53 protein-coding genes, 1 tRNA gene and 1 pseudogene (1 of these 55 running past the window's edge) are annotated in these 57,671 nt (G+C 54.0%); 33 read left to right on the top strand and 22 right to left on the bottom strand.

The genetic code is table 11. The features are described from left to right. The 9 genes from regB to KO498_RS00885 all read left to right on the top strand — a co-directional run. Positions 1–860 carry the 3' portion of a sensor histidine kinase RegB gene (gene regB / locus KO498_RS00925; protein ID WP_215957994.1) on the top strand. The gene continues 520 nt to the left of window position 1, outside the view, so the window shows 860 of its 1,380 coding nt (coding positions 521–1,380); its start codon lies beyond the left edge, outside the window; its stop codon occupies positions 858–860. Between the two features lie 58 nt (positions 861–918). Beyond that, positions 919–2,466 carry a PAS-domain containing protein gene (locus KO498_RS00920; RefSeq protein ID WP_252731206.1) on the top strand — a complete coding sequence of 516 codons (1,548 nt, stop codon included), beginning with the start codon at positions 919–921 and terminating at the stop codon, positions 2,464–2,466. 41 nt (positions 2,467–2,507) lie between these two features. Continuing rightward, entirely contained in the window at positions 2,508–2,981 is a 474-nt protein-coding gene (gene tsaE, locus KO498_RS00915) for a tRNA (adenosine(37)-N6)-threonylcarbamoyltransferase complex ATPase subunit type 1 TsaE (protein ID WP_215957993.1), read from the top strand. Next, on the top strand, positions 2,978–3,976 hold the full coding sequence (locus KO498_RS00910; RefSeq protein ID WP_215957992.1) for an aminoglycoside phosphotransferase family protein: 999 nt from the start codon (positions 2,978–2,980) through the stop codon (positions 3,974–3,976). The genes tsaE and KO498_RS00910 overlap by 4 nt, the downstream gene beginning before the upstream one ends. After that, positions 3,952–4,641, top strand: coding sequence for a nucleotidyltransferase family protein (locus tag KO498_RS00905; RefSeq protein ID WP_215957991.1), 690 nt, complete (start codon positions 3,952–3,954; stop codon positions 4,639–4,641). The genes KO498_RS00910 and KO498_RS00905 overlap by 25 nt, the downstream gene beginning before the upstream one ends. Beyond that, positions 4,631–7,561, top strand: coding sequence for a double-strand break repair protein AddB (gene addB / locus KO498_RS00900; protein ID WP_215957990.1), 2,931 nt, complete (start codon positions 4,631–4,633; stop codon positions 7,559–7,561). The genes KO498_RS00905 and addB overlap by 11 nt, the downstream gene beginning before the upstream one ends. Beyond that, the gene (addA, locus tag KO498_RS00895; protein ID WP_215957989.1) at positions 7,558–10,932 is read left to right on the top strand and encodes a double-strand break repair helicase AddA; all 3,375 of its coding nucleotides are present in this window, start codon (positions 7,558–7,560) and stop codon (positions 10,930–10,932) included. The genes addB and addA overlap by 4 nt, the downstream gene beginning before the upstream one ends. 41 nt (positions 10,933–10,973) lie before the next feature. Next, positions 10,974–11,294, top strand: coding sequence for a thioredoxin (gene trxA / locus KO498_RS00890; RefSeq protein WP_215957988.1), 321 nt, complete (start codon positions 10,974–10,976; stop codon positions 11,292–11,294). A gap of 108 nt (positions 11,295–11,402) precedes the next feature. Next, on the top strand, positions 11,403–12,116 hold the full coding sequence (locus KO498_RS00885; RefSeq protein ID WP_215957987.1) for a ZIP family metal transporter: 714 nt from the start codon (positions 11,403–11,405) through the stop codon (positions 12,114–12,116). On the opposite strand, the gene KO498_RS00880 is transcribed toward KO498_RS00885, so the two are convergent. Then, positions 12,113–13,003: a hypothetical protein gene (locus KO498_RS00880; RefSeq protein ID WP_215957986.1), complete on the bottom strand. Its 891-nt coding sequence runs from the start codon at positions 13,001–13,003 to the stop codon at positions 12,113–12,115. The two genes, KO498_RS00885 and KO498_RS00880, sit on opposite strands and share 4 nt — an antisense overlap. Before the next feature lie 94 nt (positions 13,004–13,097). On the opposite strand from KO498_RS00880, the gene hslV reads away from it, so the two are divergent. From hslV to rfbA, 12 genes are all read left to right on the top strand, one after another. Then, positions 13,098–13,655, top strand: a complete 558-nt coding sequence (hslV, locus tag KO498_RS00875; RefSeq protein WP_215957985.1) for an ATP-dependent protease subunit HslV — start codon at positions 13,098–13,100, stop codon at positions 13,653–13,655. Between the two features lie 5 nt (positions 13,656–13,660). Then, positions 13,661–14,971, top strand: coding sequence for an ATP-dependent protease ATPase subunit HslU (gene hslU / locus KO498_RS00870; RefSeq protein ID WP_215957984.1), 1,311 nt, complete (start codon positions 13,661–13,663; stop codon positions 14,969–14,971). A gap of 118 nt (positions 14,972–15,089) precedes the next feature. After that, positions 15,090–16,706 (top strand): thiamine pyrophosphate-binding protein, encoded by a 1,617-nt coding sequence (locus tag KO498_RS00865; protein WP_215957983.1) that lies wholly within the window; start codon positions 15,090–15,092, stop codon positions 16,704–16,706. A 182-nt stretch (positions 16,707–16,888) separates the two neighbouring features. Then, entirely contained in the window at positions 16,889–17,749 is an 861-nt protein-coding gene (locus KO498_RS00860; protein ID WP_215957982.1) for a hypothetical protein, read from the top strand. A gap of 216 nt (positions 17,750–17,965) precedes the next feature. Continuing rightward, entirely contained in the window at positions 17,966–19,207 is a 1,242-nt protein-coding gene (locus KO498_RS00855) for an MFS transporter (RefSeq protein ID WP_215957981.1), read from the top strand. 45 nt (positions 19,208–19,252) lie between these two features. Beyond that, entirely contained in the window at positions 19,253–20,218 is a 966-nt protein-coding gene (locus KO498_RS00850) for a KpsF/GutQ family sugar-phosphate isomerase (RefSeq protein ID WP_215957980.1), read from the top strand. Then, positions 20,215–21,006 (top strand): 3-deoxy-manno-octulosonate cytidylyltransferase, encoded by a 792-nt coding sequence (locus tag KO498_RS00845; protein ID WP_215957979.1) that lies wholly within the window; start codon positions 20,215–20,217, stop codon positions 21,004–21,006. Before KO498_RS00850 ends, KO498_RS00845 begins: the two co-directional genes overlap by 4 nt. After that, positions 21,003–21,827: a 3-deoxy-8-phosphooctulonate synthase gene (gene kdsA, locus KO498_RS00840; RefSeq protein WP_215957978.1), complete on the top strand. Its 825-nt coding sequence runs from the start codon at positions 21,003–21,005 to the stop codon at positions 21,825–21,827. The genes KO498_RS00845 and kdsA overlap by 4 nt, the downstream gene beginning before the upstream one ends. Next, the gene (gene rfbC, locus KO498_RS00835) at positions 21,828–22,388 is read left to right on the top strand and encodes a dTDP-4-dehydrorhamnose 3,5-epimerase (RefSeq protein WP_215957977.1); all 561 of its coding nucleotides are present in this window, start codon (positions 21,828–21,830) and stop codon (positions 22,386–22,388) included. Then, positions 22,385–23,422, top strand: a complete 1,038-nt coding sequence (gene rfbB, locus KO498_RS00830; RefSeq protein WP_215957976.1) for a dTDP-glucose 4,6-dehydratase — start codon at positions 22,385–22,387, stop codon at positions 23,420–23,422. The genes rfbC and rfbB overlap by 4 nt, the downstream gene beginning before the upstream one ends. Beyond that, a complete protein-coding gene (gene rfbD, locus KO498_RS00825) occupies positions 23,419–24,252 on the top strand; it encodes a dTDP-4-dehydrorhamnose reductase (RefSeq protein WP_215957975.1) in 834 nt (277 codons plus the stop codon). The genes rfbB and rfbD overlap by 4 nt, the downstream gene beginning before the upstream one ends. Then, entirely contained in the window at positions 24,249–25,121 is an 873-nt protein-coding gene (rfbA, locus tag KO498_RS00820; protein ID WP_215957974.1) for a glucose-1-phosphate thymidylyltransferase RfbA, read from the top strand. The genes rfbD and rfbA overlap by 4 nt, the downstream gene beginning before the upstream one ends. Before the next feature lie 2 nt (positions 25,122–25,123). Here the strand turns inward: rfbA and KO498_RS00815 are convergent, their stop codons facing one another. From KO498_RS00815 to KO498_RS00805, 3 genes are read right to left on the bottom strand one after another with little or no spacing between them, the layout of a single operon-like run. Continuing rightward, positions 25,124–25,708, bottom strand: coding sequence for a Smr/MutS family protein (locus KO498_RS00815; protein WP_215957973.1), 585 nt, complete (start codon positions 25,706–25,708; stop codon positions 25,124–25,126). Then, entirely contained in the window at positions 25,705–26,745 is a 1,041-nt protein-coding gene (gene mltA / locus KO498_RS00810; RefSeq protein WP_215957972.1) for a murein transglycosylase A, read from the bottom strand. The genes KO498_RS00815 and mltA overlap by 4 nt, the downstream gene beginning before the upstream one ends. Next, positions 26,742–27,398 (bottom strand): Tim44/TimA family putative adaptor protein, encoded by a 657-nt coding sequence (locus tag KO498_RS00805; protein WP_215957971.1) that lies wholly within the window; start codon positions 27,396–27,398, stop codon positions 26,742–26,744. The genes mltA and KO498_RS00805 overlap by 4 nt, the downstream gene beginning before the upstream one ends. A gap of 103 nt (positions 27,399–27,501) precedes the next feature. On the opposite strand from KO498_RS00805, the gene KO498_RS00800 reads away from it, so the two are divergent. Further along, positions 27,502–27,984 (top strand): FxsA family protein, encoded by a 483-nt coding sequence (locus KO498_RS00800; RefSeq protein WP_215957970.1) that lies wholly within the window; start codon positions 27,502–27,504, stop codon positions 27,982–27,984. 72 nt (positions 27,985–28,056) lie between these two features. Beyond that, positions 28,057–28,545, top strand: coding sequence for a protein-export chaperone SecB (secB, locus tag KO498_RS00795; RefSeq protein ID WP_215957969.1), 489 nt, complete (start codon positions 28,057–28,059; stop codon positions 28,543–28,545). Positions 28,546–28,547: 2 nt separating this feature from the next. On the opposite strand, the gene dnaQ is transcribed toward secB, so the two are convergent. The 4 genes from dnaQ to KO498_RS00775 are packed head-to-tail and all read right to left on the bottom strand — an operon-like array spanning position 28,548 to position 31,252. After that, a complete protein-coding gene (dnaQ, locus tag KO498_RS00790; RefSeq protein ID WP_215957968.1) occupies positions 28,548–29,237 on the bottom strand; it encodes a DNA polymerase III subunit epsilon in 690 nt (229 codons plus the stop codon). Continuing rightward, entirely contained in the window at positions 29,230–29,823 is a 594-nt protein-coding gene (gene coaE, locus KO498_RS00785) for a dephospho-CoA kinase (RefSeq protein ID WP_215957967.1), read from the bottom strand. The genes dnaQ and coaE overlap by 8 nt, the downstream gene beginning before the upstream one ends. Further along, on the bottom strand, positions 29,823–30,653 hold the full coding sequence (locus KO498_RS00780) for a shikimate dehydrogenase (RefSeq protein WP_215957966.1): 831 nt from the start codon (positions 30,651–30,653) through the stop codon (positions 29,823–29,825). Before KO498_RS00780 ends, coaE begins: the two co-directional genes overlap by 1 nt. Continuing rightward, on the bottom strand, positions 30,653–31,252 hold the full coding sequence (locus KO498_RS00775; RefSeq protein ID WP_215957965.1) for a Maf family protein: 600 nt from the start codon (positions 31,250–31,252) through the stop codon (positions 30,653–30,655). The genes KO498_RS00780 and KO498_RS00775 overlap by 1 nt, the downstream gene beginning before the upstream one ends. A gap of 550 nt (positions 31,253–31,802) precedes the next feature. On the opposite strand from KO498_RS00775, the gene rho reads away from it, so the two are divergent. Genes rho through KO498_RS00745 form a run of 6 tightly spaced genes read left to right on the top strand, consistent with a single transcriptional unit; the run spans position 31,803 to position 38,573 of the window. Then, positions 31,803–33,074: a transcription termination factor Rho gene (gene rho / locus KO498_RS00770; RefSeq protein WP_215957964.1), complete on the top strand. Its 1,272-nt coding sequence runs from the start codon at positions 31,803–31,805 to the stop codon at positions 33,072–33,074. A 30-nt stretch (positions 33,075–33,104) separates the two neighbouring features. Then, complete coding sequence (gene mnmE / locus KO498_RS00765; protein ID WP_215957963.1) at positions 33,105–34,391, top strand: tRNA uridine-5-carboxymethylaminomethyl(34) synthesis GTPase MnmE; 1,287 nt, start codon at positions 33,105–33,107, stop codon at positions 34,389–34,391. 12 nt (positions 34,392–34,403) lie between these two features. Continuing rightward, entirely contained in the window at positions 34,404–36,272 is a 1,869-nt protein-coding gene (mnmG, locus tag KO498_RS00760) for a tRNA uridine-5-carboxymethylaminomethyl(34) synthesis enzyme MnmG (RefSeq protein ID WP_215957962.1), read from the top strand. After that, positions 36,269–36,874 carry a 16S rRNA (guanine(527)-N(7))-methyltransferase RsmG gene (gene rsmG, locus KO498_RS00755; protein ID WP_215957961.1) on the top strand — a complete coding sequence of 202 codons (606 nt, stop codon included), beginning with the start codon at positions 36,269–36,271 and terminating at the stop codon, positions 36,872–36,874. The genes mnmG and rsmG overlap by 4 nt, the downstream gene beginning before the upstream one ends. Next, complete coding sequence (locus KO498_RS00750; protein ID WP_354667602.1) at positions 36,867–37,673, top strand: ParA family protein; 807 nt, start codon at positions 36,867–36,869, stop codon at positions 37,671–37,673. Before rsmG ends, KO498_RS00750 begins: the two co-directional genes overlap by 8 nt. 9 nt (positions 37,674–37,682) lie before the next feature. After that, the gene (locus KO498_RS00745) at positions 37,683–38,573 is read left to right on the top strand and encodes a ParB/RepB/Spo0J family partition protein (protein ID WP_215957960.1); all 891 of its coding nucleotides are present in this window, start codon (positions 37,683–37,685) and stop codon (positions 38,571–38,573) included. Here KO498_RS00745 and KO498_RS00740 read toward each other — a convergent pair. The 4 genes from KO498_RS00740 to rph are packed head-to-tail and all read right to left on the bottom strand — an operon-like array spanning position 38,570 to position 41,391. Then, positions 38,570–38,923 (bottom strand): YbaN family protein, encoded by a 354-nt coding sequence (locus tag KO498_RS00740; RefSeq protein WP_215957959.1) that lies wholly within the window; start codon positions 38,921–38,923, stop codon positions 38,570–38,572. The genes KO498_RS00745 and KO498_RS00740 overlap by 4 nt on opposite strands. Further along, positions 38,924–40,081, bottom strand: coding sequence for a radical SAM family heme chaperone HemW (gene hemW / locus KO498_RS00735; RefSeq protein ID WP_215957958.1), 1,158 nt, complete (start codon positions 40,079–40,081; stop codon positions 38,924–38,926). Next, entirely contained in the window at positions 40,074–40,682 is a 609-nt protein-coding gene (gene rdgB / locus KO498_RS00730; protein ID WP_215957957.1) for an RdgB/HAM1 family non-canonical purine NTP pyrophosphatase, read from the bottom strand. Before rdgB ends, hemW begins: the two co-directional genes overlap by 8 nt. Then, positions 40,675–41,391, bottom strand: coding sequence for a ribonuclease PH (gene rph, locus KO498_RS00725; RefSeq protein WP_215957956.1), 717 nt, complete (start codon positions 41,389–41,391; stop codon positions 40,675–40,677). The genes rdgB and rph overlap by 8 nt, the downstream gene beginning before the upstream one ends. Before the next feature lie 115 nt (positions 41,392–41,506). On the opposite strand from rph, the gene hrcA reads away from it, so the two are divergent. Next, on the top strand, positions 41,507–42,571 hold the full coding sequence (gene hrcA, locus KO498_RS00720) for a heat-inducible transcriptional repressor HrcA (protein WP_215957955.1): 1,065 nt from the start codon (positions 41,507–41,509) through the stop codon (positions 42,569–42,571). A gap of 9 nt (positions 42,572–42,580) precedes the next feature. Continuing rightward, positions 42,581–43,141, top strand: coding sequence for a nucleotide exchange factor GrpE (locus tag KO498_RS00715; RefSeq protein WP_215957954.1), 561 nt, complete (start codon positions 42,581–42,583; stop codon positions 43,139–43,141). Here the strand turns inward: KO498_RS00715 and KO498_RS00710 are convergent. The 8 genes from KO498_RS00710 to KO498_RS00675 form a co-directional block, all read right to left on the bottom strand. Next, on the bottom strand, positions 43,138–45,135 hold the full coding sequence (locus tag KO498_RS00710; protein ID WP_215957953.1) for a hydantoinase/oxoprolinase N-terminal domain-containing protein: 1,998 nt from the start codon (positions 45,133–45,135) through the stop codon (positions 43,138–43,140). The genes KO498_RS00715 and KO498_RS00710 overlap by 4 nt on opposite strands. 10 nt (positions 45,136–45,145) lie before the next feature. Next, positions 45,146–46,180 carry a tRNA epoxyqueuosine(34) reductase QueG gene (gene queG, locus KO498_RS00705; RefSeq protein ID WP_215957952.1) on the bottom strand — a complete coding sequence of 345 codons (1,035 nt, stop codon included), beginning with the start codon at positions 46,178–46,180 and terminating at the stop codon, positions 45,146–45,148. A gap of 15 nt (positions 46,181–46,195) precedes the next feature. Further along, entirely contained in the window at positions 46,196–46,861 is a 666-nt protein-coding gene (gene fzlA, locus KO498_RS00700) for an FtsZ-binding protein FzlA (RefSeq protein ID WP_215957951.1), read from the bottom strand. 52 nt (positions 46,862–46,913) lie between these two features. After that, entirely contained in the window at positions 46,914–47,678 is a 765-nt protein-coding gene (gene mtgA / locus KO498_RS00695; RefSeq protein WP_215957950.1) for a monofunctional biosynthetic peptidoglycan transglycosylase, read from the bottom strand. Positions 47,679–47,713: 35 nt separating this feature from the next. Continuing rightward, complete coding sequence (gene gltB / locus KO498_RS00690; protein WP_215957949.1) at positions 47,714–52,252, bottom strand: glutamate synthase large subunit; 4,539 nt, start codon at positions 52,250–52,252, stop codon at positions 47,714–47,716. Beyond that, positions 52,249–52,674, bottom strand: a complete 426-nt coding sequence (locus KO498_RS00685; protein WP_215957948.1) for a GFA family protein — start codon at positions 52,672–52,674, stop codon at positions 52,249–52,251. Before KO498_RS00685 ends, gltB begins: the two co-directional genes overlap by 4 nt. After that, positions 52,671–53,336 carry a hypothetical protein gene (locus KO498_RS00680; RefSeq protein ID WP_215957947.1) on the bottom strand — a complete coding sequence of 222 codons (666 nt, stop codon included), beginning with the start codon at positions 53,334–53,336 and terminating at the stop codon, positions 52,671–52,673. The genes KO498_RS00685 and KO498_RS00680 overlap by 4 nt, the downstream gene beginning before the upstream one ends. A 71-nt stretch (positions 53,337–53,407) precedes the next feature. Further along, on the bottom strand, positions 53,408–54,841 hold the full coding sequence (locus KO498_RS00675) for an NAD(P)-dependent oxidoreductase (protein WP_215957946.1): 1,434 nt from the start codon (positions 54,839–54,841) through the stop codon (positions 53,408–53,410). Positions 54,842–55,053: 212 nt separating this feature from the next. Between KO498_RS00675 and KO498_RS00670 the strand changes: the two genes are divergently transcribed. Beyond that, positions 55,054–55,857: an undecaprenyl-diphosphate phosphatase gene (locus KO498_RS00670; RefSeq protein WP_215957945.1), complete on the top strand. Its 804-nt coding sequence runs from the start codon at positions 55,054–55,056 to the stop codon at positions 55,855–55,857. Here KO498_RS00670 and KO498_RS00665 read toward each other — a convergent pair. Beyond that, positions 55,854–56,834, bottom strand: coding sequence for a complex I NDUFA9 subunit family protein (locus KO498_RS00665; RefSeq protein WP_215957944.1), 981 nt, complete (start codon positions 56,832–56,834; stop codon positions 55,854–55,856). The two genes, KO498_RS00670 and KO498_RS00665, sit on opposite strands and share 4 nt — an antisense overlap. Before the next feature lie 143 nt (positions 56,835–56,977). On the opposite strand from KO498_RS00665, the gene KO498_RS00660 reads away from it, so the two are divergent. Next, positions 56,978–57,064, top strand: a tRNA-Leu gene (locus tag KO498_RS00660). A 285-nt stretch (positions 57,065–57,349) separates the two neighbouring features. On the opposite strand, the pseudogene KO498_RS18460 reads toward KO498_RS00660, so the two are convergent. Then, a pseudogene (locus KO498_RS18460) lies at positions 57,350–57,671 on the bottom strand (DDE-type integrase/transposase/recombinase); the annotation flags it as partial.

Below are 57,671 nucleotides of genomic sequence, written 5' to 3'. Positions count from 1 at the left end.
TCGGGGTTTATGTGCGCAGTATTGCATCTGAAGCAAACGCCATGTCCGAAGCCTTTCAAGCCGCTCAAATGGCTTTGATGCGAGAACAGAAACTGACAGATTTGGGCGGTGTCGTTGCCGCCGCCGCACATGAGTTGGGCACGCCCTTGGCGACAATCAAGCTGACAAGCTCAGAGATGCTTGAGGACTTTGAAGAAGGCAGCGATCCCTATGAGGATATCACCCTCATCGCCGAACAGACAGACAGATGCCGCGACATCCTGCGCTCAATGGGCCGCGCCGGAAAAGATGATCTATACCTGCGTCGCGGCCTGATTACCGCTGTCATTGAAGAAGCCGCCGGCCCTCACCTTGACCGCGGCAAAAGCATCCTCTTTTCGCAAGTCGGAACCGACAACCTTGAGCAACCTCTTGTCTACCGAAAACCCGAAGTCATTCATGGAATTCGAAACCTCATCCAGAACGCTGTCGACTTTTCTCGTGAGGTCGTTTGGGTTGAAACACGCTGGACAGAACACAGTATTTCAGTTCGCATTTCTGACGACGGAAGTGGATTTCCGGCGAGTATGATCGGGAGGCTCGGGGATCCGTTCATGCGCCGCAGAAAAAACTCTCAGGAGCGGGCCAATAACACTGCCTACGAAGGTATGGGCCTTGGACTCTTCATCGCCAAGACCTTGCTTGAACGCAGCGGCGCCGAGCTTAGTTTTGCCAACGGTCATGACAGTTTGCTCGAAGACGATTTGAAAGAGCACCGCACCGGCGCGGTCGTGGTTGTCCGCTGGGCGAACGATGCGATAACTGTCTCCGCAGAAGACAAACGCCGACCAATCGGCCAGAACGAACTTATTCAGACCTAGATTAACCAATTGTTAACCATTTGCGAAAAAACTCCGCCTATCTTTGGAGTGTTTAAACTTGATTTCTCTTGCCGATATTGCCCTCGTGCTTGCAGCAAGCAGCCTTACCGTTATTGCTGCCTTTGCCCTGGTCCGGTTCACGGCCCCGTCTCCACAACAAAAAGGCGGCTCAAAGCGGCTCGAAAGCGGTGAGATTTACTTCACATTCAATGCCGACCGCTGCACAGACGCGAGCCAAAGCGCGCTTGAGCTTGTCAACAAGACCAGTCCGGATGATGTTACGCTTGGTAATGTCAAAAGTGCCCTCGCCAGCCGCTTTGACTCTCTACCCGCTTTGCTAAACGAAGCGCGCAACGCGACAGTCAAAGTCGACGAGATTCTGCCCTCTTCTGTGTCTCATGACAGTGCTCGCCTTCATGTTATACTTGAGGACAATAGAAGTCGCTTTTATGTCTGCGACAATGCCATTCCCAACCTTGCCGACAGGCACCGCGCTATGACTGGTCGCGCCCACCGTGAGCTGACTTTCGAGTCGCTTAACAAGCTTCCACACCCGGTCTGGATCGCGTCGCTTGAAAGCGAACTGATCTGGGCAAACGAGGCATACAAAATGCTTGGGTCACCACAATCGCCCGAGGCGCCCGTGTTTGAATTCGACACTATCAAAGCGATGCAAAACTCCGGCGACCGGGTCTCTCTTATGCACCCAAGGAAAAACGGCCAAACGCATTGGTTTGATGTTTCGATGTTCGAGCTCGAATATGACAGTTACTTCAACTATGCGATCAACGTCGATGGGCTCATCGCCGCTGAAGTCGCTCAGCGCAAATTTGTTCAGACCCTCGCAAAAACATTTGCCCAGCTCTCGATCGGCTTGGCTATTTTTGACCGCGACAGACGGCTGGTGCTGTTCAACCCCGCCTTGGTAGACCTCACGGCTCTACCGGCCCACTTCCTTTCTGCACAACCAAACTTGCAAAGCTTCTTTGACCAATTGCGCGAAAACCGGATCATGCCCGAGCCAAAAGACTATGCATCATGGCGCAGCCAGATCGCCGATCTTGTCGTGAAGTCTGTCGGCGGAAACTATCAGGAAACCTGGAGCCTGCCGAGCGGGCTTACCTACCGTGTTTCAGGCCGACCGCACCCTGACGGCGCCATTGCTCTCTTGATCGAAGACATCACCGCCGAGATAACGCTAACCAGACGCTTCAAAGGCCAGATCGAATTGAGCAACACTGCGCTTGAAACATTGAAGAGTGCCGTTGTCATATTCGGCCCTGACGGTTCTGTCGTGTTTTGGAACTCCACCTTCAAAACGCTTTTCAATATTTCAGACAGCGCATCTACGGCAGAGCACACCGTGCCGCAGTTTTTACAAAGCTGCCGTCAGAAGTTTGAGGCTTGCGAAGGCTTGGAAGCGTTGCAATCAGCTCTGCGCAAGCTGCACGGCAGCAGCTCAACTGACGGCAGCCTGAAGCTTCGCAATGGAGAAGCGCTTACATTCCAGTTGCGCACGCATGACGGGACCTCGGCAATCGTGACATTCAACACCGTATCCAGCGCTGCCCGAAAGACACAGCCAAAGCTGGCACCCGCCGGTTAAAACCGCTTGCAGTGCTCGCAGCCAGTAGGCATCTTTCAGGCATGCATCACTTCCTCGCCGAAATCACCCTTTCTAGCCCTGAAGATACGGCTCTTTTTGCGCGGCAACTGGCTGCAAAACTTGCTCCAGGCGACGTTGTTTTGCTCTCTGGTGGTATCGGTGCAGGCAAAACCCATTTCGCCCGCTCTGTCATTCAATCTCTCTTGCTGGTGCCCGAAGATGTGCCTTCGCCAACTTTCACTCTGGTTCAGACTTATGACACCATCAAAGGCGAGCTTTGGCATGCCGATCTTTACCGCCTGAACGATCCTTCCGAGCTCGTCGAGCTTGGTCTGACAGATGCGTTTGAAGATGCGGTTTGTCTTGTAGAATGGCCCGATAGATTAGGCTCTATTACACCTCAAAACGCAGTTCACCTTACCTTCAAACTCGGCGACGAAGATGACGCGCGACACCTCACTATCCAAGCGTCTTCTCCTCGTTGGGCATTTCTGAAAGACATTGCCACATCATGACAAACCGCGCTCAAAAGATCGAAGCATTTCTAGCGAAATCGGGTTGGTCCGAAGCCACCCGATCGCCTCTTGCCGGTGACGCCTCAAACCGTCGTTACGAGCGGCTTTCATTGCGCGGTCAGCCCGCTGTTCTGATGGATGCGCCGCCAGAGAAAGGCGAAGATGTCCGCCCTTTTGTGCAAGTCGCCGAGCACCTGACGCAGGTCGGCCTGTCTGCGCCAGACATCCTCGCCGTCGACGCCGAAAACGGCTTCTTGCTGCTTGAAGACCTCGGAGATGCGCTCTTTGCCCGCGTTATTCCTGATCAACTTGCGTTCGAAACACCGCTTTACGAAGCCGCAACCGATGTGCTCCTCGCGCTGCATAAAGCACCCGCCCTTGAGGGCTTGAAGCCCTATGACGCTGAAGTCATGTCCAACATGGCCGCGCTCGCGCACCGTTGGTATGCCGACACCAGCGCCGACAGTTTTTTGCCCGCATTTCGCGCCCTACTCGAAACCCACATCACCGATTTCTCGGTGCTCATCCAGCGCGACTATCACGCTGAAAACCTGCTTTGGTTGCCCGAACGCGTTGGCCCCGCTCGCGTCGGTCTGCTTGACTTTCAAGACGCAATGCTCGGTCATCCGGCCTATGATCTGGTGTCGCTTCTACAAGACGCCCGCCGCGATGTTCCTCCGCATATCGAAGTCACGATGCTCAACCGCTACATCAGCGCTTCAGGCCAGTCTGCTGAAGGCTTCAAAGCCGCTTATGCCTTGCTCGGTGCGCAGCGAAATCTGCGTATTCTGGGGGTGTTTGCGCGCCTCAGCCTGCATTTCAATAAGCCTCACTATGTTGACTTCATCCCAAGGGTTTGGGCCTATCTCATGCGCGATCTTGAGCACCCCGTGCTCGCTGATTTGCGTTACCAACTTCTCGCAGACCTGCCTGCTCCAAGCGAAACCCTTCTCAAGGAACTGAAAGAAAAATGCGGAACAGTCCCGACGCTCTGATGATCTTTGCCGCTGGTTTTGGCACCCGCATGGGTGCTTTGACCGCCGACAAGCCAAAGCCCATGATAGCGGTGGCTGGCAAGCCGTTGATCGACCACGCACTCGCGCTCACCGCGCCACTCGCCCTGCGGGAAATTGTCGTCAATTTGCATTATTTTCCGCATATCCTAGAGGATCATCTCGCATGGTCTGGTGTCACAACTCTGGTCGAGCTCCCCGAAGTTCTCGAAACAGGCGGCGGGTTGCGCAACGCTCTTCCCTTGCTTGGGTCAGATCCGGTTTTCACTCTCAACTCCGATGCTGTCTGGTCAGGCCCGAACCCCTTGCAAGCTCTCGGCAAAGCATGGGATCCTAGCAAAATGGATGCGCTCCTCATGTGTGTCCCGCCAAAATTTGCGCTCGGCCACAAGGGCAAAGGCGACTTTTTGCTAAGTGACAATGGGCAGGCTTCGCGAGGTGCTGGCCTCGTTTACTCCGGCGCCCAGATCATCAAAACCGAGCTGCTATACGACATCCCCGAGGCCGCCTTTTCCCTCAACAAACTATGGGATACTTTCCTTGATCGCGGCACGCTTTTTGGCCTGCCCTACGAAGGCCGCTGGTGTGACGTTGGCTCACCCGAAGGAATAACCCTCGCCGAAAGGATGCTCGCCGATGCTGTTTGATAGCCCGCATAGCGCCAATGTTTTTGGCATGCCGCTCGGTGTTGATTTTCCCCGCGCGCTGGTGTCCGGTTTGCTCAAAGCCTATGCCGGCCAACCCCCAGAAGCGCTCGCGCGTGTGCAGCTTGTTGTCAACACAGGCCGTATGCGCCGCCGTATTGGCGAGCTGTTTGACCAAAGCCCAGCGCTTCTTTTGCCGCGCATTTCGCTGATCTCCGAAAGTGAAACTTTCTCCGTCGCGAACACTTTTGCGCCTGCCATTCCAGCCATGCAGCGTGAACTTGAGGTCGCACCGCTCATTCACGCGCTGATCGACGGTGACTCAACAATTGCCCCGCGCTCGGCAGTCTATGATCTGGCTTCAAGCCTCGTGGGGTTGATTTCCGAGATGCATGAAGAAGGGGTGTCTCCTGCCGAGATTTCCAAGCTCGATGTCTCGGATCAATCTGGTCACTGGGCCCGTGCACAAGACTTTTTCAACATCGCCAACCGCTTCTTCGACGCCACCTCAGATGATCTCGATACCGCCGCCCGTCAGCGTCTGATCGTCGAGAAAGTTCTTGAAAGCTGGGAACAAAAAGCGCCAGATCATCCGATCATTATTGCTGGCTCGACTGGCTCTCGTGGCCTCACGCAACTGCTCATGCAGGCCGTCGCCCAACTACCGCAAGGCGCGGTTGTTTTGCCGGGCTACGACTATGATTTTGCTCAGGGGTCGTGGTCTGATCTCAGCGAAGGCGAGCTTTCGGAAGATCATCCGCAATATCGCTTTGATGCCTATCTGAAAGCCCTCGGCCTTGGCCCCCGTGATGTGCGTCCTTGGCCCGATACAAGCCCGACGCCCGACGCCCGCACCAAGCTTCTGTCACTCGCCCTGCGCCCTGCGCCTGTTACCGATCAATGGATCACCGATGGGCCAAAGCTCGCCCCGGTTGTTGACGATGCGACCAACCAGCTTACCCTGCTTGAAGCCAACTCCCAGCGTGAGGAAGCAGTCAGCATCGCATTGCGCCTGCGTGCCGCCGCCGAAACGGGCACACGCGCCGCGTTGATCACCCCCGACAGAACCCTGTCACGTCAAGTTAGTGCCGCTCTGGGCCGCTGGGGTATTATCCCCGATGATAGTGCAGGAGAGCCGTTGCACCTTTCGCCACTGGGCCGCCTCATGCGCCACACGCTTGAACTGATGCAACAGCCCGTAAGTGCCGAGCTACTCATCACCCTGCTCAAACATCCGCTTTGTCACATGGGTGAAGCGCGCGGCCAACACTTGCTCAACACCGGCGCCCTTGAGCTGTTTATTCGGCGGCGTGGTATTCCTCATCCAGACGCTGGTTCGCTCTTGGCATTCTCCGAAAAGGCAAAGGATGAAAGCGTGGCAAGTTGGGCCGGCTGGGTGTCAGCAGTGTTCATGAACACCACGCTGTCCGGCTCGCTCCCAATCGCCGATCTGGTTTCAAAGCACATCACTCTGACTGAAGCGATCGGCGTTGACACCAGCCTTTTATGGTCACGTCCTGACGGAGTTGAAGCCCAAAAGTTGCTCGAAAATCTAAACAACTGCGCGCCGTCCGAGAGCGAAATGACTGTGCAGGATTATGCCAACCTGACTGACAGGCTGATGTCCTCAACCGAAGTCCGCCGCTCTGTTACACCGCATTCAAACATACTCATTTGGGGCACACTTGAAGCACGGGTTCAGGGCGTCGATCTGCTCATTCTGGCGGGCTTGAACGAAGGCAGTTGGCCCGAAGCATTGCCCGCCGATCCCTGGCTCAACCGCGCGATGCGCCTGAAGGCCGGCTTGCTTTTGCCAGAGCGCAAAATCGGCCTGTCCGCGCATGATTTTCAGCAAGCGGCCTCGGCACCCGAGGTATGGCTCAGCCGCTCGCAAAAATCCGATGACGCCGAAACCGTGCCCTCCCGATGGGTGATCCGTCTGACAAACTTGCTTGAGGGTATGCCCGACGACACCGGAACAATCGCCCTTAAAAGAATGCGCGCCCGTGGGCAAAGCTGGCTTTCGCGCGCCCGGCTTATCGACGCGCCCGAAGGCCCACAAACCCCCGCTGTGCGCCCCGCTCCTTGTCCGCCTGTCGCCGCTCGTCCGCGTCAACTTTCGATCACCGAAATTCAAAAACTCACGCGCGATCCCTACGCGGTTTACGCCAAGCATGTTCTGAAATTACGCCCGCTCGGCCCCCTGCAAAAACTACCCGATGCCTTGCTACGAGGGATCGTTTTGCACGGTGTTATGGAGCGCTTCGTTGCCGAAGTAGAAACCGCGCCCGAAACGCGAAACCGCGAAACCTTGCTTGCCCTCGCCGAAGACATCGCAGCCGCCGAAGTGCCGTGGCCCGCCGCTCGGTTGATGTGGCTTTCGCGGTTTGAAAGCATCGTTGATGCCTTTCTAGCCGAAGAGCAAACCCGTGTTCAAAACGTTGCGCACAGCGCCCTTGAGCGCGAGGCGAAGTTTGAGCTCGGCATGCCGGTGTTCACACTGACAGGCAAAGCCGACAGGCTCGACTTTCTATCCGACGATACGCTCGCGATCTATGATTACAAAACTGGCATACCTCCGACAAAGGCAGTACGCGATAAGTTTGATCAGCAGTTGCCGCTCACAGCAATGCTCGCCGAAAACGGTGCTTTCAGTGGCATGCCCCCTATGGCGGTTTCGCAAGCGGCCTATATCGGTCTTGGCTCTGGCGCCGGGCAAGCACCTTTGGAGTCCGAAGAGTTTGAATCCGACCAAACTCTCGCACGCCTACGCGAACTCATCGCTGCCTACCTTGCGCCTGATAAGGGCTTTCCGTCTCGTCGCGCTGTCGAAGGAGTGAGCTTTGAGGGCGACTATGATCACCTCGCGCGATACGGCGAATGGTCTGGAACAGATGCCCCTGTGAAGGAGGTTCTAACATGAAAAAACTCCCACACGAAGCCAGCGTTGCCCAAATCGTCGCCGCCGATCCATCACTTTCGACATGGCTTTCAGCGAACGCCGGATCAGGCAAAACCCGCGTGCTCACCGATCGTGTTGCTCGGCTTTTGCTCAAGGGAGTAAGCCCGCAAAACGTGCTTTGTCTCACCTACACGAAAGCGGCCGCATCCGAGATGCAGAACAGGCTGTTCAAGCGCCTCGGAAGTTGGGCGATGCGGCCGAATGAGACTCTTCGTAAAGAGCTTGAAGAGCTGGGTGAAGTGGCCGCCGATGCTGAGACGCTGGCAAATGCCCGCCGACTGTTCGCACGCGCAATCGAGACACCGGGCGGATTGCGCATCCAGACGATTCACTCGTTTTGCGCCGCTCTCCTGCGGCGCTTTCCGCTCGAAGCCGGCGTCTCTCCCCAGTTTGCCGAGCTCGACGACAGAACCGCTGCACAGCTGCGTGAACAGGTGCTCGACACAATGGCCGCCAGCGCCACCGACGCCTCTTTGGTGCGTGGCATGGCACAGGTTTTGGGCGGTAGCGAGCCAGAGAAGCTCACCCAGCAAATAGTCTCTAACAAGGCTAAGTTTGAGAAACCTATGACTTTGGCTATGGCAAACGAGTTGTTTCAGTTGCCAGCACAGGCCGACGAAAACTATGCTGCAAGCATCGCGCTTGACGGCAGTGAAGAGAGTCTCGTTGAGGCATGCCTTTCGATCCGTGGCCAGACAACATCAATGTATCAAAAGTTTATTGATGCGCTCCAAAGCGCCGTAGCTTTGCCCGACAGCAAACAAACGCTCGAGGCTCTTTACAAGATTTGTCTCTACAGCAACTCGAATCATGACTCGAAGTCCAGCAACTTTCCGCAATCCAGACATACGGCTGCGGTTAAGGTTTTTGAGCCCGTAATCGAAGAGCTGCATGCTCTAATGGATCGGGTGCATGACGCAAAGCACGTGCAATTGGCTCTCGTTTCTGTGCAAAAGACGTTGGCGTTACACAAGTTTGCGCGGCAGTTCCTCTGGCATTACGAAACACTCAAAGCTCAGCGCGGGTGGCTCGATTTTGATGACCTAATTCACAAAACGAAAGAGTTGCTAACCGATTCCAATGTCGCGCAATGGGTGCTTTACAGGCTTGATGGCGGGATCGATCATATTTTGGTCGATGAAGCGCAGGACACCTCACCCGAACAATGGTCAGTGATCGAGGAGCTTGCACGCGAGATCACCTCGGGCGACGGCGCTCGTGAAGCCGATGAGCGAACAATTTTTGTGGTCGGTGACAAAAAACAATCTATCTACTCTTTTCAGGGTGCCGACAGCCGTGAGTTTGACAGAATGCGCGAAGAGTTTTCCAAGAAACTTGCCCACCGCTCCAAGCCGCTTAACGAGCGCTCGCTTGCATACAGTTTCCGCTCGTCGCCAGCCATCCTGTCGTTGGTTGATCAGGTGTTTGCAGATCGTCCGGAGTTTGGCGTTGCTGACAACGAGCGCCACATTGCCTTTCATCATGACATGCCCGGTCGGGTCGATATCTGGCCGGTGGTCGAAAAGACGGCCAAGGATGATGGCACCCCGTGGTATAACCCTGTTGATCTTCTAAGCCCTGCTGATCCAGTCTCTATTCTTGCGGAAAACATCGCCTTGAATATCCGCACGATGATTGATGACAAACAGCTCATTCCGACAGAGAAGGCCAAGGACGGCACTTGGCAAGGCAGGCCTGTGCATGAAGGTGACTTCCTCATTCTGATGCAACGACGCTCTCCGCTGTTTCATGAAATCATCCGCGCATGTAAGGCCAAAGGGCTTGATGTGGCTGGAGCCGACAGGCTGAAAGTCGGTGAAGAAATCGCCGTGAAAGATATCACAGCATTGTTGTCATTTCTCGCTACGGAAAGTGATGATCTTTCTCTCGCAGCCGCGCTGCGCTCGCCGATTTTTGGCTGGAGCGAACAACAGTTGTTCACGCTTGCGCACGGACGTAAAGGCGGGCTTTGGGAGGCTTTGCGCAAGGCCTCTGACAAACACCCCCAAACGTTCGAAATTCTGAAAGATCTTCGTGATCAGGCCGATTTCGCGCGTCCTTATGAGTTGATCGAACGCATGCTTACCCGTCACGGCGCGCGGCAAAGGTTCCTCAAACGCCTTGGCCATGAAGCAGAAGACGCCATCGACGCCTTCCTCTCACAAGCCCTGTCATTCGAGCGCTTTTCAGTGCCGTCTCTCACAGGCTTTCTCAGCTGGCTTGCCTCCGACGATCCGGAAGTTAAACGGCAGATGGAATCAGGCGGCAAACGCATCAGGGTGATGACGGTGCACGGCTCCAAAGGGCTAGAGTCACCCATCGTGATCATGCCAGACACCGCCGATCGCAAGACCGAAGTCAGCGATCATGTCCTCGCCTCAAACGAAACCGCGCTCTGGAAGCAGCCGAAAACCGAGCGGCCCGAGATTTTGCGAGAGGTTGTGAAACAAAAGGAGGCCGCCTTGGTCGCCGAGCGCGAAAGGCTTCTGTATGTCTCGATGACCCGTGCAGAAAAGTGGCTCATAGTAGCCGCTGCCGGTGCAGTAGACAAAGAGGACAGCTGGATGAACAGAGTGCTGTTGGCGGCCGAGCAATTGCCCTTTGACAGCACTACGAACGCCGCGTTCAAACGGTATGAGGTCGGAGATTGGGGCGCCATTGAAACTGTCTCTAATCAGGCTAAAAGCATTGAAAATGCGGCACTGGAAGGCTACTTTCAGCTGCCCGCACCGCAGGGGCTCGAAGGCCCCAAACCGCTGTCTCCCTCCGATCTTGGCGGTGCAAAGGCCCTCGCCGGAGAAACCGGACAAGATGAAGAAACAGCGTTGCGCTACGGAACCGAAGTTCACCTCCTGCTTGAGGTCTTGCCAGGCTTTCCAGCTGCGCAATGGGAACAAGTCGCCGGAAGTATTTTGGGAGAGAGCTACGCTCAGCAGTTGACGGAGGCCAGGTTAACACTTGAGGCACCACACCTCGCCCATCTCTTCGCCAATGGAACGCTCGGAGAAGTGCCGCTCAGCGCGCCTAGCAAGACATTGGGCGCCCGTATGCACGGCATCATTGACAGGCTGGTCATCAGCGACAACGCAGTCCTTATTGTAGACTACAAAACCAACCGCTCCCTTCCCGCCAATGCCACCGACACGCCGCAAGGCCTCCTGCGGCAAATGGGGGCATACGCTGAGGCAACCGCCCAGATATGGCCAAACAAGACGATCAGCACCGCTATCTTGTGGACCAAGACAGCCGAGTTGATGCCTCTTGATCATGATCTTGTGATCAAAGCCCTCAGAGACACACCACATCTTGACGTTAGGCGCGCGGCTTCATAGGTTCTGATCAAGCAACCGAAACCCCCTTTAGGAGAAGCCTCATGGCAACCGTAGCAGTCACAGACGACTCATTTGAAGCCGAAGTTAAAAACTCAGACATCCCCGTCGTGGTTGATTTCTGGGCAGAATGGTGTGGGCCTTGCAAGCAAATCGGCCCATCACTTGAAGAGCTTTCAGCCGAGATGGACGGTAAAGTGAAGATCGTCAAAATCGACGTTGACTCAAACCCCAACTCAGCCGCCGCGATGGGCGTTCGTGGCATCCCTGCCCTGTTCGTTTTCAAAGACGGTCAGCCAGTTTCAAACCTCTCAGGCGCGCGTCCTAAAGCCGCTCTGCAAAGCTGGATCGAAGACGCGCTTTAAACCGTTCGTCATATCAAAACACAAACCCCGTCTTGGCCCTCAAAAGTCAGGCGGGTTTTTTTGTTGCCCGCCTAGTGCAGTGCCCCCCGACATGCGGTAACATTCCCCATGGATCATCTCCTTTCAGCTGTTCTCCTTGCCACGTTTGCTGGCGTCACGATTCCCCTCGGAGCCGCTCTGGCAACGAAGGCAAGCTTTCAGTCGCACTGGCTTGATCAGGAATTTCGGCACAGCGTTGTTGCCTTCGGTGGCGGCGCCCTGTTTGCCGCGGTAGCCCTCGTTCTGGTGCCGGAAGGGGCTGAAAGGCTCTCGGCTGGTTGGGCGGCTTTGGCCTTCACATCAGGCGGCCTCGCATTCTTCTTGCTTGATAGGATGATCGCAAAGAGCGGCGGAGGATCAGCTCAGCTTTTTGCGATGATGCTCGACTATGTGCCAGAGGCGATAGCCCTTGGGGCATCGCTTGCGGTTGGTGGCTCGGCTGGCTATTTGCTGGCGCTTTTGATCGCACTGCAAAACCTTCCCGAAGGCTTCAATGCCTATCGCGAGATGATCGCGAAGGGCACGCATAAGCCACGTAACTTGCTACTTGCGTTTTCATGCTTGCCCCTCGTTGGTGCGGTGTCGGCTTGGCTCGGGCACGAATATGCAGCCGGACAGCCCGAACTGCTCGGAGCTCTTATGCTGTTCGCGGCTAGCGGTATCATCTACCTGCTATTTGAAGATATCGCTCCGCAAGTCAGGCTCGAGCGGCAGTGGGCCCCGCCCCTCGGTGCGGTCGCTGGCTTTCAGCTTGGGCTGCTGGGCGACATGCTGATCAGCTAAAACCAGCCCTGCTTGCGGAACCTATCGGCAATCTGCGCTTCGGCTTCCGGCCGTCCGGCGTTGATCATCTGTTCTTGCCAGAACCACCAAATGTAGCGCTCGAATTCCGGCGTCATATCTGGTGCTTGGCGCAAAGCTTCCTCAGCTCCAAGCTCATGCACATTGGCCGCGATATGGTGAAAGTCGATCTTGCCAAACAGCACCGCGGGTTTGTGAAAGAAATATCCAAAGAACGCCGCTGACGAATTTTGTGTCACGACATAATCACATTTGGGTAGGTAGGTTTCCATCTCACCCATCGCGATTTGCACTCGCTCATGCGCTTTCTCGATCGCTTCAAGCGCAGCCAGGTCACTGTTAGAATAGCTTTCTTTCGGGTGCAGCCCGATCACAATTTTGCGCTCGCTGTCGTGCTTCAAAACGGCTTCGATCATCGCAAGCGGGCTCGCCGCCTGAAACGAACGCTGCTCAGAGATGTGCCCTTGAAGCGGGATGTAAACAAAGCCCTCACGGCTTGTCACAGCATCAGGAAACATCTTGTTGCGTTTGTTCCTGACAAAGCGTTGCGCCTTGGTTATCTTTACGATCTCAGGGTTAAACCGCGTCTTGGCAACGTCAAACTCCCAGCGCTTGTCGCTCGCCTCAATCGCCCAAAACGGGTAGGCATAAGCACGTCGCATCACGAGCGTGTGCGCATTCATCGGCGCTTTCATGTGAACCAAGGCATGGCCTTCAAACGGCTCATCGCGCGTGGCCTCGTCAGCGTATGACACCGCATATCCGCCGCCGCGCAGCACCGCCTCAACCTTACCAACAAAGTTGTGCTCACCCGCCGCAGCGCTGGTTTTCATTTCAGGCTCAAGAAAGATCGTAACATGTTTATCCATGCCGCCTGCTACGCCTGAAACACCCAGCAAACAAGCCAAACCTTGCGCCCCCGCCCCCAAGCCGCCATATATCTTTTCAAGACAGGAGGCCCGCATGGCAGATACAGATTTCCCCGGTTGGCACGGCACGACCATCGTCGGCGTCAGAAAAGGCGGCGAGGTTGTGATAGCAGGCGACGGGCAAGTTTCGCTCGGCCAAACCGTGATCAAAGGCACTGCCCGCAAAGTGCGGCGCATATCTCCGGGTGGGCACGACTGTTTGGTTGGTTTTGCGGGCTCGACGGCTGATGCCTTCACGCTACTTGAGCGGCTTGAGGCCAAGCTTGAAGCCACACCCGGCCAACTCATGCGCGCCTGTGTCGAGCTGGCAAAAGACTGGCGCACCGACAAGTATTTGCAAAAACTTGAAGCAATGCTGATCGTCACCGACGGCAAAGATCTCTTCGTGATCACCGGCGCTGGCGATGTGCTTGAGCCGGAACATGACGTCACCGCTATCGGCTCTGGCGGCAACTTCGCCCTCGCGGCCGCGCGTGCACTTATGGACACCGACATGAGCGCCGAAGACATCGCCCGTAAGTCGATGGCCATCGCCTCTGACATCTGCGTTTACACCAACGGCAAACTCACCGTTGAAACGATCAAGGGATAACCAGCATGACCGACCTAACACCCCGCGAAATCGTTTCTGAGCTTGATCGCTTTATCATCGGCCAGTCCGGTGCAAAGCGCGCTGTTGCTGTTGCTCTTCGTAACCGCTGGCGTCGTAAGCAACTGTCTGACGACCTGCGCGATGAAGTCTACCCCAAGAACATCCTGATGATCGGCCCGACTGGTGTCGGCAAAACCGAAATTTCCCGCCGCCTCGCCAAGCTCGCGCGCGCGCCTTTCCTCAAGGTGGAAGCGACAAAGTTCACCGAGGTTGGCTATGTTGGTCGTGATGTTGAGCAGATCATCCGTGACCTTGTTGATGCCGCGATCATCCAAACCCGCGAGCTGATGCGCGAAGACGTGAAAGCCCGCGCCTTTGAGGCCGCACAAGAGCGTGTTATCACCGCCATCGCCGGTGAAGATGCCCGCGATGGCACCCGCGAGATGTTCCGCAAAAAGCTCAAAACCGGCGAGCTTGACGACACCGTAATTGAGCTCGACATCGCCGACACTTCAAACCCGATGGGCGGCATGTTCGACATCCCCGGCCAGCCCGGAAGCCAACCGGGTATGATGAACCTCGGCGAAATGTTCGGCAAAGCCATGGGCGGGCGCACCACGCGCAAAAAGCTCACCGTTGCCGAAAGCTACGATGTGCTTATTTCCGATGAGGCCGACAAGCTGCTCGATGATGAAACCGTCACCAAAGCTGCACTAGAGAATGTTGAACAAAATGGCATCGTCTTCTTGGACGAGATCGACAAAGTTTGCGCCCGCAAAAGCGCCCAAGGCGCCGATGTTTCCCGCGAAGGTGTGCAGCGCGACTTGCTGCCGCTGATTGAGGGCACAACCGTCAGCACCAAGCATGGCGCGGTGAAAACCGACCACATCCTGTTCATCGCCTCCGGTGCTTTCCACATCGCCAAGCCGTCTGATTTGCTCCCCGAGCTGCAAGGCCGCTTGCCGATCCGCGTTGAACTGCGTGCGCTCACAGAAGATGACTTTGTGCGCATCCTCACCGAAACCGACAACGCTCTGACGCTGCAATACACCGCTCTGATGGCCACCGAAGAAGTCACCGTTAACTTCGAGCCGGAAGGCATCAAGGCCCTCGCCAAGATCGCCGCCGAGGTAAACTCGACTGTTGAAAATATCGGTGCGCGGAGGCTCTACACCGTGCTTGAGCGTGTGTTCGAAGAGCTATCGTTCACCGCCCCCGACCGTGCTGGAGAGAGCGTCACAGTCAATGCCGCCTTTGTTGAGGAGCATCTCGGCGAGCTGATGAAATCGGCTGATCTGTCAGGATACGTGCTTTAAGCGCATCGTTTTCACCCGATTAGTAAATTTGTCGCATATTTTTTTCTATTTGCATGAAGTATGCGCAAAACACGCACGTAAAGTGCGATAGGTTTCCTGCAACCACAGGAGCAAACCCATGAGCACAACCGTCTACCAAAACATCGCCCGCGCTGTCAGCGATCACGGCGTCACAACAATGTTCGGCCTCATGGGCGACGCAAACCTCTTTATGGTCGACAGTTTCGTTCGCGAACAAAAAGGCGCGTTCGTTCCCGCCGCACATGAAGGTAGCTCGGTGCTCATGGCTCTGGCCTACACACATGTCGCTGGTAAAGTCGGTGTCGCAACTGTCACCCACGGCCCCGGCCTGACAAACTGCATGACAGCCCTAACAGAAGGAGCGCGCGGGCATATCCCGATGGTTCTGCTTGCCGGCGACACCCCCTCGGCAAACCCTCGGCACTTGCAAAGCATCGACCAACGCGAAGTGATCAAAGCAACAGGTGCCGGCTTTGAACAAATGCGCACGCCTGAAACCGTAACGATGGATGTGGCCCGCGCCTTCTACCGCGCACAAGTCGAACGGCGGCCAATCGTGCTCAACATGCCAGCCGACTACATGTGGCAAGAGGCCAGCTACACTGCGCAAAAGCTCGATGTTTTCACTGCTCCCGGCGGCGTTGCCGAGGGTGACATTCTTGATCAAGCCATCGGGATGATCGCCTCTGCGCGCCGCCCCCTGATCCTCGCCGGTGCGGGTGCTATCAGCGCACGAGAACAGCTGATCAAACTCGCTGACCGCCTTGAAGCCCCCCTCGCGACAACGCTCAAAGCCAAGGGCCTGTTCAACGATCACCCCTATAACATCGCGATTTTTGGCACGCTCTCAACGCCCGCCGCCTATGATCTGATCGCGCAATCCGACTGCATCATCTGCTTCGGAACCAGTCTGCATGCCTTTACCACCGATCAAGGCAAGCTGATGAAAGACAAGCGCATCGTGCAAATCGACGTTGAGCCAACAGCTATCGGCGGCAGTTTGCACCCCGACGCTGCCTTGGTGGCAGACGCTGCCCTTACCGCCGAAACGATCCTCTATTGGCTTGATGAGGCCGAGATCACCCCAAGTGGTTTCACCCGCGAGCTTGATGTCAAAACTCTCACAGATCACCCGATCGCCGCCGACAAAACCGCAGCGGGTTGCATCAACTACATTCACGCCTTGCAGCGCCTTGAAGACGCCCTGCCAAAAGACCGCCTGCTTGTGACAGACGGCGGCCGCTTCATGACAGAGTCCTGGGTGCGCATCTCGGTCAATGATCCGGCCAGTTTCGTAGCAACAACAAACTTCGGCTCAATCGGCATCGGCTTGCAGGAAGCCATCGGCGCCGGTGTCGCAGCGCCCGAGCGCCCTGTCGTTTTGTTCACGGGTGATGGCGGGTTTATGATGGGGGGCATCAACGAGTTTAACACCGCCGTGCGCCTCGGCCTCGACTTAATCGTAATCGTCGCCAACGACTCAGCCTACGGCGCCGAACACATTCAGTTCCTTGATCGCAAAATGGATCCGGGCCTGTCGGAGTTTCACTGGCCCTCCTTTGCCGACACCGCAACCTCACTTGGCGGTCAGGGCTTTGAAGTCACCTCAAACGAAGAGCTTGAAGCCGCGCTCACAGCACTTGAGACCCGCAGCAAACCGATCCTCATAGAGCTCCGCCTCGACCCCCTCGATGTCCCCCGCATGCGCATCTAAATCAGCGCCCGCACTTTTTCTTGTTCCAAATATCCCCGCCGGAGGCTCCCCAGCTCTCGGACAAAACCGGCATCACATTTCTAAGCAATGCTCAGGTATCTATTATCACCTCTTGACGCCAACACGACCCATCAGTCACGTTTCAAGGAAAAACCGAAACAACCGCTGGGTAGACCACCGCCATGCCACATAACACAACACGCCTCGCTCTGCTTTTTTGCTGCCTTCCCACACTTGCGTTTGCTCAAGAGGCACACTGGACATTGGGTGACCCGCAAACCCAGTATGGCAAGACTTATCATTATAGTTCACCCACCCTGAAACCGGGCGAAGAGCTAACTATCACCGCCTCATTTACAAAAGAGATCAGCGAGGCGCTTAGAGAGATAAAGCGTGATCCAAGACTGGGTAACTATAGAACCCTCAATAAACTTATGAATGAACACGGGTATGTTCGTGGCCTTTCGCCAAATGTAACTCGCAATAGCCGTGAATGCGCGTTGCGTATCTTGGCCAAAAAGGCTCAAAAGAGCTTTTCCGGTAAAGCAGACGAAGAGACTTTTTTCGCCCGATGCTACACCGAGAAGCTGTATGAAAGCGGTATCGATCCTGATCGTATTCATGTCTCCTATGCTTTTGAAGCTCCCGACAATGTCGTTACCAGTTGGCCAATTCTCTACGACCCAAAACAAAGGACTCTTAAAGACCTCAGTTCATTCAAAGACTCCCGAGTTAAGCTCAATGATTTTGTCGGTGGCAAACTTGAGTGTTACAATAGTTCTGCCGGTCTGAGCGCCAAAGTTAAGCTGGCCTATGATGAGGGCACATCATGGAAAGACCCTAGTTACGTTCCTTGCATCGACAGCGACATCAAAACAGTCAGAGCTAACATCTCTATCTCACGTTCGCTCTTGGCCGCTTATCGCGCCGAGAAAAATATTCGAGACGTGGCTATCGGACAGGTCTTCATTCTGGACTCAGGTAAAAGCAAAATCCGCTATGCTTATCTCTCAGAAGTGTTTGATGTTTTCGGACTTCGGTAACCCTTTGCCTCCCTCACCGCGTGCGGTGCATTAACCATATTTCGCAGGCCACGCGGCTCCAGAACCGTCTGCATCCATTATGCACTGTGGTATGCACTATTTGCTGCACGGGTTGTGCAGCGCGCTTTCTCGCAACAAACACCCGTTAACCCCACCGCACGGTGCTCTGCCAAATTAGCCCTTTCCTTTTCGGTGCTGCTGCCCGAAACCTGATGCATGAGCACAATCGCATTCCTCAAAAGTAACCTTCGCTGGCTCCTTGCTGGCGCGTTGCTCACCTTCATGTCGAGCTTCGGTCAGACGTTTTTCATCTCGGTTTTCGCCGGAGAAATCCGTGCAGAGTTTGGCCTGTCACATGGTGAATGGGGCGGTATTTATGCCCTCGGAACCCTCGCTTCCGCCTTGGTCATGGTCTGGGCTGGCGGGCTTACTGATCACTACCGCGTTCGCACCCTCGGCCCTGTCATTTTGGTGCTTCTTGCAAGCGCTTGCATCTTCATGGCCAGCCTCTCGGCGCTATGGCTTTTGCCTGTTGTCATTTTCTCTCTGCGTATCACCGGGCAAGGCATGACAAACCACATCGCGGTGGTTGCGATGGCCCGCTGGTTCACTGCCACACGCGGCCGCGCGCTCTCTATCGCCTCACTCGGGGTAAGTGTCGGACAAGCCCTTTTACCCCTACTGTTTGTGTTCTTGCTTACGGTCTATGACTGGCGCATTCTTTGGGTTGTTTCGGCGCTTGCTGTCTTGGCTGGCATCCCTATTTTAACAGGGCTATTGCGGCAAGAGCGCACGCCGCAATCTATCGCACATTCTTCGCAATCTCTGGGCATGAACGCTCGCCAATGGACACGAAACCAAGCCGTGAAGCACCGGTTGTTCTGGTGCATGGTTCCGACGCTTCTCGGCCCCGCCGCGTGGGGCACTGCGCTGATGTTTCATCAAGTGCATTACTCCGAGATCAAAGGCATCGCGCATGTCACATTCGTGGCGATGTTCCCTGTCTATACCGCCGCCACGATCATCTCGATGTTGCTCACGGGATGGGCGCTTGACCGTATCGGAACCGCACGGCTGATCCCATTTATGCACCTCCCTGCTGTGCTCGCTTTCGTCGTCTTCGCGCTTGCCGGCGGCCCTTGGGGCTTGCTGCTTGGGTTCGTGCTTTTCGGCATGTCGTCGGGCGCACATTCCACTCTGCCCAGCGCCTTCTGGGCCGAGTTCTACGGCACCGCACACATCGGTTCGATCAAAGCGCTTGCCGCGGCGATCATGGTGCTCGGTTCAGCTATTGGCCCAGGCATCACCGGATGGGGCATCGATGCTGGTATCGGGCTGGAGACGCAATATTTAGCCGTAGCCCTCTATTTTATTGGCTCAAGCCTGCTTATGTGGATAGGAGTGCGACGAGCAGCTGTCGACTTGCCTGAACTTGTCAAAACCGCTCACGACCACTAGAACAAAACAGGCGGGAAAGCCCGTTTGAACAGTGAAAGAGGTCAGATGACCCAAGCAGATGATCTCCCCATCGTGCGCTCCGCAAGGCGCGTGCTGAAGACTGAAGCAAACGCCATTTTGGAAATGGTTGAGGCCTTGCCAGAAGACTTCGCCGATGTAGTCGAGCTTGTCCTGAAAACCAAGGGTCGGGTGATCATTTCCGGCGTTGGTAAATCGGGCCATATCGGGCGCAAAATGTCAGCGACTTTTGCCAGCACGGGCACGCCATCATATTTTGTTCACGCCTCGGAAGCGAGCCATGGTGACTTGGGCATGATCACCGATGATGACATCTGTCTGCTGATTTCAAACTCCGGTGAAACCAAAGAACTCAGCGACATACTGCTGCACACGCGGCGCTTCAATATCCCGATGGTGGCGATCTCGTCGAACATCAGTAGCACCTTGATGAACGCGGCCGATTACAAGCTCAACCTGCCAAACCTACCCGAAGCCTGCGCGATCGGCATGGCGCCGACAACTTCGACAACTCTAACGCTTGCTCTCGGTGACGCGCTGGCTGTTTCCGTCATGGAGCAACGCGGTTTTGGCAGTGATGACTTCCTCAAAAATCACCCGGGCGGTAAGCTCGGCGCGCAGCTTTCTCGTGTTGCTGACCTCATGCACAAAGGCGAGAAAGTCCCCACAGTCGAAACTGATACACCGATGTCGGATGTGCTCTTGTCTATGACATCAAAAGGCTTTGGCATAACCGGCGTGCTGGAAAACGGCACGCTGATCGGCGTTATTTCTGACGGTGACTTGCGCCGCCATATGGGCAATCTTATGGAAAAAACAGCAGGTGAAATTGCCACAATTGATCCGGTGACAATCACCCCTGATCTCTTCGCAGCACAGGCGCTTGCATTGTTGAACGAGAAAAAGATCTCAGCACTTATGGTGGTTGACGACGCCAGGCGCCCCGCCGGAATTGTTCACATTCACGATCTTCTCCGGGCAGGTGTCGCATGAAAGTCATCGTTCTCATACCCGCTCGTTTTGCCTCTACTCGCTACCCGGGAAAGCCTCTGGTCGAGCTCAAGCAAAAAGACGGCAGCAGTAAGAGCTTGATCCAGATGAGCTTTGAAGCCGCAAGCCAGATCGCGGGTGTTTCCGAGGTTTATGTCGTCACCGATGATGATCGCATCCGCGCCGCTGCCGAGGGTTTTGACGCGCCGGTTATCATGACCAGCCCAGAGCGCGAAAACGGCACAGCGCGTTGTGCAGAAGCTGTGAAGGTCGCGAAGCTTGAAGCCGATCTGTTCATCAACTTCCAAGGCGACGCACCGCTGACACCGCCTTGGTTTGTCGAAGACCTGATCGCCGGAATGGCCGCTGACGCGAGCGCGCAAATGGCAACACCTGTTCTACAATGTGACGCAACAACCTACGCAATGTTCAAAGAAGACCGTGCCAATGGCCGCGTGGGCGGAACTACAGTTGTGTTCGGCGACAAAGGCAGAGCGATCTACTTTTCAAAAGAAGTTCTACCGTTTATCGACCCCGCGAAAGTGCCGGGTGCTGACATTCCCGTCTATCACCATGTCGGCGTTTACGCCTACCGGCCGGAGGCGCTTAAGGCCTACATAAGCTGGCCAGAGTGTGGTTTGGAGAAGCTCGAAGGCCTCGAACAGCTACGCTTTCTTTACAATGGTGTTCCTGTAAAATGTGTCGAAGTTGAAGCCCGTGGCCGCCTTTTTTGGGAACTCAACAACCCAGAAGATGTCGCGCGGATAGAAAAGGTATTGGCAGAGCAATGACCAAAGTAATTGATATCAACGGTGTGAAAGTCGGCGGCAAAGAACCCTTCATGCTTATCGCTGGCCCATGCCAGATCGAAGGACTTGATCATGCCCGCATGATGGCCGAGAAAATCCTCAAGGCTTGTGAGCCGACAGGCACAAAGCTCATCTACAAATCGAGCTACGACAAAGCCAACCGAACTTCGCTTGATACCAGTCGTGGCACCGGAATGGAGGAAGGGCTGACAATTCTCTCGAAGATACGAGAAGAGTTTGGCTGTCCGGTTATCACCGACGTTCACGACACTCATCAATGCGCCCCCGTGGCCCAAGCGGTTGATGTGATCCAGATCCCTGCTTTCCTTTGTCGTCAGACTGACTTGCTGCTTGCCGCTGGTGAAACCGGTGCTGCACTCAATGTCAAAAAAGGCCAGTTCCTCGCCCCTTGGGAGATGGCCAATGTCGCAACAAAAATCGCCAGCACGGGCAACGAACGTATCATGCTTTGCGATCGCGGCACATCATTTGGTTACAACACTTTGGTCAGCGACTTTCGCGGCCTACCGATCATGGCACAGTCGGGTTACCCAGTAGTTTTTGACGCGACGCACTCGGTTCAGCAGCCCGGTGGTCACGGCACAACATCTGGCGGCCAACGCGAATTTGCGCCGGTTTTGGCGCGCGCCGCAGTGGCTGTTGGCGTCTCGGCTTTGTTTATCGAAACACACCAAGACCCCGACAATGCGCCTTGCGACGGGCCGAACATGATCCCGATTGATCAGATGCAAGACCTCATTAGCAACCTTGCCCGCTATGATGCGATCAGCAAGGAAAGCTAGATGAAAGTCACGCCTACTTCTTTGCCTGATGTGCTTATTCTTGAGCCGGCACGCTACGGCGACAGTCGCGGGTTTTTCTCTGAAAGCTGGAACAAGGCGCGGCTTGCAGAGCACGGCATTGAGGCCGAGTTTGTGCAAGACAATCATTCGCTGTCCTCGGCTGCAAACACCGTGCGTGGCCTGCATTTTCAAGCACCCCCGCTTGCGCAAGCCAAGCTGGTGCGTTGCGGTCGCGGTTCTTTGTTTGATGTCGCGGTTGATATCCGCAGAGGCTCTCCAACCTACGGCAAGTGGGTTGGTGTCGATTTGTCGTTTGAAAACGGTAAACAGCTCTACATTCCCGAGGGGTATGCGCACGGGTTCATCACCCGCGAGCCTGACACCGAGATCATCTACAAATGCAACGCCTACTACTCGCCTGAAGCCGACGGCGCGATATTGTGGAACAGTTGCGGCGTAGACTGGGGCTTTAGCGGCTCGCCGGAGCTCAGCGCAAAAGACGCTGATGCAATGCCATTTGATAGGTTCGAAAGCCCGTTTGTGATGGAGAGCTCGACATGAAACTTCTCGTCACTGGCGGCGCTGGCTTTATCGGGTCGGCTGTTGTGCGACTGGCTGTTTCGCGTGGGCACGACGTCGTCAACCTTGACGCGCTTACCTATGCTGCCTGCCTGGATAATGTCGCTAGCGTTGCCAGCAGCCCGCTCTACACGTTCGAGCAGGTTGATATCTGCGACATGCCGGCGCTTGAGGCCGCGTTTGCCAAACACCAACCCGACGCTGTAATGCACCTTGCCGCTGAAAGCCACGTTGATCGTAGCATCGATGGTCCGGGAGCTTTCATCGAAACAAACGTGATCGGCACCTACAACATGCTGCAAGCAGCGCGCGGTTATTGGGAGGGCAACGGCAAGCCTGAAAGCTTTCGCTTTCACCACATCTCCACCGATGAGGTGTTTGGTTCACTCGGAGCGAAAGGGCAGTTCACCGAAGAAACGCCTTACGATCCCCGCTCGCCCTACTCCGCTTCGAAAGCCAGCTCAGATCACCTTGTGCGTGCTTGGGCCGAAACCTATGGCCTGCCTGTCGTGCTGACAAACTGCTCCAACAACTACGGCCCGTTTCATTTCCCTGAAAAGCTTGTTCCTGTAGTTATCCTCAACGCTCTGCACGGCAAACCTATTCCGATTTATGGCAAGGGCGAGAATGTGCGCGATTGGCTTTATGTCGAAGATCACGCCGACGCATTGCTGCTGGTTTTGCAAGACGGCATGCTTAATCGCAGCTACAATATCGGCGGCGAAAATGAGCTGAGCAATCTAGAGTTGGTGCAGATGATTTGCACGATTCTCGACAAGCTTAGGCCCGCTAATAAGCCCTACGCCGATCAAATCAAGTTTGTCACAGACCGCCCCGGCCACGACATGCGCTACGCAATTGATCCATCTCGCATTCGCGAAGAACTCGGTTGGCGGCCATCGGTGACTGTTGAGCAAGGACTCGAGAAAACCGTGCGTTGGTATCTTGATAATGAAGCCTGGTGGAAGCCACTGCTCGATCGCTCTGGAGTTGGTGAAAGGCTCGGCAAAGCATGAGTGTGCTTGTCTTCGGCAAAACCGGACAAGTCGCGCAAGAACTTTGGAGCGCGCACCCCGAGTATATCTATCTAGGGCGAGATGACGCCGATCTGTCAAACCCCGAAACCTGTGCTGAAGCGATCAAAACACTCAAACCCAGCGCCGTTATCAATGCAGCGGCCTATACTGCAGTCGACCGCGCCGAGGAAGAAGAGGAACTGGCGCTGCTCATCAATGCCAAAGCCCCCGAAGCTATGGCCAAGGCCTGCGCGGCGCTCTCGGTCCCTTTCATCCATATCTCGACGGACTATGTGTTTGATGGTACGGGCAAAGATGCGCAAAGTCCTGATAAGCCAACAGCTCCCGTAAACGCTTATGGCCAAACGAAGCTCGCTGGTGAAACCGCTATTCGTAATAGCGGCGTGAAGTATGCGATCTTGCGTACGTCATGGGTGTTTTCTGCGCACGGAAGTAACTTCGCCAAATCAATGTTGCGCCTGTCTGAAAGCCGCAGCGAGCTTGGGATAGTGGCAGATCAGATCGGCGGCCCAACTCCGGCAGCAGACATCGCAAGCACCTGTGCTTTGCTCGCGAGAAACTTGAAGACAAGTGGAACCTATCATTTTTCCGGCGCGCCAGATGTTAGCTGGGCTGATTTCGCCCGCGAGATATTTGCGCAGGCAGGCCGCGATGTAACCGTCACCGACATCAAAACCGCCGACTACCCTACACCCGCCAAGCGCCCGCTCAACTCGCGGCTTGATTGTGCCTCACTCATGTCAGATTTCGGGGTTATACGCCCGAGTTGGAAACACGGTTTAGCAGAGGTATTGAAAGAACTGAAATGACTCAGCGCAAAGGTATCATCCTCGCAGGCGGCTCCGGCACGCGGCTTTACCCGATCACCATTGGTGTGTCCAAACAGTTGCTGCCGATCTATGATAAGCCGATGATCTATTACCCGCTGTCTGTGCTCATGTTTGGCGGTATCCGTGAAATCGCGATCATCACCACGCCTCAAGACCAAGAACAGTTTCAGCGCACACTTGGTGACGGTTCGCAGTGGGGCTTGTCGCTCACATACATCACCCAGCCCTCACCTGACGGGTTGGCGCAGGCTTATCTCTTAGCGGCAGATTTCCTTGATGGTGCGCCCAGCGCAATGGTTCTGGGTGACAATATCTTTTTCGGTCACGGCCTGCCCGAAGTGCTCGCTGCGGCTGACAAGATCACCCAAGGTGGCACAGTTTTCGGCTATCGCGTGGCCGACCCTGAGCGTTATGGCGTTGTTGATTTTGCCCAAGACGGGACTGTGAAAGCCATCATCGAAAAGCCTAAGGTTGCGCCGTCTCCCTACGCCGTAACTGGCCTCTATTTTCTGGATGAAACCGCACCAGAGCGTGCTGCCAAAGTCGAGCCTTCCGAGCGCGGCGAACTTGAGATCACCTCACTGCTCGAAAGCTATTTGCACGATGGTCAACTTTCGGTTCAACAAATGGGCCGTGGCTACGCTTGGCTTGATACGGGCACTCACGGGTCATTGCTTGATGCCGGAAACTTCGTGCGCACACTTTCCGAGCGCCAAGGCCTGCAAGTTGGGTCACCCGAAGAAATCGCTTATTCGCGCGGCTGGATCTCGGCTGCTGAATTGCAAAAACGTGCCGAAAATTTTGCGAAAAACTCTTATGGGCAATATTTGCTCGGCCTGCTGAAGTAGCCTCAGCGTTGTCGACGTAGATAGACATAATATGCTCCGCCGCCGCCATGCCGCAAATGCGCTTGAGACACCTGCATCACTATCTGCGCCAGCGGCGGTGTCGAAAGCCAATGCGGAACTTGATGCCGCAATACCCCGAGTTTAACAGGAATAGGCCCGCCATCATCGCGAGCTTTGCCCTTGCCAGTGACAACCAAAACCAGCCGCTTTCCATCACTACAGGCACGCAAAATAAACGCGTTCAGCCGCGGGTGCGCTTCCGCTTGAGTCATTCCGTGCAGGTCAAGTTTGGCTTCAGGTTTAAGCTTTCCGCGCTTCATCGTGGTGTGCTTTTTACGGTCCATCTGCACCGGTGCCTTGGCGACAGAGTTGCGTATGTCACCCGTGATATCATGCGAGGGTTGGTAGGTTTTCGCATTCACGCCAAGCTCAAACTGCATGATCGGCTCGATCGCTTTTGCGCGCGTCGGGCTTTTGCGCACTTGTTCGGCCAAGGGCACCTTGCGCTTCGGGTGCATCGGCACTGCCGTGTCAGCAACCTTCCGCCAAAGCTCAAGCTCGTCTTTGTTCGGCTTACGCCGGCTCATGGAGCATCAACCGGTAAAAAAGCATAGGCGCGTTGGATCGGCATCAACACTATCATGCGCCCGGGGTCACGCAATTTGCCAGCCGCCAGCCCCGCTTTGTCACCTGTACCAAAAAACACATCAGCGCGCTGTGCGCCCTTGATAGCCGAGCCGGTATCTTGCGCGATCATTAGTCGGCGCAGCTTGTTTTCGCCGTCTTTCTCAACCCAAACAGGTGCCCCGAGCGGGGTGTAGCGCCGGTCGACTGCAATGCTGCGCATGGTTGTTATCGAGCGGTTCATCGCGCCGAGCGGCCCCTTGTCAGCGGGCACTTCACTGACTTCACGAAAGAACACATATGAAGGGTTGTGGCGTAGCAGTTCCGGCCCCTCTACGGGGTTGCGACGGACCCAGTTCTTGATCACTTGAGCAGAAACCTGATGCGCGTTGTAAACACCACGGCGAACAAGCTCGACACCGATGGAACGATACTCATGCCCGTTCTTGCCACCATAGCCCACCCGAATAAACTGCCCATTGGGCAAGCGCACTCGCCCCGAGCCTTGCACCTGTAAAAAGAACAGCTCCACAGGATCATCTACCCAAACAATCTCGAGCCCACGGCCTTTCATTGTTGGTCCATCAAGGATCTCGCGGCGCGACAACCATTTGCTGACACCGCGCGCCTCGGGGGGGAGTTTGTAGATCGGATATTTGTAGCGATCCGATGGCCGCACATCACCGTCAAGCTCAGGCTCGTAGTAACCTGTAAACAGTGCGTCTTTACCGTCGGAAATCTGCACCGGCTTAAAAAACAGCTCGAAAAAGGTCTTGGCGTTTTTTTGGTGCTTGGCGGCTTTGCACAAGGCGCGCCAGTCAGGGTCTTTCATGTCTTGGCAGGTGTTCAAAAACACATCAAGCGCGGCTTGGTGGTCGTCGTTTTCCCAACCGTCGAGTTCGGCAAAATCTAGCAGCCGATATTCAATCTCTTCAGCGGCGTTTGTCGGACCAACCATCATAAGCCCCGCGAAGAGTGCTGCTAAAATTCTGCGTTTCATTCACCCGTGGCAACAAGAAGCCAGTTCAGATCATCCGAGCCCATTTCACGCTCGAATGTCCAAATGTCTTTCTGGGTCTTTACCTTGCCCTCTTCACCTTCGACAATTTCACCAGAGTTGTCGCGCACAACTGATGTCAGATCGCCCACAAACTTGATGCTGATCTCGGCTGTGCCACTCGCTTCATGGAACGAGGCCGAGTGAACCGACATCTCGCGGATACCCACAAAGTCAGCTTCGATCTTCAGGCCTTTCTTCTCACGCGCTTCAACAACCTGAGCGAACACATCGTAAACTTCTTCAGCGAGGAAGGGTTTGATCTCGGCCAGCTCACCACGTTCAAAACCCATCAGGATCATTTCATATGCACCGCGTGCGCCTTGCAAGAAGGTGCCCACACCAAAAGAAGCCTCTTTTTGCTTCATCTTCGCGAAGGCTTTGGCCGCTTCGCTGTTCTCGTCAACATGATCAGTGATGTCTTCATCGGGCCCACCGTCGATCACCTCAAACTTGCGTTTGTTGTTTGCCCGCTGTTGAGGCTGTTGGCGCGGTGCTTCATAGCCCTCGCGCGTTCCCAAAACACTGCGCAAGCGCAGGATAAGAAAAACGGCGATACCTGCCAGAACCAGAAGTTGGAGAATAGGCGAATTCATGAAGACCTCATAAGTGAGCGTAGCAAAAGACACTAACAGCACTTATGTATGTGATGGGCGGGGTCAAGTCTACCGCGCCTGAATGAACACAGGAGTTTTATATATGTGGCTGCTTTTCGCGTTTGTTGCGGTGCCTCTTATCGAAATCGGGCTGTTTATACAGGTCGGCGGGGCTATCGGCCTTTGGCAAACCCTCGCTATTGTGCTTCTGACAGCAGTGTTGGGCACTTGGCTTTTGCGCACGCAGGGGCTTATGGCGCTTAGCAACTTGCAGCGTTCGTTCGGTGAGTTGCGTGACCCGACAGAGCCACTAGCTCATGGCGCGATGATCTTGTTTTCAGGCGCATTGCTGCTCACGCCCGGGTTTTTCACTGATACTGTCGGCTTTTTACTTCTCATACCTGCAGTGCGCACCGGCATGTTCAAATACCTGCGCGCACGAATGAATGTGCAAAGCTTCAGTTCCTCGCAAGCCCATAACCCTTACCAGCGAGAGGCCGAGGGTGATGTGATCAATGCGGAATATCACGAAGTCAAACCACCCAAGAAACCAACACATGACACGTCAGGTTGGACAAAACACTGATCAAAGCAAGCATTGAGGCTTACGCGCGGCAGTGCTATGCCACACGCAAGTTTATTTCTGATGGAGAATATCATGGCCGAGAATGGCGCAGCCCCCGAGCAGCAACCCGTTAAGTTGAACGTTATCAACCAGTTCATTCGCGACATGTCGTTTGAGAATATTCTGGCTCAAAAAGGTGCCGAAGGCGAAGTGACGCCTGATGTGAACGTTCAGGTAAACCTCGACGCGAAAAAACGCGAAACCGAGAACCATTATGAAGTTGCGATCAAGCTTGTGGTTACCTCAACAAACAAAGCTGATGCCGCGACCAAATTGTTCTTGCTTGAAATCGACTATGTCGGCCTGTTCAACATCGAAAACGTGCCGGAAGATCAGCTGCACCCGTTCTTGCTGATCGAATGCCCGCGCCTGTTGTTCCCGTTCCTGCGCCGTGTTGTTTCTGACGTTACACGCGACGGTGGCTTCCCGCCGCTCAACCTTGAGAACATCGACTTTATGGCTTTGTATCGCAACGAGATCCAACGCCGACAGGCCGAGGGCGAAGGCCAGCCTGTCTCTTAGGCCTAAAGCTTTTTCCAAAGCGCGCCGTCGCCCAATGCGTCAACAAACGCTGCATGGGCGGCGGCTTCTTTTTCGCTCAGCCTGCTTGCAAGCGTTTCTGGCCGCGGGCTTGGGCGCCAGTTGTCCGCACCATCAGTTTCTGTCTTTTCACCAGCCGAAGCAGACAGCGCAAAATCTGGTTGTTTGCCGCCGATCAGCTCAAGATAGACTTCAGCCAAAATCTCGGAATCGAGCAAAGCTCCGTGCAGGGTGCGCGACGAATTGTCGATGTTAAAGCGCCTGCATAAAGCATCAAGTGACGCAGGCGAACCTGGAAACTTCCGCCTAGCGATTTCCAAAGTATCAAGTGCCTGGCTCATCGGAAGCTTGGGTAGACCCATCCAACCGAGCTCGGCATTGAGAAACTTCATGTCAAACGACGCGTTGTGAATGATCATTTTTGACGTGCCGACAAAATCAAGAAATGCCTGCCCGATCTGTTTGAATTTCGGTTTGTCGGCCAAAAATTCATCGCCTAGCCCATGTACAGCAAAAGCCTCCTGAGGCATGCCACGCTCGGGGTTGATATATTGGTGGTAGGTGTTGCCCGTCGGCATGTGGTTGAGCAACTCAACTGCACCGATCTCGACAATCCGGTCGCCTTGCTCGGGCTCAAAGCCGGTTGTTTCGGTGTCTAGAACAATCTCACGCATCGCTCAGCCCTGCCCTTATCTGCGACAATATCTCAAGCACCTGCGCTCTGGCGTGCTCTTTCGTGTCAGTGATCACAACATAATCGGCCCGCGCGCGCTTTTCTACATCAGGCATTTGCTTGGCCTTTATCGTTTCAAACTGCGCTTCGGTCATCGTTCCGCGCTCAAGCACACGACGGCGCTGTTCTACCTCGTCGATCGACACCACAACAACAGCTTTCATCGCAGCATCTCCACCGGTTTCAAACAGGATGGGTATATCAAATACGATGATATCTGCCCCGGACGCCTTGATGAAATCGGCCCTATCTTGCGCGACCAGCGGGTGAACAATCATTTCGATTTTCTTGAGAGTGTCCGGTTGCGCAGCGATCAAGCCTTTTAGCTTCTCACGCGAAACCGCTCCACCTTCAACAGCTTCCGGAAAGACGGCTTGCATCGAAGCGACCGCTGCACCGCCTTTACTGTAAAGCCTATGCACAGCTGCATCGGCGTCCCAAACATCGCAACCTTCTTCAGCAAATATCTTGGCTGTGGTTGATTTCCCCATGCCAATCGAGCCTGTGAGTCCAAGCCAGAATGCCATCAGCCCAATACCGCCGCTCGGGTTTCTTCTGTCACTTCCGGCCGTTCACCGAACCAGCGCTCAAATCCGGGAACGGCTTGGTGCAGTAGCATACCGAGCCCGTCAACCGCGACACAACCGGCCTGTCTGGCATGTGCAAGCAGGTTCGTTTCAAGCGGCGCATAGACAAGATCATTCACCAGCGCTCCCTTCTGCAGCCCGTCAAGCGGTACCCGCAGCTCTGGCTTTCCGTGCATGCCAAGTGATGTCGTGTTCACAACGGTCGCAGCGTCTTCAAGCATGTTTCCCGCTTGCACCCAGTCAACCACTTTGAGCCGCCCGCCAAAGTCATCACGTAGCTTTTCTGCCCGTAGTTTAGTGCGGTTAGAAATCATGATCTGTGGAACACCAGACTCTAGCAGCGCTGAAATAACTGCCCGAGCAGCTCCGCCAGCTCCAAGCAAGGCAGCCGGCCCTGCCTTCGGATCCCAATCCGGGGCATTTTGTTTGAGGTTTTGGATAAAGCCGTAACTGTCGGTGTTATCAGCGTGCACCTTGCCGTCTTTGCGAAAGATAAGCGTGTTTGCCGAACCAATCAGTGCCGCGCGATCAGAAATCAAGTCAGCGATACCCATGACTGCTTCTTTGTGTGGCACGGTAATGTTTGCACCGACAAACCCCATCTTAGGCATCATCTTGATCACATCAGCCAGATCATCGGCACTTACATCCATCGGGATATAGTGCCCCCGCAAGCCGAGACTCTTTAGCCAATAGCCATGTAAAGCTGGTGACTTGGAATGCGCAATGGGCGAGCCGATAACCCCCGCCAGTGGTATTTTGTTTAGCATCAGGCCTCCAACTCGCCAGTCAGCGTTAGGTAATTGATCAACTCAATAAGCGGCAAACCAAGAATGGTGAAATAGTCACCCTCGATATGAGTAAACAACCGCACGCCCTCTTCCTCAAGCTTATAACCACCAACAGAGGTTTTGATGCTCTTCCAGTTTCTTTCTAGATAGCGCTCTTGGTACCCTTCCGACAGCTCACGCATTTGCAGCCTTACCTGCCCTACATGCCGCCAGACCGGTTGTTGTTCATGATAGAGAACTACAGCGGAAAGCAGCATGTGTTTCTGCCCCGACAATGCAGTTAACTGCTCATGCGCTTCGTCAATGGTCGCGGGTTTGGAAAACACCTTGCCGTTAAAGCTAAGCACTTGATCACATCCAAGCACCAAAGCCGCTGGTTGCTTCAAGCTTACTTTACGCGCTTTCGCTTCGGCCAAAGTATCGGCAATATCACGCGGGTTGGCCCCTGCCGAATCGAGCGCTGCTTTTAACTGTTCCTCATCAACACGTGGGCGAACGCACTCGAATTCGAAGCCAGCATTGGCAAGTAACTGAGCTCTGGTCTCAGAGCCGGAAGCCAGAACAAACTTTCGCGACATGTGGATAACCCCGTAGAAAACTTAGTGAACAGTTAATGCACGGAATGGAGGGTTTCCATACATTCTGTCCTTTGGGGAGAAGTTGATCGCGTTTCACTATGTTTGCCAAGAATATTCCACCGTGGAAAAGAGTAACTTCAATTTGTGGATGTCCCGATCTGGGCTTCTCTCATACACTGTTGTCCACAGATTTTTCCAATCGACTTTCAGCCGGAAGCTGCTTGTTTTGAAAGCGTGGGCTAAAATGGTCCACATGATGCGCAACTCCGCGTTTTCCTGTGAGCATTTCTGCGGATATCTCTATAATCCACAGAGAACCCTGAGCCCTACATAAACATCATCCTTTCTTCTTTCTCTATTTATTAAGAAAGGGCCAACTCGGTTCTGGTGGATAGGTTATCTTCGAAAAAGCTGAGAATGATCAGCATTGTCTTTTGATTGACTCAGCAAACCCTCAAGCGTATTGAAAGGCAACCCTGCCCGTCCGGGCACTAAAGGTTTTTCCAGATAGAAACGAAAACTGCCTGCATTGCGGGCAAAAGGCTATGTCATGACACAAGAGCACCTTAACCTCGCTGATCTTAAGGCGATGCACCCCAAAGATCTCGTTACAATGGCGGAGGATCTCGAGATCGAAAACGCCACCACAATGCGCAAAGGCGAGATTATGTTCTCGATCCTCAAAGAGCGCGCTGAAGATGATTGGACAATTGGTGGTGATGGTGTTCTTGAAGTGCTGCAAGACGGCTTCGGATTTTTGCGTGCTCCAGAGGCAAACTACTTGCCAGGTCCAGACGATATCTATGTATCTCCCGAAATTCTGCGAAAGTTCTCGCTGCGCACTGGTGATACGATCGAAGGCCACCTTAAGCAGCCTGAGGAAAACGAGCGCTACTTTGCTTTGACAGATGTGCTCAAGATCAACTTTGAAGATCCAGAGAAAGCTCGTCACAAGATCGCCTTTGACAACCTGACACCGCTCTACCCTGAAGAGCGCTTGAATATGGAAATCGAAGATCCAACGATCAAAGACAAATCAGCACGGATAATTGACCTCGTTTCACCGATCGGTAAAGGCCAGCGTTCGTTGATCGTTGCGCCGCCGCGCACGGGTAAGACCGTTTTGCTGCAAAACATCGCCAATAGCATCGAAAAGAACCATCCTGAGTGCTATCTCATCGTTCTCTTGATCGACGAGCGCCCGGAAGAAGTGACCGACATGCAGCGCTCTGTTAAAGGCGAGGTGATCTCATCAACATTCGATGAGCCTTCAACACGTCACGTCGCTGTTTCCGAAATGGTTATCGAAAAGGCCAAGCGGCTCGTTGAGCACAAACGCGACGTTGTTATCTTGCTTGATTCAATCACGCGCCTCGGCCGTGCTTTCAACACGACAGTTCCATCGTCAGGTAAAGTTCTGACAGGTGGTGTTGACGCCAACGCATTGCAACGCCCGAAGCGCTTCTTTGGTGCCGCGAGAAACATCGAGGAAGGTGGATCGCTGACAATCATCGCAACTGCTCTGATCGACACAGGTTCGCGTATGGATGAAGTTATCTTTGAAGAATTCAAAGGCACCGGCAACTCCGAGATCGTTCTCGATCGCAAAGTCGCAGACAAACGCGTCTTCCCAGCGATGGATATTCTCAAGTCGGGTACGCGCAAAGAAGAGTTGCTGGTGGATGCAAAAGATCTGCAGAAAACCTATCTCTTGCGCCGTATTCTCAACCCGATGGGCACAACAGATGCAATCGAGTTCCTGCTTGGTAAACTTAAGCAAACCAAGACAAACTCTGAGTTCTTTGACTCTATGAACACCTAAAAACCGTTGTAATTCAACAGGTTAACTACTATGAGTACGATCTTCGCGCAAGCAACAGCGCCGGGGAAAGCCGGTGTATCTGTGATCAGGGTTTCTGGCCCTGAAGCCTTTTTGGCGGCAGCGTCTATGTGTGGTCATCTGCCTGATCCGAAGCAGTCTGGTCTGCGAACGCTCAGGTCTGAGAAAGGTGAAATTCTAGATGAAGCTTTGGTTCTTTGCTTTGCTGAGAAGGCGAGCTTCACCGGAGAGCAAACCGTTGAGTTGCAACTGCATGGTAGTATAGCAATCGTCAACGCTGTGCTGGCCGAACTGGCTAAACACGATGGTTTGCGCCTTGCCGAACCGGGAGAATTCACCCGCCGCGCCTTGCAAAACGGGCGGCTTGATCTGGCGCAGGTTGAAGGCCTTGCTGACCTGATCGAGTCAGAAACCGAAACCCAGAGACAGCAAGCGCTCAAGCTCTTTAGTGGCCGGTTAAGTGAACGCGCCGAAGGTTGGCGGGAGAAGCTCATTCGCGCCGCCTCTCTTCTTGAGGTGACGATAGACTTCGCCGATGAAGACGTTCCCGTTGACGTTTCTCCTGAGGTGATTTCGCTGCTTGACGCTGTTGAAGCTGAGCTAACCGATCAGATCAACGGGTTTGGCGCGGCTGAACGTATCAGAACCGGCTTCGAAGTCGCGATTGTTGGTGCTCCGAATGTAGGAAAATCAACCCTTCTCAACGCGCTTGCTGGCCGCGACGCGGCGATAACCTCGGAGATCGCGGGAACTACCCGTGATGTGATAGAAGTTCGCATGGATATTGCCGGGTTATCAGTCACCTTGCTTGACACCGCTGGCATTCGAGAGACAGCCGATATCGTCGAACGGATGGGGGTTGAGCGTGCGCAACAGCGGGCTGAAGCAGCCGATTTACGTGTTTTTCTGATCGAGCAAGGAAATCTTCCGGACTTTAAACCGCAGAAGGGCGATGTTGTTGTCACCGCAAAAGCTGATCTTTTGGAAAATCAAACCGGCGCAATTTCGGGTAGAACTGGCATAGGGCTGTCTGATCTGGTTGATAGCATGGCTGCCAGACTACTTGAAAAAGTATCAACAGCCGGATTGGCTGCGCGTGCGCGCCACAAGGATGCAATGATACGCGCGGTCGCAGCGATAGATCGTGCCCGTCCACATGTTGCGCCTGACGGCGAATTCACCGATATTGCAGCCGAAGAACTGCGTGACGCAGTGAGCGCGCTAAACTCGTTGATTGGACGTGTCGATGTCGAAAACATTCTCGATGAAATTTTTTCAAACTTCTGTCTTGGTAAATAGGGAGTGTTTCACGTGAAACATTCTGATTTTGATGTCATTATTGTAGGCGGTGGGCATGCTGGAACCGAGGCAGCACACGCATCGGCTCGTATGGGTGCTCGCACAGCACTGGTAACATTGCGTATGATGGACATCGGCACAATGTCCTGCAATCCAGCTATCGGTGGGCTTGGAAAAGGCCATCTAGTTCGAGAAATCGATGCGATGGACGGTGTTATGGGCCGCGTCTCTGACAAGGCCGGCATTCAGTTTCGCTTACTTAACCGGCGCAAGGGGCCCGCGGTGCAAGGGCCACGTGCACAACAAGACAGACAACTTTACCGGTCTGCAATGCTCGCAGAAACGCAGACCCGCAAGTTACTGACGATCATCGAAGGCGAAACGACTGATTTTCTCATGCAAAAGGATCGCGTCTGCGGTGTGGTTCTTGCTGACGGAAGCGAAATTTCTGCACAAGAAGTGATCCTCACAACCGGAACGTTCCTGCGTGGCACTATCCATATTGGTGACGTTTCATACTCGGGCGGGCGAATGGGAGATAAACCTTCAATCAAACTCGCACAGCGGATGGATGGCTTTAACTTACCTAAAGGACGCCTGAAAACCGGCACACCTCCGCGCCTAGATGGCGGAACTATTGACTGGGCAAAGCTGGAAATGCAGCCAGGTGATGAAGATCCGACCATGTTTTCGTTTCTATCAACAAAACCTGAGGCTCGGCAGGTGTCGTGTGGCATCACCCATACGAATGAGAGAACTCACGAGATAATCAGCAAGAATCTTGAACGATCAGCAATGTATGGTGGTCATATTGATGGTGTTGGCCCTCGTTACTGCCCTTCCATTGAAGACAAGGTCGTGCGGTTTGCAGACAAATCTTCTCACCAAATTTTTCTTGAACCAGAAGGCCTTAGTGACAATACCGTTTATCCAAACGGAATTTCGACCTCCCTACCCGAAGAAATTCAACACGAGTACGTTCGGTCAATACGTGGGCTGGAAAACGCCGTTATAACCCAGCCAGGTTACGCGATCGAATATGACTATGTTGATCCGCGCGCTCTAACGGCCGAACTGCGGCTGAAAACTGTTGGAGGTCTCTTTCTCGCCGGACAAATCAACGGAACAACCGGATACGAGGAAGCCGCAGCCCAAGGTCTTGTTGCGGGCTTGAACGCGGCTTCGGCAGCGCTATCCCGAGAGCCAGTGCTATTCAGCCGGTCTCAAAGTTATATTGGTGTTATGATTGATGATCTTGTCACTCGAGGTGTGTCTGAGCCTTATCGGATGTTCACTTCTCGCGCCGAGTTTCGCTTGTCCCTACGAGCGGATAACGCGGATCAACGTCTCACACCGATAGCGATCGGGATAGGATGTGTTTCAGAAGACCGAGAGCGCGCTTTTTCTACTAAAATTCAAACACTTGACGCGAGTCGTGGTCGATTGGAAAATGCCAAATTTAGTCCAAACGATCTTGAAATCGCTGGCTTGCAAGTCAACAAAGACGGGACAAAACGAACCGCATACCAAGTGCTATCTTTCCAAGACGCTACCTTTGAAACCCTTATTGCACTAGACCCAGAGTTGGCAGATATCGATGCTGAGACACGGGTTCAACTCAAAAAAGATGCGCTTTATGCGAACTACATCGAACGTCAGAAACGAGACGTTGAAGCTATGAAGCGCGACGAGATGCACATAATACCATCTGACTTTGACTACGACTCGTTACAAGGGCTTTCAAATGAACTTAAAACTAAACTGAACGTAGGACGACCGAAGAACCTTGCGCAGGCAGGACGAATTGATGGAATGACACCAGCGGCAATAGCGTTGCTTTTGGCAAAGCTACGACAAAGAGATCGGGAAAAGTCAGCATGATGCCATCGACAGGTGTTTCACGTGAAACAATCGACCAACTTAAGCTTTATGCGGCACTACTCAAAAAGTGGAATCCGAAGATTAATCTAGTCTCCAGATCGACCTTGGATGAGCTCTGGAGTCGTCATATTGAAGATTCACTGCAGCTAGTTTCTTACCTCCCGAACAATACCAAACACCTTGTTGATATGGGTAGTGGTGGAGGTTTTCCCGGTCTCGTTGTTGCTATTGCGGCAAAAGAAGCTCTCAACCCCGCAAAAGTCACCATGATCGAGAGTGACCAGAGAAAAGCGGCCTTTTTACGGACTGTTCTGAGAGAAACTGATACCCAGGCGTCGCTTTTGGTGGAGCGCGTTGAGAAGGTACCTCAACAGGCCGCAGATGTCATAACCGCCAGAGCGTTGGCAAGTTTATTGCAGCTATTTGAATACTCTGAACGTCACCTAACACCAGACGGCACATGCCTTTTCCTCAAAGGAAAAAACTGGCGGCAGGAAATCAATGCCGCGGAGGAAGTCTGGCATTTCCGATGGGATGCGATAGAAAGTAAGACGAATCCAGAAGCCGCTTTATTAAAAATAGGGGAAATCTCACGTGCCTAACTTACTGCACTCCCATTTTCCGAAAATTATCGCTATAGCCAATCAAAAAGGCGGCGTTGGAAAAACCACAACAACAATCAATCTCGCAGCGGCATTGGCCGAAAACGGCAAAAAAGTATTGCTCGTTGACTTAGACCCACAAGGCAATGCGTCAACGGGCCTGGGAATAGGCGCTTCTGAGCGTGCGTTAACGACCTATGATCTATTGCTTGATGATCAACCGTTGTCAGAGATTGTTCAAGACACCGAGACTAACAACATCTCAATTGTTCCAGCAACCGTTGACCTGAGTTCTGCAGACATCGAGCTCTATTCGAACGAAAAACGCAACCATCTGCTCAGAGATGCGCTGCGCCAACCAGATATGAGCAACTTTTCCTTTGATTTCATACTGATAGACTGTCCGCCGTCACTAAATCTCCTTACCATCAATGCCATGGTCGCAGCTAACTCTGTTCTGGTGCCACTACAAAGCGAGTTTTTCGCGCTTGAAGGACTTTCTCAGCTAATGCTCTCAATTCGTGAGATTCGAGAGTTGGCAAACCCGGATCTTAGAATTGAAGGCATTGTGTTGACGATGTTTGATAGCCGAAACAATCTTTCACTTCAGGTTGAACAAGATGCACGAGATAATCTGGGTGATCTTGTGTTCAAGACCGTGATCCCTCGCAACGTTCGGGTTTCTGAAGCGCCATCATTTGCGATGCCAGTTTTGGCCTATGACAGCACATCCAAGGGGGCGATAGCTTATAGGGCATTGGCAAGCGAAGTTGTAAACAATAACGTAAACACCAGTTAGGAGCCTGAAATGAATGATAAAAAGAACAAATCTCGCGGGCTAGGACGTGGCCTTTCAGCGCTCATGGCGGAAACATCTGGGGACATCAGAAATGAAAGAGATGGACGTGCCTCGGCTTCCGAGCAGCGCACCCCAATCGAGCGCATTCTGCCAAATCCGGATCAACCACGTAGGCAGTTTGATCAAGAAAAACTAGATGATCTAACCAACTCGATCCGTGAGAAAGGTATCATTCAGCCACTTATAGTTCGGCCTGACCCTAATGTCGCGGGTTCCTATCAGATCGTAGCCGGGGAGCGCCGCTGGAGGGCGGCACAGAAGGCTCAACTTCACGAAATTCCGGTCATTGTCAGAGATATCGACGACACCGAACTGTTAGAGATAGCGATCATCGAAAACATTCAGCGAGATGATCTAAATCCAGTTGAAGAAGCGGTGGGATTCAAACAACTCATTGATAAGTTTGGACATACTCAGGAAAAATTGGCAAAAGCACTCGGAAAGAGCCGTAGCCATATTGCGAACCAAATGCGTTTGCTGAGCCTTCCTAAGGATGTGCTTGGGTTTCTTTCGGACGGTAAGCTTTCAGCCGGCCACGCCCGAGCTTTGATAACTTCTAGCAACCCTTCTGCTTTGGCGCGTGATGTCGTAAAGCGGGGACTTTCGGTAAGGCAAACAGAACGACTTGCCAAAGAAGATCCGTCCGCTCCGAAAAGGCCACAAAGTACAAAGCCTCAGAAGGTCAAAGACGCTGACACAGTTGCCCTCGAAAATGATCTGTCTGCGAATCTTCGAATGAAGGTTGAAATTAGTCATCTATCAGGAAGCGAAGCTGGAAAAATGGTTATCAGTTACAGCTCACTCGATGATCTCGATGATCTATGCCAACGTCTCACCTAGGAAGTTGGTCGCGACCAGATAAACCAGAGAACGATTGAAAGCGTCGCGGCTTGAATGAGCAATATGTGTATCGCGAGATTGGCGATCAATGAAATGCCCAGAACAACAAGAACAGAGACTGTTGCTAGCCTCTTTCCGGTTTTTGAAATTGCGCCATGAGTGTGCCAATCACTGATAGAGGAGCCGAAGGTTGGGTGCGATACGAGCCATTGATGAAGTTTTTCTGATGATCTGGCAAAGCAATATGCAGCAAGCAAAACCAATGGAACGGTGGGAACAAGTGGCAAAACAATGCCAATAAAGCCAACGCCAAGGCTAAGCAGTCCCGCAATAAGCCAGATAACTCTCATCTAAACATGCAATAACTTTTGTAGAACAGAGTTAAGCAACACCCGCCCTCGTTCAGTTACTTGTAGCTGATCATCGGAAATTTTTATCATACCCAGTTCCAACAATTCGTTTAACGCAGGCTTCCCGAACGGCTTGCCGCTAAGGCGCTCCCATCGGGGAATAGATATGCCGCGCTCAAGCCGCAAGCCCATGAGTAACATTTCAGTTGCCTGGTCATTCGAGCTCAATGGCTCACGTAACTTTTCACCGCTAGCCTGTTCAGCATTTTCCAGCCAAGCATTCGGTTGTAGGAATGACTCAGTCGCAAGTCTTTGATTCAAAACAGTTAATCTTCCATGAGCTCCTGGACCAATGCCAAGATAGTCGCCATAATTCCAGTAAACGAGATTGTGCCTGCATTCAGAACCAGGCTTGGCATGGTTTGAAACTTCGTAAAGCTCGAAGCCCGCAGATTCGCAGACCTCTTGTGTGATGTCATACATCTTTGCCGCATCGTCATCGCTCGGAAGACCGCGTAGCTTTCCGATGTTATAGCGGTCACCAAAGGCTGTGCCCTGTTCGATGGTTAGCTGGTAAAGTGAAAGATGATCAACCGCGAGCTGTGTGGCCTCGTGCAATTCTTTGCGCCAGTCGTCAGGAGCTTGGCCTTGGCGCGCATAGATCAAATCAAAGCTAACGCGGTTAAACACATTTCGCGCAATATCAAAGGCAGCGTAGGCCTCGTCAACAGTGTGAAGCCGCCCCAAATTTTGCAAATCACGGTTGTTTAGGGCCTGAATTCCCATCGAGATACGCGTAACGCCTGCAGATTTGAATGCAGCAAAACGGCCAGCCTCGACAGAGCTTGGGTTTGCTTCCAGAGTAACTTCCAGGTCATTTGCACAGGCCCATGTCGCACGGATCTTGTCAACCACAGCGGCAACGGTTTCAGGCTCCATCAGGCTAGGAGTGCCTCCGCCGAAAAACACACTGGAAACAACGCGCCCCGAAAGTTGTGCGGCATAGCGTTCGATCTCTAAGAGATACGCAGCTCGCCAGCGAGCATGGTCGATCTTGGCAGAAACAAAGCTGTTAAAGTCGCAGTAAGGACATTTGCTCTCGCAAAACGGCCAGTGAATATAGACACCAAACCCGCCGTTTTCCCAGTCGCTACTCAAAGCAGCCCTTCACGAGCTTGGAAAAAGCATCGCTTCTATGGCTCATCGCGTGTTTTTTTGCCGGGTCCATTTCGCCAAAAGTCTCAACTTCACCTTTTGGCAAGAAAACAGGATCAAAGCCAAAACCGTGTTCGCCACGCATTGGCCAGACAACCTCACCCACAACACGTCCTTCAAACACTTCGTCGTGTCCATCAGGCCAAGCCAAGCACAGAGTTGCGTTAAAAGCTGCGTTGCGAGGGTAAGGCGCGTCGCAGGCTTCCAGTTTGTTCCAGACTTTTTCCATTGCCATCGGAAAATCGCGGCCCGTGGGTGTTTCGGCCCAGTCTGCTGTGTAAACCCCGGGCTCACCGCCTAGCCCGTCAACTGTGATGCCGCTATCGTCTGACAAAGCGGGCAAGCCGGTTGCTTTCGCTGCAAAATGCGCTTTGATGCGGGCGTTGCCAGCAAAGGTGCTTTCGGTTTCTTCTGGCTCATCTAGCCCATGGTCGCCTGCCGAGCTGACGGAAACTCCGAAAGGCGCCAACAATGCAGAGATTTCTCGCAGCTTTCCTGCATTGTGGCTGGCGATAACCAGCTTATCACCAGAAAACTTACGCACTGGTCGCAGCCTTTTGCATTTCTACAAGCTCGCCAACACCCTTGTCGGCAAGGTCCATGAGTTGGTTCATTTCCTCACGCGAAAACACTTGCCCTTCAGCCGACATCTGCACTTCGATCAGCTTCTTGGTGCCTGTCATAATGAAGTTACCGTCTACACCGGCTTCACTGTCTTCGGGGTAATCCAGATCAAGAACCGGCTGGCCAGCATAGATGCCACATGACACTGCGGCAACAGGATCAACCAACGGATCAGTGATCACGTCACCGGCTTTCATCAGCTTATTCACAGCCAAACGCAGAGCTACCCAACCACCAGTTATCGAAGCACAGCGCGTGCCGCCGTCGGCCTGGATAACGTCGCAATCAACAGTGATTTGACGTTCGCCAAGAGCAACGCGATCAACGCCGGCACGAAGCGAGCGGCCGATCAGGCGCTGAATCTCAACGGTGCGTCCGCCCTGTTTGCCTGCTGCAGCTTCACGCCGCATACGTGACGATGTCGAGCGCGGTAGCATACCGTATTCAGCTGTAACCCAGCCAAGACCCGAGCCTTTGATAAACGGCGGAACGCGGCTTTCAAGTGATGCAGTGCACAGGACATGGGTATCGCCCATGCGAATCATGCAAGAGCCTTCAGCGTGTTTTGTCACGTCGGTTTCGATGGAGACTTCGCGCATTTGGTCGAGTGTTCTTCCTGAAGGTCGCATGATCATTCCTTTGTTTGATGTTGGCACTGAAATACATCTCACAGGTGTCAAAATACAACCCCGATTGACCTTATCGCCGCCTGACCCTCTAATGCAGACCGGAAGGCGTAACGTGATGAGCAGCAACCCGAACTTGTTAGACGAGATGAACGAGCGAACGCGCGAGGTGTTTCGGCGCGTTGTTGAAGGCTATCTCGCAACAGGTGGCCCCGTTGGCTCGCGGTCTCTCACGCGTGAACTAAGCGAAAAAGTAAGCCCCGCAACCGTGCGCAATGTTATGTCCGATCTTGAGTTTATGGGTCTGCTTGACAGCCCGCACACAAGCGCTGGCCGCATCCCTACGCAACAAGGCTTGCGCATGTTTGTCGATGGTTTGCTTGAGGTTGACGATGTCACCACAACAGATCGAGCCAAGATCGACGCAACATTGGGCGCCAACTCGGGCGATGTCTCAGGCCTGCTTGATCGCGTCGGCTCGGCACTTTCGGGTGTCACACAAGGCGCCTCATTGGTCCTCGCACCCAAGCATGAAGCCGCGATCAAACATATCGAGTTCGTCCCCCTCGCCCATGACCGCGCTTTGGTTGTGCTTGTGTTCTCTGATGGTCACGTCGAAAATCGGGTGTTCACACCGCCACTTGGAGCAACTCCAAGTTCAATGCGTGAAGCCGCTAACTTTCTCAACGCCCTGGCTGAGGGTCGCACGCTGACCGAGCTTTCAACAACCATCACCCGCGAGATCAAAAACCGGCGACAAGAGATCGACACGCTTGCGCGCGCTCTTGTCGACAGCGGACTCGCGGTTTGGGATGCGCAAGGAGAAAGCAATGAGCGGCTAATCGTTCGTGGACGTTCAAACTTGATAGCTGATTCAGAGGAAGAGCAAGGACTTGAGCGCATCAAAACGCTGTTTGATGACCTCGAGCGCAAGCGTGACATCGTCGAATTTCTCGAACTGACAGAGGAAGGTGAAGGTGTGCGCATTTTTATTGGCTCTGAGAACAAACTTTTTTCACTTTCGGGTTCCTCTTTGGTCGTCTCTCCCTATATGAACGCTGATCGAAAGATTATCGGTGCAATTGGGGTCATCGGACCCACGAGACTCAACTATGGGCGCATTGTTCCGATCGTTGACTATACAGCACAGTTGGTTGGGAAGCTGATCTCCAACCGAAGTTAGAGGTGAACTATGGATCCGAGAGACGAAGAATTTCTCGACAATATCGAGGCTTTTGAAAAAGAAGCCGAGGCTGAAGAAGCCGCGGAGATGGATGAAGAAGCCATCGAGCTTGACGAGTTGCGTGCCGAACGTGACGACTATCGCGACAAGTTCATGCGCGCGTTGGCCGAGGCCGAAAATGCCCGTAAGCGTGGTGACAAAATGCGCCGCGATGCCGAGCAATACGGCGGCTCAAAGCTGTCACGCGACATGCTGCCCGTATACGACAATATGAAGCGAGCGCTTGAGGCTGCAACCGAAGAACAGCGCGCCGCAGCCGGTGCTTTGCTTGAAGGTATTGAGCTTACAATGCGTGAACTGACAAACGTGTTTTCAAAGCACGGCATCCTGGTGGTTTCACCCCAGGTTGGCGACAAGTTTGATCCGAACATGCACGAAGCTATGTTTGAGGCCCCCCTGCCTGGCACCAATGCCGGCGACATTATACAAGTCTCCGCAGAAGGGTTTATGCTGCATGACCGCCTGCTGCGCCCCGCGCAAGTCGGCGTATCATCAACGCCTAAATCCTAAGCCGTAATTCGGGGCCGCCCAGCGGCCTCGACTGTTACAAATGCTTCTACAAACACCTCACGAGACTCGACAGCGCTACTGCGTATGTCGATCTCGGTTGAGGTTTTCGCATCTACAGCTCCAGCATCTTTCGCGTCTTGCAAAGCCATCGCGACGAGCAAAGCTTCTGCTTCGTTAAGTGCAGTTTTTGAATCAACAAAATCGGTTGTTCCCGCGTCTGTGTGTAGCCGGTATATCCCCTCCGACGGGCTGGTTATCGTTAGACTCCGCCGCATCGTCACACGCCCAACAACAGCTCCAAGCGCATTCGCAACGCCGGCATGTTCTGGTAAAATCATTTCGCATCCGAGCCGTTTCCCAACGGCGGGATAGTAAGTGCTCGCCGAAGCGCCAAGCCCCACAACAGGCACGTTCAAAGCGGCGTTCAACGCAATGATACCGCGGTGTTTTTCAAGTCCGCGCTCTAGCAAAGTATGCTGCGCAAGCTGGGATGGTTGTTGGTTGTCAAAAGCGTCGTCTTCAGAAAAAGCAGTCTCTAACAAAGCCAAACTGGTTTGAAATGTCATCTGCTTCAAAATCAGTTCCGCCATCTCTTCAGCGGTTTTGGCGAGCCGATCGCCATCGCCCCTACGCCTGCGAGCAAGGAGCTTCAACGCAAGTTCCGCAGCTTTGGTATTCCACCCTTTTTGTGTTCCCAAAGCATGGCAAGCATCCGACGGCGTGACGCCAGAGGTTTGAACGATGCCGCGCTCAACGAGCCGACGAACTGATTGTGTGTCGACGCGCGTGCGTATTACGTCTCCAAGCGGACGCAACCCATCGACGCGTTCCAAAATGTCTAGGTCACGTTGCGAAAGCCCCTCGCGGTTGGCGCCTTTAACGGGACGCACAAACTTTCCATCAAATTCCCCCGGTGCCGGAGCCCGCAGTTGCGCTTCCATCGTGCTGATCACCAGATCAGGCAGTTCGAGCGCCACAAGACTCACCGGCAAAACCCGTTTCGGCCCAAGTGTAACACCGCCTTTCAGCCCTTCGGCGACGAAATGCACCTCGCTATCACCACCAAGGCCAGTTGTGCGCATCGCAACGGCCTCAACCATCGTGCGGAACGGCCCGACTCTTGCGCCATCTGGGTCAATCTTGGGTTTTCCGTCCTGCAACAACGCAATATCGGTCGTCGTACCGCCAATATCACTCACCAAAGCCTCTTGCGCATTGGTCATCCATTGCGCACCAACAATCGAAGCGGCGGGGCCGCTGAGGATAGTTTCGATCGGCTTTTCGCGTGCTTGATCAGCAGAGATAAGCGCACCATCACCACGCACAACCATCAGGGGTGCGGTGATATCAAGCTCACGCAAACCGTCTTCAGCACGGGTGATCAATTTGTCGATCATCCCGATCAACCGTGCATTCAGCAATGCAGTAAGCGCGCGTTTTGGGCCGTTGAGTTTGGCGGACAGTTGGTGAGACGCAGACACAGGCTTGCCCGTCTTTTCGCGGATCATCTCCATCGCGCGCAGTTCATGCGTAGGATTTCGGGTTCCGAATTTACTTGCGACAGCAAAGCCCGATGCACCAATATCAGTCTCTAACCAAGCTAAAAGGCTTGTTTCATCAAGCTCAGAGGCTTCGTTTCCAGAATGATCGTGTCCACCGTTCAAAACGATGTATGGGTCCCCCTTGAGAGCATCAGATAGACCGTGCTTGCCAAGGTCGCTCTCGGGAAAACCGATATAGACAAGCGCAACGCGGCCGCCTTGCCCTTCAACCAAGGCATTGGTCGCAAGGGTCGTTGAAAGAGAGACAAGACCGATGTCAGCAGGGTCAATCGCGGCGGTTTGCAAAACGGCCTGCACAGCTTTGCCGATGCCTTCTGCAAGGTCGTGGCGTGTAGTCAAAGACTTCGCAGAGGCCAAAACCTCGTCCTCATCGCGCATCAAAACTGCGTCTGTGTAAGTTCCGCCCGTATCGACGCCGAGTAGTATCGCCATTTTGTCCTCGTTATGTGGTTGTCAGCCGTTCAACAGCCCAAAGTGCCGCGTCGCGCACTGTATCGTCGTCATCAGCTAGCAGCTCGGTGGCAACCTCAAGCAAGTGTGGCGCTTCCGAGTTGCCAATCGCGTAGAGGACATTGCGCACAAAACGGTTTCTGCCAATACGTTTAACGGGGCTACCGGAAAACAATGTTCTGAAAGCGGCATCATCAAGCCGCGCAAGCTTCTCCAGTGGGGGTTTTTGCAAATCATCACGAGGCTTGAGTCGCATCTCGCGGGCTTCAACCGCGAACTTGTTCCAGGGACATACCGCAAGGCAATCATCGCAGCCATAAATCCGGTTTCCGAGGGCAGGGCGCAAGGCGACGTCCACTGGCCCGCTATGCTCGATCGTCAGATAAGAAATACAGCGCCGCGCGTCGAGTTGATAGGGTTGAGGGAAGGCATCAGTTGGGCAAACTTCAAGACACCGCGTGCAGTTTCCACAATGGTCAACCTCAGCTTCGTTCTTAGGCAAATCGAGCGTGGTGAACACCGATCCGATGAAAAACCAGTTACCTAAGTCACGGCTAACAAGGTTAGTGTGCTTGCCCTGCCAACCAAGGCCCGAGGCTTGCCCAAGCGGCTTTTCCGCGACAGGAGCGGTGTCAACAAACACTTTAACCTCGCCGCCGGCCTCGGCGATAAGCCAACGCGCCAAGCGCTTTAGGCCCTTCTTCACCAAATCATGATAGTCGCGGTTTTGGGCATAAACAGAGACTGTCCCAGCGTCCTTATGCTTTAGCGCTACAAGGGGGTCGCCCTCGGGGGCATAGCTGACAGCAAGCATGATAACCGAACGTGCTTCAGGCCAAAGAGCAGCAGGGTTGCCACGCCAATGCGCTCGTTCGGCGAGCCAACTCATCTGGCCTTGACGCTCATGTTCAAGAAACTCGGTCAGGCGCGGAGGAACATGCGGCACATCTGTAGGTGCGCAGATCATGCAGGCGTCAAAACCCTCTTCAAAAGCCTGTTGTTTCAGCTTTTTGGCAAGCGTTTCCATCGCGCTGCCAACCTATCAAAAGTCGAGGTCAGCGTAATGTGCAGGAGGGGGAAAGCCAGGAACCTGATCTGCGAGAATGCTGCGGAAAGCAGGGCGCGACTTGATCTTCGCATACCAGTCTTTCACTGTTTCCGAGCGGTTCCAGTCAACATCGGAGATATAGTCAAGAGACGACAAATGCGCAGCAGCGGCAAAGTCGGCGAGCGACATTTTGTCACCAGCAAGCCAACGGCGTTCATCAAGCAGCCACGCCATATAATCCAAATGAAACTTGATTGCTTTCGCGCCTTCCTTGACATTTTTGCTGTCAGGATAGCCTTGGCCCATCACCTTTTTGTTCACCCGTTCGTAAACCAGCTTCGAGGTGACTTCATTGTGGAACTTGTCATCAAACCAACCAACCAACCGGCGCACTTCATAGCGGCTCTCTGGGTCGGTAGGCATAAGGGAAACTTCGGGGTAAAGCTCTTCCAGATACTCACAAATCGCCGCGCTCTCTGACATGGTGCGCCCGTCGATCTTGATAACGGGAACTTTGGCGGCAGGATTGCGGCGCAAAAAATCAGCGTCTTTCTCCCAGTAGCGCTCTTCCACGAGTTCACACTCAATCTTCTTCTCAGCGAGGCTCAACCGAACCTTGCGGCAGAAAGGGGAAAGCGGGACGTGAAACAGCTTGGCCATAGATCAACTCATCTTTGCGTATGTCTCTCAATGCAACTTTGCGAGCAAAACTTCAACTCTCGAAACAACTCGCACGCCCGTCTCGGCGGATTGTCTCAGCACCGTCCAAAATCTGGCGGGTGCGTTTGCGCACGTATCCCGATGGTTTTGAGGCTGAGCGCTGCTTGGGGGAGGGCAAAATTGCTGCCAAACGTGCAGCCTGAAGAGGGCTTAGCTTTGACGGCGGCACGCCAAAGTAATGCTGTGCCGCAGCCTCAATTCCGAATACGCCCTCATCAAACTCAGCGAGGTTTAGATAGACTTCAAGAATACGTCGTTTGCTCCAGAAAACTTCAACAAGCGGAGTGATCACGGCCTCAAGCGCCTTTCGACTCCAATTGCGCCCGTGCCAGAGGTAGGCATTTTTCACAACTTGCTGGCTAAGCGTGGAAGCTCCGCGGCCTGAACCTTCGGCCAATGCAGCTCTTATGGCTGTCATGTCGAAACCCCAGTGCTCGCAAAAGCCGGCGTCTTCGGCCGCAACAACAGAGCGTGCGACAACCGGAGCGATATCTGCTATCGGAACCCAGAGATGATCAACGCCGCCTAACCTCCGCGCTTCTTGCCGCATGTAGTAGCCCTGTCCGGGGTTGAAAACACTATGTGCAGCAACAACTCCGACGACGATCACAACGACAATCAGCAGCATGCGCCAAAACCACCGCTTGAGCCATCTCAGCGGTTGGAACTTTCGTTCAGGTGTTTTCTTGGTCGTTTTCCTAGCCACGGTTTCTCTATACGTGTTTGTCACCGGCACGAAAAGGGGCGCATCCAGCATGTAGATGCGCCCCATCGTTGGTGTTGTTACAGCGCCTACTCAGCAGGAACAGCTTGGCTCTCGTCGCTCAAAGGATGAGTGAGATTGTTGAGCATTTCCTTAGGGCAAACTTGCAGGAAGAAGTGCTTTTCAACATCCCAGTTCTGCAAGATATCATAGGCTTTCATGCTGCCAGTTTCAGAGCAGTGCCGTTCAACAAGCCCCTTGAGTTGATCTTCCCAGTGCGCAACCGTCACAGGGCAAGTTACCAGCGTTTCAAGGTTCATCAGCTTTTCGGCATCACCAAGCGGATTGTACAGATAGGCCATGCCGCCTGTCATCCCAGCGCCAAAGTTTGCGCCGATGCTTCCAAGAATAACAGCAATGCCGCCTGTCATATACTCACAGCCGTTGCTGCCGCAGCCTTCGATAACAACGCTCGCGCCCGAGTTGCGCACAGCAAACCGCTCTCCGGCACGACCTGCAGCAAAAAGTTTGCCGTCGGTCGCGCCGTAAAGCACGGTGTTGCCAATGATAGTATTGTCTGACGCCGTCAGCGGGCTGTTCATAGGTGGGCGCACCACGATCATGCCGCCAGAAAGGCCCTTGCCGACATAGTCGTTGGCATCACCAGAAACCTCAAGCTTAAGCCCAGGCGCCAAGAACGCGCCAAGCGACTGGCCCGCGCTGCCTGTAAGTTTCACGGTCAGGTGGTCTTCCTGCAGGTCGTTACGCATGCCAAAGTTTTGCACAATGTGGCTTGAGGTGCGTGTGCCGACAGTTCGGTGGGTGTTCTGAACCGCGTAAGAAAGCTGCATCTTTTCGCCGTCTTCCAAAAAGCGGCGAGCGTCACGCACGATCTCTTTGTCAAGCGTATCCGGCACTTTGTTGCGTTTGCGCGTCCGGTTATACTTGATCTCCTTAGCGCTATCCACGCAGATGAGCAGGGGGTTCAAATCCAGATCATCAAGGTGCGCCGACCCACGCGAAACCTGACTGAGCAAGTCGGCACGGCCGATCACTTCATCAAGGCTCTTGGCACCAATCTCGGCCAAGATTTCTCGCACTTCCTGCGCATAGAATGTGATCAGGTTCACAACCTTGTCGGCGTTGCCAGTGAACTTGTCGCGCAGTGCTTCGTCTTGTGTGCACACGCCGACCGGGCAGGTGTTGCTTTGACATTGACGAACCATGATACAGCCCATCGCAATCAGTGCAGCTGTGCCGATGCCATATTCTTCAGCACCGAGCATCGCGGCCATAACAACGTCACGCCCAGTGCGCAGCCCGCCGTCAGTGCGCAAAGTTACGCGATCACGCAGCTTGTTCATCGCCAGCACTTGGTGCGCTTCGGTCAAGCCCATCTCCCAAGGCAAGCCAGCAAACTTGATGCTGGTCGCAGGTGAGGCACCCGTGCCGCCGTTGTGGCCCGAAATCAAGATCACATCGGCTTTGGCCTTCGCAACACCGGCAGCGATCGTCCCAACACCACTTTGCGCAACGAGCTTCACAGTCACCTTACAACGCGGATTGATCTGTTTGAGATCATAGATCAGCTGCGCAAGGTCCTCGATGCTATAGATGTCGTGGTGAGGAGGGGGGCTGATCAGCGTCACGCCCTTTGTCGAATGCCGCAAGCGAGCAATCAAGTCAGTCACTTTCATGCCCGGCAGCTGCCCGCCTTCACCCGGCTTTGCACCCTGCGCAACCTTGATCTCAAGTTCTTCGCATTGGTTCAAATACTCGGCTGTAACACCAAACCGCCCAGAGGCAACCTGCTTGATCTTCGCAGACGGGTTGTCTCCGTTTGCCTCGGGGAAGAAGTGTGCAGGGTCTTCACCACCCTCACCACTATCTGACTTTGCCCCAATTCGGTTCATCGCCACGTTCAGTGTTTTGTGCGCCTCGGGGCTCAATGCCCCAAGCGACATGCCTGGCGTCACAAAGCGTTTGCGAATGCTGGTTATGCTCTCGACGTCCTCCAGCGGGATGGCCTCGCCAAGCGGTTTGATCGCCAGCAAGTCGCGCAAGTTGATCGGCGGATTGCTCTGCATCATCTTTGAGTATTGCTTCCACATCGCAAAACTGGCTCTGTTACAAGCCGCTTGCAAGAGGTGCATATTGCTCGCACCCCATGCGTGTGTTTCGCCCGATTTACGGGCTTTATAGAAGCCACCAATCGGCAATACATCTGCACCATTTTTCCAGCCTTGAGCATGAATAGAGACTGCCTTCTCCTGAATGCCTCGAATGCCAATACCGCTGATCCGGCTTGTAAGGCCGGGGAAAAACTCGGCGCACATCGCGCGGCTCAACCCGATAGCTTCAAAGTTCATACCACCACGATACGAGGAAACAACGCTGATGCCCATTTTGGCCATGATCTTGAGCATGCCCTGATCAACAGCTTCGCGGTAGCGCGCCATGTTTTCCGTCAAAGTGCCGTCAAGCAGGCCGCGGCGGATACGGTCAGCAACACTATCTTCCGCCAGATAGGGGTTCACAACAGTCGCGCCACAGCCGACCAAAACAGCAAAGTAATGTGGATCAATACACTCGGCAGAGCGCACATTGAGCGAGCAGAATGTCCGTAGCCCCTTGCGTGTTAGCCAAGAGTGAACAGCACTCGTCGCCAAGATCATCGGGATGGCAACACGGCCTTCGCCTTGGTGTTCGTCGGTCAGCAGAAGATGCCCCGCGCCAGAGCGAACAGCATCTTCAGCGCGCTCGCGTATTTGCGTTAGAGCGTCATGCAGCCCGTTTGCGCCTGCATCGGCATCAAAGGAGCAGTCGATCTCAACAAGCTCGGCGTTGAAATGCTTGGTCAGCTCGGCCCATTGCGCATTGGCCACAAACGGGCTTTCTACAACCAAGATCTCGGTTTGCGAGCTGCTCTGGTCGAGCACGTTCTTGAGGTTACCAAAACGCGTTTTCAGGCTCATCACCCGAAACTCTCGCAAGCTGTCGATCGGCGGGTTTGTCACCTGACTAAAGTTCTGGCGGAAATAATGCGACAGTGGGCGATACTGTTTTGACAGCACGGCGCTGGGGGTATCGTCGCCCATCGAGGCCAGTGTTTCTTTACCGTCTTCACACATTGGCGCAAGGATCTGTTCCAGCTCTTCCATGCTGTAGCCAGCGGCGATTTGGCGTTTGCGCAATTCCTCGCCTTCAAACAAAACAGTCTCTGTTACACCAGAAAGCGCTTCTTCCAGTTCGTTGATGCTACCGACCCATTTTCCAAAAGGTTGTGCCGAAGCCATCTTGTCCTTGATCTCGGTGTCGTGGAAAAGCGCACCGTCTTTCATATCAACCGCAATGATCTGCCCAGGCCCAAGCGCGCCTTTCTCGACAACATTTGCTTCGTCAATCGGCACCATGCCTGCTTCGGAACCGGCGATCAAAAGCCCGTCGCCTGTCACCACATAGCGCATGGGGCGTAGGCCGTTGCGGTCGAGTCCCGCACACACCCACCGGCCATCTGTCATCGCCAGCGCAGCAGGGCCGTCCCACGGCTCCATCACCGAGTTACAATAGCTGTACATGTCGCGCCACGCTTGGGGCAACTCAACCGCTTGCTTGCTCCAGCTTTCAGGCACCAGCATGGTCTTGGCCATGGGCGCATCACGGCCTGCGCGGACGAGCACCTCAAACACCGCATCCAGCGCGGCAGAATCTGACGATCCCGGCTGCACAATCGGCTTGATGTCTTCTGCCAGCTCTCCAAAAAAGCTGCTCGCCATGCGAATTTCGTGACTCTTCATCCAGTTCACGTTGCCTTTGAGCGTGTTTACCTCGCCGTTGTGCGCCAGCATGCGGAAAGGCTGCGCGAGCCACCACTGCGGGAATGTGTTGGTCGAATACCGCTGGTGATAAATCGCAAAGGCGCTCTCGAAGCGCTCATCCATCAAGTCAGGGTAAAACACCGCGACTTGCTCGGCGAGCATCATGCCTTTGTAGATCACCGAGCGGCAGGATAGCGAACTCACATATAGCCCCTGTATGCCAGCCGCCGTCACAGCCTTTTCAATGCGGCGACGGATAACATAAAGCTCTCGCTCGAACTGCTCTTCATCAACACCCTTGCCATTTGAGATCAGGATCTGCTCGATCTCGGGGCGCGTCGCATTGGCCTTTTCGCCAAGGCAACTCACTTCAACAGGCACATGCCGCCAGCCGTAAATATGGTAGCCCAAGCGAAGCACTTCAGTTTCGACGATCGTGCGGCAAGCTTCTTGCGCGCTAAAGTTGGTGCGTGGCAAAAAGATCTGCCCAACAGCCATCAGTTCATCAAGGCGTGGCTCGTGTCCGGTGCGTTTGATCTGATCATAAAAGAAGTCCACCGGAATTTGCACATGAATGCCCGCGCCGTCACCTGTCTTGCCATCAGCATCAACAGCCCCTCGGTGCCAGATCGCTTTAAGCGCCGCGATACCGTTTTCAACGACCTGCCGGCTCGGCTTTCCGTCGATAGAAACAACTAGTCCAACGCCGCAAGAAGAGTGCTCTTCTTCTTCGCTATAGAGCCCGTTCTCGGTCATCCACTTGCGTTTGGCTTCTTCGGCGGCGGCCCAGTTCTCATCAAATTTGGTCATGGTTTGTCTCCCATTGGCGAAGGATATTCGGCTTCGTATTCGTTTTGCGTGGCACGTTTGTGTGGGCCGGCAAGGTGCGCCCAACACAGGGCGTGATCGGTGTATATTTCTGATGTCAAAGGCCAGTCGCGCGTTGCGTCAAACAGGCCTGGCATCATGTCATAGTTTGGTTCGCCCGCATCTTGCATATACAAATGCGAGCCGCACTTCGGGCAAAACGAGCGCGTCGAAGTCGGTGAAGATTGGTAGGTTTCTACAGCACCGGCAACAGTTACGTCTTTGGCGGGGAAGCTGGAAAACACCGCACCCGACCAGCGCTTGCACATGTCACAATGGCACACACCAACCCAACCTGCCGGATCACGCACCGTGATTTTGACGGCTCCGCATAGGCACTGTCCTTTTAACAGGTTTCTGCTCATTGCTCACCGCATCCATATGGTGAAGTTACCGAGCCAAACCCGTCATCTCCGGGAAAGACAATTTCCTTGGGGTCTTGTTCGCGCATGCCAACACGGCCCATCATTCTCTGGGTGCTGCGCCCTTCAAAGAAGAGGTTTTTCTCTTTTGAAACAAAGATTTCGATCTCCCAAACCGAATCTAAGTCACGGTTGTTCGGGTTCACAATGAACAACCGCTTGGCGACTCCTTTGCGCATTTCGACGCCGCTCAAAGTGACGGTCTCGTCACTGAGGGTGAACGTGTTTTCAACGCCAATCGGGCGGTCTCTTACGACGCGGGTCTTGAAGGTGCCTTTGCGTTTGCCAGTGGCTGTACCGGTTTCGGCCAGTTCCTCAAGCGTCATACCATGGCCGCTTGTGGTATCTATGGACGCGGTAAATGAGTTTGCTTCAGAGACATAGCCTCGCAAGTCCCAGCCGTGGCCAAAGATGTGGCGGTCAACACGAGTGCCGTTTGTGTAGGTGTCCTCGGTGAAGCCGCTTCCACACCTCATCACAATCGTCGCGGTGCAGTTGGTTTTCAGTACGTTTGCAATCGGAACACAACCCTCAGGAAAGCTCACATCGGCCATAGCTGGTGCGCCGGCTATGAGGGCAAATAAAACTGTAGCGATACGTTTCATGTTCAAATTCCTTTCACCATTCACGGCAGGCTTACCGCGCCGTAACCTTAGCACAAATCCAGCCTTCCGGCCTATTCAGCGGCGATATCCTTGCGGTTATACAGACGGTCGATGATAGCATCTGCACAGTCGCGTCCATCTTTGATCGCCCAAACAACAAGGCTTGCACCACGCACGATGTCGCCAACTGCATAAACGTTGTCGAGGTCGGTCTCGCCAGTGGTGAAAGCTGCCTTAACCGTGCCCCAGCGGGTCACAGGTAAATCAGCGCATCCCCAGAGCATCGGAAGGTCTTCCGGCTCAAAGCCAAGAGCCTTAATCACCAGATCAGCCTTCTCGTTATAGTCGGCCCCTTCGATAACTTCTGGGCTTTGCCGTCCGCTCGCATCCGGCGCACCAAGGCGCATTTTTTGCACCTTAACAGCGCTGACAGCATCACCGACAAAGCCTGAAGGCGCCGCAAGCCACTCGAAGATAACGCCTTCTTCTTCGGCGTTTTGCACTTCGCGCTGCGAGCCGGGCATGTTTGCGCGGTCACGACGATACAAGCACTTCACGCTCTCCGCTCCTTGTCTGATAGCTGTGCGAACACAATCCATAGCTGTGTCACCACCGCCAATAACAACAACGTTCTTTCCCTTGGCAAACAACTCACCACTGTCGATCTCGGGAACGGTGTCTCCAAAGTTCAGCCGGTTGGATGCAGTGAGATAATCAATCGCATTGACGATGCCCTTCGCGCCAGCTCCAGGCCCTTGCAAGTCTCTAGTTTTATAGACGCCAGTGGCGATAACAACAGCCTCATGCTTGGCGCGGATATCGTCAAAACTCAGGTCGACACCGACGGTGCAGTTGAGAACAAACTGCACGCCGCCTTGCTCAAGCTGGTCGATCCGCCGCATGACGATATCTTTCTCTAGCTTGAAGCCGGGGATGCCATAGGTCATCAAACCGCCAGCGCGATCGTAGCGGTCATAAACCGTAACTTGCACACCTTGAGCGCGCAGTCGCTCTGCCGCCGCAAGGCCGCCGGGCCCGGCGCCGATGATGCCAACACTCTCTTCGCGCTCAACGCTTGGCTTGACGGGTGTCACCCAACCATTTTCCCACGCGGTGTCAGTGATGTATTTTTCGACAGCGCCGATGGTCACAGTGCCGTGGCCCGAGCTCTCAATCACGCAATTGCCTTCACACAGGCGGTCTTGCGGGCAAATGCGGCCGCAGATCTCGGGGAAGGTGTTTGTCTCTTGGCTGACTTGGTATGCCTCTTCAAGGCGTCCGGTTGCGGTAAGGTTCAACCAATCAGGTATGTTGTTGTGAAGCGGGCAGTGGTTCTGACAGTAAGGAACTCCACATTGGCTGCACCGGCTCGCCTGTTCGGCGGCCTTGGCCTTGGCGAATTCCGCATAGATCTCATCGAAATCCGCATTGCGTGTTCGTGCCGCCCTCTTTTCAGGCATGTCCCGTTCTACAGTAACAAACTTCAACATCGGTTGCTTAGCCACAGCCCGTCTCCTTTTTCCGTTCAGTTGGTCTAGTCTACCAGCCAGAGAAATAAAAGTCATAACTACTGACATAATGTCGAGAAAATGAATGCGAAACTCAACAATCAGGAAAAAATTCTCAAATTAAAGTTCCGAATCGGACTTAATATCAAACTTCCCTTCCGCGTGAACCCGTTTATACCTGCTGAAAAGTCATAACAGCAGGCGTCCGCATGCCCCTTTATCTTCTGATTCTCGTCGCTTTCGTGCAGGGTATCACCGAGTTCTTGCCCGTATCGTCGTCAGGGCACTTGATCCTGATCTCCGAGCTCAGCACAGCGCAGGATCAGGGCCAAGCCATAGACGTAGCCGTGCACGTCGGCACACTCTTTGCTGTTGCCCTCTATTTCTGGCGAGACGTATCGCTTGGCCTAGCGGGCATACCACGAATGCTGACTGGTCGTATCGACACAGTGGGCTCAAAACTCGCATTCCTGCTGCTCATTGCTACAATTCCAGCAATCGTGTTTGGCCTGTTTCTAAAGCTCACAGGTATTAGCGATATGATGCGCTCGATGACAGTGATTGGTTGGACAATGCTCCTGTTTGGCCTCCTTCTTTGGTGGGCAGACCGTCGTGGAAGCACCGAGAAAACCGATGCAGACTGGACACTGAGCGACGCCATCAAAATGGGCCTCTGGCAAGCAGTGGCGCTCATTCCGGGCACGTCACGTTCAGGTATTTGCATTACCGCCGGGCGCATGTTGGGTTACTCTCGCCAAGACGCCGCCAAAATCGCGATGCTTATGTCGATCCCGACAATCATCGCATCGGGCGCGCTCCTGGGGGCTGAGGTAATAGCAACGGCCGATGCACAGGTTGCTCGCGATGGCGCAATCGCCGCGGCCTTCGCTTTTGTAGCGGCGTTCTTTGCCTTGGGCATCATGATGCGCCTGTTACGCACGGTCAGCTACACGCCATATGTCATCTACCGCATCGGGCTAGGAGTCATCTTGTTAGGGCTGGCTTATAGTTAGATCTTCAAGTTTTTGGCGGAATCACGGATGGCATCATACTGCCCCGACGGACGGTAACGCCATAGATAACTGTCAATAACCGACTCGGCTGCAACTGGCTTTATGCCCAAATCCGCAAGTGTCTTTGCACTGTCCGAAACAACGCTATCCGAACCCAGCTGTTTAACCTGATCGCGCGTAATCAAACCGTTTCTAAACAATCCTAGCGAAAGTGTCTGCATCAGATCAAAACCCCAAGCCATGATCCGGCCCATGAACATCGGCAGCTTGATCACGATCTTCTCGCGGTTCACTTCTTGCATCACCTGATCGACCCACCCACGCAGGCTCTTGGCTTCTGGCCCGCCAAGTTCGAAAGTGCCATGTGCTTCTCCGTTAACACCTTTCACGGCGGCAAGAGCTACATCTTCAACATAAACGGGCTGGAACATTGTACCTCCACCAACCAAAGGCAGGAAAGGCCCCATACGTGTCATGCTGGCAAACCTGTTAAAAAATCCGTCTTCCGGCCCGAAGATAACACTAGGGCGCAAGATCATAGCGCGCGGGAAGTGTTGCAAAACACCTTCCTCGCCAGCGCGCTTAGAGGCTGCATATTCGCTCTTCTCGTCAGCCTCGATCCCAAGTGCCGAGATATGCACCAGCGTGCCAACACTGTGTGCCGCAGCAATCCGAGCCACACGTTCGGCGCCTTCGTGCTGCACGGCGTCAAAGTTGTTGCGGCCTTTGCGGTCGAACGTGCCAACACAGTTCACCACAGCATCGGCGCCCGTCATAACAGCGGCTACGCTCGCATCGTCGCGGATATTGCAGAACACCGGTTCGACTTGCCCGACAACACCGTAGGGCTTCACATGCAAGGCCTCGTTCGGACGGCGCACCGCAACCCGAACCCGCCAGCCATCCGCCGCCAGCTTTTGCGCAATATAACGCCCGACAAACCCTGATCCGCCGAAAATAGTTACAAGCTTGGTCATGCGAGGCCTCCGAAATTCAAAACTAGCCTTTTGTTACGCTTGAATAGCAAAATCGGCAAGGTGATATGACAGTTTGCACCTAAATGCCGCGAATGTCGTTGACAGTGCTCGAACCCCACCTTAAATCGCGTTTCACGACACCTGCCCAGGTGGCGGAATTGGTAGACGCGCTAGCTTCAGGTGCTAGTGTTCGTAAGGACGTGGAGGTTCGAGTCCTCTCCTGGGCACCAAATTTCGTTGATTTCGTTATGTTTACATGGTGTTAGTGGGCAAACCACTTCACAAACGCTACACAAGATGGCGTTAAGAACATGAGGCTTTCAATGGACCTACCGCACCTCAAGCTGTCGAAAACAGGCAACGCAAAGTATCGGCGGCGTGTCACATCGCCCCAGTTAAGGGTGGTGCTGGGTAAATCCGCTGTTGAATGGTCGCTCTAGACCTGTGACCCGCTTGAGATGGGACTGTTGCGTTATACGGCTTAGGTCAGTTTGTTGTTGGGTGGATGTGGTTGGTCATGGAGCTTCGAACAGTTGGCCGATAAACTGGATCTCCCCTTTGACACCTGGTTGTATTTGATGGATGTGGCCGCGTTTGATTGTTCGGATGGTCTCGATGCCGCTGAGCGTCGCCTTGGCTGTTCGCAAAGATCGGAAACTTTGGCGGTATCCTAGTAGGCGTTTCATTCAGGCGTGGTCGCTCTCGATCAGGTTGTTTTGCCACTTTCTATCGATATGCAGGATGCTGTCAAAATCTGGATCATAGTGGTGATTGATCTCGCGGATTACCCGTCGATATGAGTGGGCCTTGTCCGTTACGATCGTGACCGGTCTGTGT

It is taken from the genome of Lentibacter algarum (assembly GCF_018860975.1).
In the GTDB taxonomy this organism is placed as follows: Bacteria; Pseudomonadota; Alphaproteobacteria; order Rhodobacterales; family Rhodobacteraceae; genus Lentibacter; species Lentibacter algarum_A.
Note: the sequence above shows the minus strand (reverse complement) of the source record. Positions and strands in the feature narration are given on the sequence as shown.

Excerpts from the sequence above, each read along its gene's own strand:
- coaE (WP_215957967.1), bottom strand. The coding sequence starts at position 29,823 with ATGGCATTCTGGCTTGGACTCACAGGCTCGATTGGCATGGGGAAATCA.
- mltA (WP_215957972.1), bottom strand. The coding sequence starts at position 26,745 with ATGAAACGCAGAATTTTAGCAGCACTCTTCGCGGGGCTTATGATGGTT.
- queG (WP_215957952.1), bottom strand. The coding sequence starts at position 46,180 with ATGGAAACGCTTGCCAAAAAGCTGAAACAACAGGCTTTTGAAGAGGGT.
- KO498_RS00800 (WP_215957970.1), top strand. The coding sequence starts at position 27,502 with ATGTGGCTGCTTTTCGCGTTTGTTGCGGTGCCTCTTATCGAAATCGGG.
- rph (WP_215957956.1), bottom strand. The coding sequence starts at position 41,391 with ATGCGACCTTCAGGAAGAACACTCGACCAAATGCGCGAAGTCTCCATC.
- mnmE (WP_215957963.1), top strand. The coding sequence starts at position 33,105 with ATGAGTACGATCTTCGCGCAAGCAACAGCGCCGGGGAAAGCCGGTGTA.
- dnaQ (WP_215957968.1), bottom strand. The coding sequence starts at position 29,237 with ATGCGTGAGATTGTTCTAGACACCGAAACAACCGGCTTTGAGCCCGAG.
- rsmG (WP_215957961.1), top strand. The coding sequence starts at position 36,269 with ATGATGCCATCGACAGGTGTTTCACGTGAAACAATCGACCAACTTAAG.
- KO498_RS00815 (WP_215957973.1), bottom strand. The coding sequence starts at position 25,708 with ATGAGCCGGCGTAAGCCGAACAAAGACGAGCTTGAGCTTTGGCGGAAG.
- addA (WP_215957989.1), top strand. The coding sequence starts at position 7,558 with ATGAAAAAACTCCCACACGAAGCCAGCGTTGCCCAAATCGTCGCCGCC.
- rfbD (WP_215957975.1), top strand. The coding sequence starts at position 23,419 with ATGAGTGTGCTTGTCTTCGGCAAAACCGGACAAGTCGCGCAAGAACTT.
- KO498_RS00905 (WP_215957991.1), top strand. The coding sequence starts at position 3,952 with ATGCGGAACAGTCCCGACGCTCTGATGATCTTTGCCGCTGGTTTTGGC.
- KO498_RS00860 (WP_215957982.1), top strand. The coding sequence starts at position 16,889 with ATGCCACATAACACAACACGCCTCGCTCTGCTTTTTTGCTGCCTTCCC.
- addB (WP_215957990.1), top strand. The coding sequence starts at position 4,631 with ATGCTGTTTGATAGCCCGCATAGCGCCAATGTTTTTGGCATGCCGCTC.
- hslV (WP_215957985.1), top strand. The coding sequence starts at position 13,098 with ATGGCAGATACAGATTTCCCCGGTTGGCACGGCACGACCATCGTCGGC.
- KO498_RS00740 (WP_215957959.1), bottom strand. The coding sequence starts at position 38,923 with ATGAGAGTTATCTGGCTTATTGCGGGACTGCTTAGCCTTGGCGTTGGC.
- KO498_RS00850 (WP_215957980.1), top strand. The coding sequence starts at position 19,253 with ATGACCCAAGCAGATGATCTCCCCATCGTGCGCTCCGCAAGGCGCGTG.
- rho (WP_215957964.1), top strand. The coding sequence starts at position 31,803 with ATGACACAAGAGCACCTTAACCTCGCTGATCTTAAGGCGATGCACCCC.
- KO498_RS00665 (WP_215957944.1), bottom strand. The coding sequence starts at position 56,834 with ATGACCAAGCTTGTAACTATTTTCGGCGGATCAGGGTTTGTCGGGCGT.
- KO498_RS00680 (WP_215957947.1), bottom strand. The coding sequence starts at position 53,336 with ATGAAACGTATCGCTACAGTTTTATTTGCCCTCATAGCCGGCGCACCA.
- hslU (WP_215957984.1), top strand. The coding sequence starts at position 13,661 with ATGACCGACCTAACACCCCGCGAAATCGTTTCTGAGCTTGATCGCTTT.
- kdsA (WP_215957978.1), top strand. The coding sequence starts at position 21,003 with ATGACCAAAGTAATTGATATCAACGGTGTGAAAGTCGGCGGCAAAGAA.
- KO498_RS00710 (WP_215957953.1), bottom strand. The coding sequence starts at position 45,135 with ATGGCGATACTACTCGGCGTCGATACGGGCGGAACTTACACAGACGCA.
- KO498_RS00805 (WP_215957971.1), bottom strand. The coding sequence starts at position 27,398 with ATGAATTCGCCTATTCTCCAACTTCTGGTTCTGGCAGGTATCGCCGTT.
- KO498_RS00885 (WP_215957987.1), top strand. The coding sequence starts at position 11,403 with ATGGATCATCTCCTTTCAGCTGTTCTCCTTGCCACGTTTGCTGGCGTC.
- KO498_RS00670 (WP_215957945.1), top strand. The coding sequence starts at position 55,054 with ATGCCCCTTTATCTTCTGATTCTCGTCGCTTTCGTGCAGGGTATCACC.
- mtgA (WP_215957950.1), bottom strand. The coding sequence starts at position 47,678 with ATGCTGGATGCGCCCCTTTTCGTGCCGGTGACAAACACGTATAGAGAA.
- rfbB (WP_215957976.1), top strand. The coding sequence starts at position 22,385 with ATGAAACTTCTCGTCACTGGCGGCGCTGGCTTTATCGGGTCGGCTGTT.
- KO498_RS00855 (WP_215957981.1), top strand. The coding sequence starts at position 17,966 with ATGAGCACAATCGCATTCCTCAAAAGTAACCTTCGCTGGCTCCTTGCT.
- rfbA (WP_215957974.1), top strand. The coding sequence starts at position 24,249 with ATGACTCAGCGCAAAGGTATCATCCTCGCAGGCGGCTCCGGCACGCGG.
- KO498_RS00780 (WP_215957966.1), bottom strand. The coding sequence starts at position 30,653 with ATGCTAAACAAAATACCACTGGCGGGGGTTATCGGCTCGCCCATTGCG.
- trxA (WP_215957988.1), top strand. The coding sequence starts at position 10,974 with ATGGCAACCGTAGCAGTCACAGACGACTCATTTGAAGCCGAAGTTAAA.
- gltB (WP_215957949.1), bottom strand. The coding sequence starts at position 52,252 with ATGACCAAATTTGATGAGAACTGGGCCGCCGCCGAAGAAGCCAAACGC.
- tsaE (WP_215957993.1), top strand. The coding sequence starts at position 2,508 with ATGCATCACTTCCTCGCCGAAATCACCCTTTCTAGCCCTGAAGATACG.
- secB (WP_215957969.1), top strand. The coding sequence starts at position 28,057 with ATGGCCGAGAATGGCGCAGCCCCCGAGCAGCAACCCGTTAAGTTGAAC.
- KO498_RS00880 (WP_215957986.1), bottom strand. The coding sequence starts at position 13,003 with ATGGATAAACATGTTACGATCTTTCTTGAGCCTGAAATGAAAACCAGC.
- KO498_RS00685 (WP_215957948.1), bottom strand. The coding sequence starts at position 52,674 with ATGAGCAGAAACCTGTTAAAAGGACAGTGCCTATGCGGAGCCGTCAAA.
- KO498_RS00865 (WP_215957983.1), top strand. The coding sequence starts at position 15,090 with ATGAGCACAACCGTCTACCAAAACATCGCCCGCGCTGTCAGCGATCAC.
- fzlA (WP_215957951.1), bottom strand. The coding sequence starts at position 46,861 with ATGGCCAAGCTGTTTCACGTCCCGCTTTCCCCTTTCTGCCGCAAGGTT.
- rfbC (WP_215957977.1), top strand. The coding sequence starts at position 21,828 with ATGAAAGTCACGCCTACTTCTTTGCCTGATGTGCTTATTCTTGAGCCG.
- KO498_RS00910 (WP_215957992.1), top strand. The coding sequence starts at position 2,978 with ATGACAAACCGCGCTCAAAAGATCGAAGCATTTCTAGCGAAATCGGGT.
- KO498_RS00745 (WP_215957960.1), top strand. The coding sequence starts at position 37,683 with ATGAATGATAAAAAGAACAAATCTCGCGGGCTAGGACGTGGCCTTTCA.
- KO498_RS00845 (WP_215957979.1), top strand. The coding sequence starts at position 20,215 with ATGAAAGTCATCGTTCTCATACCCGCTCGTTTTGCCTCTACTCGCTAC.
- hrcA (WP_215957955.1), top strand. The coding sequence starts at position 41,507 with ATGAGCAGCAACCCGAACTTGTTAGACGAGATGAACGAGCGAACGCGC.
- KO498_RS00715 (WP_215957954.1), top strand. The coding sequence starts at position 42,581 with ATGGATCCGAGAGACGAAGAATTTCTCGACAATATCGAGGCTTTTGAA.
- KO498_RS00775 (WP_215957965.1), bottom strand. The coding sequence starts at position 31,252 with ATGTCGCGAAAGTTTGTTCTGGCTTCCGGCTCTGAGACCAGAGCTCAG.